This window comes from Pseudobdellovibrionaceae bacterium, assembly GCA_020635075.1.
In the GTDB taxonomy this organism is placed as follows: Bacteria; Bdellovibrionota; Bdellovibrionia; order Bdellovibrionales; family UBA1609; genus JADZEO01.
In genome coordinates this window covers 2,191,513-2,244,725 of sequence record JACKAM010000001.1, presented here as the reverse complement: position 1 = coordinate 2,244,725, position 53,213 = coordinate 2,191,513, and the positions used below count along the sequence as shown (strand labels likewise).

The 53,213-nt window shown below is 49.7% G+C and carries 53 protein-coding genes (1 of these 53 running past the window's edge); 20 read left to right on the top strand and 33 right to left on the bottom strand.

Annotation, left to right across the window (positions count from 1 at the left end):
• Positions 1-122 precede the first annotated feature (122 nt).
• Genes H6624_09655 through H6624_09645 form a run of 3 tightly spaced genes read right to left on the bottom strand, consistent with a single transcriptional unit; the run spans position 123 to position 3,931 of the window.
• Positions 123-1,523, bottom strand: a complete 1,401-nt coding sequence (locus H6624_09655; GenBank protein MCB9084601.1) for a mannose-1-phosphate guanylyltransferase/mannose-6-phosphate isomerase — start codon at positions 1,521-1,523, stop codon at positions 123-125.
• Positions 1,524-1,571: 48 nt separating this feature from the next.
• Positions 1,572-2,606 carry a glycosyltransferase gene (locus H6624_09650; protein MCB9084600.1) on the bottom strand — a complete coding sequence of 345 codons (1,035 nt, stop codon included), beginning with the start codon at positions 2,604-2,606 and terminating at the stop codon, positions 1,572-1,574.
• Positions 2,603-3,931, bottom strand: a complete 1,329-nt coding sequence (locus tag H6624_09645; GenBank protein ID MCB9084599.1) for a glycosyltransferase family 4 protein — start codon at positions 3,929-3,931, stop codon at positions 2,603-2,605. Before H6624_09645 ends, H6624_09650 begins: the two co-directional genes overlap by 4 nt.
• A gap of 164 nt (positions 3,932-4,095) precedes the next feature.
• Here H6624_09645 and H6624_09640 point away from each other — a divergent pair, with 164 nt between their 5' ends.
• The 3 genes from H6624_09640 to lhgO are packed head-to-tail and all read left to right on the top strand — an operon-like array spanning position 4,096 to position 7,359.
• Positions 4,096-5,385: an O-antigen ligase family protein gene (locus H6624_09640; protein ID MCB9084598.1), complete on the top strand. Its 1,290-nt coding sequence runs from the start codon at positions 4,096-4,098 to the stop codon at positions 5,383-5,385.
• Positions 5,385-6,167, top strand: coding sequence for an FkbM family methyltransferase (locus H6624_09635; protein MCB9084597.1), 783 nt, complete (start codon positions 5,385-5,387; stop codon positions 6,165-6,167). The genes H6624_09640 and H6624_09635 overlap by 1 nt, the downstream gene beginning before the upstream one ends.
• 10 nt (positions 6,168-6,177) lie before the next feature.
• Positions 6,178-7,359, top strand: coding sequence for an L-2-hydroxyglutarate oxidase (gene lhgO, locus H6624_09630; GenBank protein ID MCB9084596.1), 1,182 nt, complete (start codon positions 6,178-6,180; stop codon positions 7,357-7,359).
• On the opposite strand, the gene H6624_09625 is transcribed toward lhgO, so the two are convergent.
• The 6 genes from H6624_09625 to H6624_09600 all read right to left on the bottom strand — a co-directional run bounded on the left by H6624_09625 (position 7,351) and on the right by H6624_09600 (position 14,085).
• A complete protein-coding gene (locus H6624_09625) occupies positions 7,351-8,745 on the bottom strand; it encodes an oligosaccharide flippase family protein (GenBank protein MCB9084595.1) in 1,395 nt (464 codons plus the stop codon). The genes lhgO and H6624_09625 overlap by 9 nt on opposite strands.
• Positions 8,746-8,862: 117 nt before the next feature.
• The gene (locus tag H6624_09620; protein MCB9084594.1) at positions 8,863-10,239 is read right to left on the bottom strand and encodes a hypothetical protein; all 1,377 of its coding nucleotides are present in this window, start codon (positions 10,237-10,239) and stop codon (positions 8,863-8,865) included.
• Positions 10,240-10,254: 15 nt separating this feature from the next.
• On the bottom strand, positions 10,255-11,043 hold the full coding sequence (locus H6624_09615; protein MCB9084593.1) for a glycosyltransferase family 2 protein: 789 nt from the start codon (positions 11,041-11,043) through the stop codon (positions 10,255-10,257).
• Positions 11,040-11,669 carry an SIS domain-containing protein gene (locus H6624_09610; protein MCB9084592.1) on the bottom strand — a complete coding sequence of 210 codons (630 nt, stop codon included), beginning with the start codon at positions 11,667-11,669 and terminating at the stop codon, positions 11,040-11,042. Before H6624_09610 ends, H6624_09615 begins: the two co-directional genes overlap by 4 nt.
• 112 nt (positions 11,670-11,781) lie before the next feature.
• Entirely contained in the window at positions 11,782-12,765 is a 984-nt protein-coding gene (locus tag H6624_09605) for a GHMP kinase (GenBank protein ID MCB9084591.1), read from the bottom strand.
• Positions 12,766-12,783: 18 nt separating this feature from the next.
• Complete coding sequence (locus tag H6624_09600) at positions 12,784-14,085, bottom strand: HAD-IIIA family hydrolase (protein ID MCB9084590.1); 1,302 nt, start codon at positions 14,083-14,085, stop codon at positions 12,784-12,786.
• A gap of 239 nt (positions 14,086-14,324) precedes the next feature.
• On the opposite strand from H6624_09600, the gene H6624_09595 reads away from it, so the two are divergent.
• Complete coding sequence (locus H6624_09595; GenBank protein MCB9084589.1) at positions 14,325-15,452, top strand: Fic family protein; 1,128 nt, start codon at positions 14,325-14,327, stop codon at positions 15,450-15,452.
• 9 nt (positions 15,453-15,461) lie between these two features.
• On the opposite strand, the gene H6624_09590 is transcribed toward H6624_09595, so the two are convergent.
• A complete protein-coding gene (locus H6624_09590; protein ID MCB9084588.1) occupies positions 15,462-15,788 on the bottom strand; it encodes a hypothetical protein in 327 nt (108 codons plus the stop codon).
• Between the two features lie 307 nt (positions 15,789-16,095).
• Here H6624_09590 and bfr point away from each other — a divergent pair, with 307 nt between their 5' ends.
• Complete coding sequence (gene bfr / locus H6624_09585; protein ID MCB9084587.1) at positions 16,096-16,578, top strand: bacterioferritin; 483 nt, start codon at positions 16,096-16,098, stop codon at positions 16,576-16,578.
• On the opposite strand, the gene H6624_09580 is transcribed toward bfr, so the two are convergent.
• The 5 genes from H6624_09580 to H6624_09560 form a co-directional block, all read right to left on the bottom strand.
• Positions 16,579-16,782, bottom strand: a complete 204-nt coding sequence (locus H6624_09580; protein ID MCB9084586.1) for a (2Fe-2S)-binding protein — start codon at positions 16,780-16,782, stop codon at positions 16,579-16,581.
• 293 nt (positions 16,783-17,075) lie between these two features.
• Positions 17,076-17,582, bottom strand: a complete 507-nt coding sequence (locus tag H6624_09575; GenBank protein MCB9084585.1) for a hypothetical protein — start codon at positions 17,580-17,582, stop codon at positions 17,076-17,078.
• Between the two features lie 3 nt (positions 17,583-17,585).
• Entirely contained in the window at positions 17,586-18,155 is a 570-nt protein-coding gene (locus H6624_09570; GenBank protein ID MCB9084584.1) for a hypothetical protein, read from the bottom strand.
• Positions 18,156-18,272: 117 nt separating this feature from the next.
• Positions 18,273-18,518, bottom strand: a complete 246-nt coding sequence (locus tag H6624_09565; protein MCB9084583.1) for a hypothetical protein — start codon at positions 18,516-18,518, stop codon at positions 18,273-18,275.
• 2 nt (positions 18,519-18,520) lie between these two features.
• Positions 18,521-20,209: a hypothetical protein gene (locus H6624_09560; GenBank protein MCB9084582.1), complete on the bottom strand. Its 1,689-nt coding sequence runs from the start codon at positions 20,207-20,209 to the stop codon at positions 18,521-18,523.
• An 876-nt stretch (positions 20,210-21,085) separates the two neighbouring features.
• Here H6624_09560 and H6624_09555 point away from each other — a divergent pair.
• From H6624_09555 to H6624_09545, 3 genes are all read left to right on the top strand, one after another.
• The gene (locus tag H6624_09555) at positions 21,086-21,784 is read left to right on the top strand and encodes a hypothetical protein (protein ID MCB9084581.1); all 699 of its coding nucleotides are present in this window, start codon (positions 21,086-21,088) and stop codon (positions 21,782-21,784) included.
• The gene (locus H6624_09550; protein ID MCB9084580.1) at positions 21,784-22,923 is read left to right on the top strand and encodes a hypothetical protein; all 1,140 of its coding nucleotides are present in this window, start codon (positions 21,784-21,786) and stop codon (positions 22,921-22,923) included. The genes H6624_09555 and H6624_09550 overlap by 1 nt, the downstream gene beginning before the upstream one ends.
• Before the next feature lie 274 nt (positions 22,924-23,197).
• Entirely contained in the window at positions 23,198-25,183 is a 1,986-nt protein-coding gene (locus H6624_09545) for a hypothetical protein (GenBank protein MCB9084579.1), read from the top strand.
• Positions 25,184-25,419: 236 nt separating this feature from the next.
• On the opposite strand, the gene H6624_09540 is transcribed toward H6624_09545, so the two are convergent.
• Both H6624_09540 and H6624_09535 read right to left on the bottom strand, forming a co-directional pair.
• Complete coding sequence (locus tag H6624_09540) at positions 25,420-25,812, bottom strand: hypothetical protein (protein MCB9084578.1); 393 nt, start codon at positions 25,810-25,812, stop codon at positions 25,420-25,422.
• A gap of 147 nt (positions 25,813-25,959) precedes the next feature.
• On the bottom strand, positions 25,960-27,801 hold the full coding sequence (locus tag H6624_09535) for a hypothetical protein (protein ID MCB9084577.1): 1,842 nt from the start codon (positions 27,799-27,801) through the stop codon (positions 25,960-25,962).
• A 365-nt stretch (positions 27,802-28,166) separates the two neighbouring features.
• On the opposite strand from H6624_09535, the gene H6624_09530 reads away from it, so the two are divergent.
• Together H6624_09530 and H6624_09525 are read left to right on the top strand one after the other, a co-directional pair.
• A complete protein-coding gene (locus H6624_09530; GenBank protein MCB9084576.1) occupies positions 28,167-29,372 on the top strand; it encodes a hypothetical protein in 1,206 nt (401 codons plus the stop codon).
• Positions 29,373-29,671: 299 nt separating this feature from the next.
• Positions 29,672-31,660: a hypothetical protein gene (locus H6624_09525; protein ID MCB9084575.1), complete on the top strand. Its 1,989-nt coding sequence runs from the start codon at positions 29,672-29,674 to the stop codon at positions 31,658-31,660.
• An 18-nt stretch (positions 31,661-31,678) separates the two neighbouring features.
• Here H6624_09525 and H6624_09520 read toward each other — a convergent pair whose 3' ends face one another.
• Genes H6624_09520 through H6624_09505 form a run of 4 tightly spaced genes read right to left on the bottom strand, consistent with a single transcriptional unit; the run spans position 31,679 to position 34,679 of the window.
• Positions 31,679-32,200, bottom strand: a complete 522-nt coding sequence (locus H6624_09520; GenBank protein MCB9084574.1) for a macro domain-containing protein — start codon at positions 32,198-32,200, stop codon at positions 31,679-31,681.
• Position 32,201: 1 nt separating this feature from the next.
• A complete protein-coding gene (locus H6624_09515) occupies positions 32,202-32,639 on the bottom strand; it encodes a DUF4433 domain-containing protein (GenBank protein ID MCB9084573.1) in 438 nt (145 codons plus the stop codon).
• Positions 32,640-32,671: 32 nt separating this feature from the next.
• Entirely contained in the window at positions 32,672-32,974 is a 303-nt protein-coding gene (locus H6624_09510; GenBank protein MCB9084572.1) for a hypothetical protein, read from the bottom strand.
• A gap of 13 nt (positions 32,975-32,987) precedes the next feature.
• Positions 32,988-34,679, bottom strand: a complete 1,692-nt coding sequence (locus H6624_09505) for a hypothetical protein (GenBank protein ID MCB9084571.1) — start codon at positions 34,677-34,679, stop codon at positions 32,988-32,990.
• A gap of 600 nt (positions 34,680-35,279) precedes the next feature.
• Between H6624_09505 and H6624_09500 the strand changes: the two genes are divergently transcribed.
• Both H6624_09500 and H6624_09495 read left to right on the top strand, forming a co-directional pair.
• Entirely contained in the window at positions 35,280-35,597 is a 318-nt protein-coding gene (locus tag H6624_09500; protein ID MCB9084570.1) for a nucleotidyltransferase domain-containing protein, read from the top strand.
• A complete protein-coding gene (locus H6624_09495; GenBank protein ID MCB9084569.1) occupies positions 35,572-36,000 on the top strand; it encodes a hypothetical protein in 429 nt (142 codons plus the stop codon). Before H6624_09500 ends, H6624_09495 begins: the two co-directional genes overlap by 26 nt.
• Positions 36,001-36,084: 84 nt before the next feature.
• Here H6624_09495 and H6624_09490 read toward each other — a convergent pair whose 3' ends face one another.
• The 5 genes from H6624_09490 to H6624_09470 form a co-directional block, all read right to left on the bottom strand.
• Positions 36,085-36,687, bottom strand: coding sequence for a hypothetical protein (locus H6624_09490; protein ID MCB9084568.1), 603 nt, complete (start codon positions 36,685-36,687; stop codon positions 36,085-36,087).
• Positions 36,684-37,445 (bottom strand): nucleotidyl transferase AbiEii/AbiGii toxin family protein, encoded by a 762-nt coding sequence (locus H6624_09485; protein ID MCB9084567.1) that lies wholly within the window; start codon positions 37,443-37,445, stop codon positions 36,684-36,686. Before H6624_09485 ends, H6624_09490 begins: the two co-directional genes overlap by 4 nt.
• 250 nt (positions 37,446-37,695) lie before the next feature.
• Complete coding sequence (locus tag H6624_09480; protein ID MCB9084566.1) at positions 37,696-38,289, bottom strand: mobile mystery protein B; 594 nt, start codon at positions 38,287-38,289, stop codon at positions 37,696-37,698.
• 2 nt (positions 38,290-38,291) lie between these two features.
• Positions 38,292-38,801, bottom strand: a complete 510-nt coding sequence (locus H6624_09475) for a mobile mystery protein A (protein ID MCB9084565.1) — start codon at positions 38,799-38,801, stop codon at positions 38,292-38,294.
• Between the two features lie 437 nt (positions 38,802-39,238).
• On the bottom strand, positions 39,239-39,751 hold the full coding sequence (locus H6624_09470; GenBank protein ID MCB9084564.1) for a hypothetical protein: 513 nt from the start codon (positions 39,749-39,751) through the stop codon (positions 39,239-39,241).
• A 262-nt stretch (positions 39,752-40,013) separates the two neighbouring features.
• On the opposite strand from H6624_09470, the gene H6624_09465 reads away from it, so the two are divergent.
• The 3 genes from H6624_09465 (at position 40,014) to H6624_09455 (ending at position 44,622) form a co-directional block, all read left to right on the top strand.
• Entirely contained in the window at positions 40,014-41,225 is a 1,212-nt protein-coding gene (locus H6624_09465; GenBank protein MCB9084563.1) for a hypothetical protein, read from the top strand.
• Positions 41,225-42,367: a hypothetical protein gene (locus H6624_09460; GenBank protein ID MCB9084562.1), complete on the top strand. Its 1,143-nt coding sequence runs from the start codon at positions 41,225-41,227 to the stop codon at positions 42,365-42,367. The genes H6624_09465 and H6624_09460 overlap by 1 nt, the downstream gene beginning before the upstream one ends.
• Positions 42,368-42,639: 272 nt before the next feature.
• On the top strand, positions 42,640-44,622 hold the full coding sequence (locus H6624_09455) for a hypothetical protein (GenBank protein ID MCB9084561.1): 1,983 nt from the start codon (positions 42,640-42,642) through the stop codon (positions 44,620-44,622).
• Positions 44,623-44,628: 6 nt separating this feature from the next.
• On the opposite strand, the gene H6624_09450 is transcribed toward H6624_09455, so the two are convergent.
• From H6624_09450 to H6624_09425, 6 genes are all read right to left on the bottom strand, one after another.
• Entirely contained in the window at positions 44,629-44,874 is a 246-nt protein-coding gene (locus tag H6624_09450) for a hypothetical protein (GenBank protein MCB9084560.1), read from the bottom strand.
• Positions 44,867-45,091 carry a DUF4160 domain-containing protein gene (locus H6624_09445; protein MCB9084559.1) on the bottom strand — a complete coding sequence of 75 codons (225 nt, stop codon included), beginning with the start codon at positions 45,089-45,091 and terminating at the stop codon, positions 44,867-44,869. Before H6624_09445 ends, H6624_09450 begins: the two co-directional genes overlap by 8 nt.
• Positions 45,092-45,211: 120 nt before the next feature.
• Entirely contained in the window at positions 45,212-45,520 is a 309-nt protein-coding gene (locus H6624_09440; GenBank protein MCB9084558.1) for a hypothetical protein, read from the bottom strand.
• 15 nt (positions 45,521-45,535) lie between these two features.
• Entirely contained in the window at positions 45,536-47,221 is a 1,686-nt protein-coding gene (locus H6624_09435; protein MCB9084557.1) for a hypothetical protein, read from the bottom strand.
• Positions 47,208-48,353 (bottom strand): hypothetical protein, encoded by a 1,146-nt coding sequence (locus tag H6624_09430; protein ID MCB9084556.1) that lies wholly within the window; start codon positions 48,351-48,353, stop codon positions 47,208-47,210. The genes H6624_09435 and H6624_09430 overlap by 14 nt, the downstream gene beginning before the upstream one ends.
• Positions 48,343-49,221: a hypothetical protein gene (locus tag H6624_09425; protein MCB9084555.1), complete on the bottom strand. Its 879-nt coding sequence runs from the start codon at positions 49,219-49,221 to the stop codon at positions 48,343-48,345. Before H6624_09425 ends, H6624_09430 begins: the two co-directional genes overlap by 11 nt.
• A 302-nt stretch (positions 49,222-49,523) precedes the next feature.
• Between H6624_09425 and H6624_09420 the strand changes: the two genes are divergently transcribed.
• From H6624_09420 to H6624_09405, 4 genes are all read left to right on the top strand, one after another.
• Complete coding sequence (locus H6624_09420; GenBank protein ID MCB9084554.1) at positions 49,524-50,435, top strand: hypothetical protein; 912 nt, start codon at positions 49,524-49,526, stop codon at positions 50,433-50,435.
• A 107-nt stretch (positions 50,436-50,542) separates the two neighbouring features.
• Positions 50,543-50,980, top strand: coding sequence for a host attachment protein (locus H6624_09415; protein MCB9084553.1), 438 nt, complete (start codon positions 50,543-50,545; stop codon positions 50,978-50,980).
• A gap of 70 nt (positions 50,981-51,050) precedes the next feature.
• Complete coding sequence (locus tag H6624_09410) at positions 51,051-51,263, top strand: hypothetical protein (protein ID MCB9084552.1); 213 nt, start codon at positions 51,051-51,053, stop codon at positions 51,261-51,263.
• 6 nt (positions 51,264-51,269) lie between these two features.
• Complete coding sequence (locus H6624_09405) at positions 51,270-51,656, top strand: type II toxin-antitoxin system death-on-curing family toxin (GenBank protein ID MCB9084551.1); 387 nt, start codon at positions 51,270-51,272, stop codon at positions 51,654-51,656.
• 31 nt (positions 51,657-51,687) lie between these two features.
• On the opposite strand, the gene H6624_09400 is transcribed toward H6624_09405, so the two are convergent.
• A complete protein-coding gene (locus tag H6624_09400) occupies positions 51,688-52,449 on the bottom strand; it encodes a hypothetical protein (GenBank protein MCB9084550.1) in 762 nt (253 codons plus the stop codon).
• Between the two features lie 152 nt (positions 52,450-52,601).
• Here H6624_09400 and H6624_09395 point away from each other — a divergent pair, with 152 nt between their 5' ends.
• Positions 52,602-53,213 carry the 5' portion of a hypothetical protein gene (locus tag H6624_09395; GenBank protein MCB9084549.1) on the top strand. It continues 447 nt past the right edge of the window, so 612 of the gene's 1,059 nt are visible here — the first part of the coding sequence; it begins with the start codon at positions 52,602-52,604; its stop codon lies beyond the right edge, outside the window.

Sequence of the window (53,213 nt, the reverse complement as noted above, 5' to 3'; positions counted from 1 at the left end):
CCAGCGAGTTACAGGTTCTTGGGATTCCCGTTGGGCGCTTTTTCCAGCGAAAAGATGTTGTGACATCAATCCAAATGTTCGGCTGGTTCAAAATTTTACTGCTCACAGCAAGGCCTCTCTATTCAGCACCTTTGGTAATCGTCTTCATAGCGAACTATGTCGTCCTCACCGAAGTAGCTTCCAACTTGGACTTCCACGAAATCTAATGGTGTAGCGCCAGTATTCCTCATCCGGTGTTTGGCCCCAAGGGGGATATGGACGACTTTTCCACGCTGCACAGGGATGGTCTCGTCATTGAGGATGACCTCGCCCATACCTGAAACAACGACCCAGAACTCCTCACGCTTGGTGTGGGATTGATAAGAAAGCTGGGAGTGTGGATCTACTGTGATCACCTTGGACTTAAACTGATCAGTGTCTCGAAGGATCTCATATTTACCCCAGGGGCGAACTTCAAAGAGGTGCTCTTCAGCGGCTGGTTGTTTGGCCTCATGGAGTTTTGAGACGATTTCACGGGCTTTTTCTGAATAGCCCTTTTTTGCGATTAAAAGTGCGTCTGGCGAGTCCACCACAAGCAGATCATTGAGGCCAATCACACCGTAAACTTTGTCCCTGTTGGCTGGAAAAACAAAATTTGAGGATTCATCACAATCGGCAAAGGCTAGCTTTTCTCTCTGGATTTCGATTTGGCTACCGGCAACATCGGCGATGGCATCCCAGGACCCAAGATCATTCCAGCCAATGGAACAGGGAACGCAGGCTTGCCTGTCGAGCTTCTCCATAATCCCATAATCAATGGAAACCGAAGGTAGAGATCCGTAGACGTCTTCCAAATTGGAAAGATCAGCCTTGAGCTCCGAAATCGTCTCCCAAACATCTGGAAGATGCGTCTGAAATGCCTTGATCATAACTTTGGTTTGAAAAATGAACATCCCGGCGTTCCAGGAGTAGGCATTTGACTGGCAATAATCCTTCGCAGTTTTGAGATCGGGCTTCTCCTTGAAGCCTTTGGCGGCATAGGCCTTGAGGCTGCCACTTTCAATGACAGGAGTGTTAGGGTCCATTTCAATGTACCCGTATCCGGTTGCAGGATAGGTGGGCTTAATGCCGATCGTGGTGACATAACCCTTTAAGGCTGCCTGCTCCGCAGTATTGAGGGCTCGGGTGAACTCAGCTTCGTCTTCAATGAGATGATCAGCAGGGAAAATCCCCATCACTTGATCTTGCCAACCTTTGATTTCAAAAATCCGGCAGATCAGTGCTACGGCGGGGGCCGTGTTGCGGCCCATAGGTTCCAGGACCAGGTGAGATGTCGGCACCTTTCGGTCCTTCATGGTCTTTTCTGTAAGAACCTTCATATCTTTGGTTGTCACCACCCAGGGAGCACCCAAAGGCATTAGACGATCAATCGTTTCTTCAAATAGACTTCTTTCAAAAATCTGAACGAACTGTTTGGGGAAACTTTTACGCGAAATCGGCCACAGGCGAGTGCCGCTTCCCCCAGAAATAATCACTGGAATCATGAAATCTCCTCAATTGAGGCCACAATATAGATAAGGGCGAGGAAACCATCAATGCTCAAGTGACTGAAGGCTCACTTGGCTTGCCGCATCAGATGTGGATTTGCCCGTGTCAGGGGCCATCTTCAGGAGCAGCCGGGTCCAATCGCGCTCAAAAGACTCCATAGTGAAGCTCCTAGCCCACTCGATTGCCTCGGGAGGGACGTGCCCCTTGTCGAGGCATTGGCGCACATGTTGGGCCAAGATCTCTTGGTTGGGGCAGAGGGTCTGATCTGTATGGGTCAGAATTTCTTCCATGCCGCCTTCGCCGCTGCCCACAACTGGGGTGCCGACGAGGACCGATTCATGGGCCACTCGACACCAGCCCTCTTTAAACTGGGAAAAGGTGACGACGACATCACAGGCGGCAAGAAGCCGTATATAATCTTTGAAGTCGAGCTTAAGGTTTTTAACTGGCAAATCCAGGGGGCCTTCGCCTGAAGTGATGAGCTCATAGCCTTCGTTCTTTAGGGCCTCGTAGGCGAGATGGGTTCCCTTTTTTGGCTGTGGGTTGCCGATATAAACCATGGGTTTGTCGCCCAAACCAAAGCGCCTTTTGAAATCTTCGATCTCTTCATCAGAGATCTCATACAATTCAAGTTCATAGGGGCAGTAGATGAGGTGCACATCTGTAAATCCTCGGTCCTCAAAATATTTTTTCCAGTATTTTGAGATGACGACGATGGGATCTGATTTGCGGGCGAACAGGAAAAACAGCCTTTCAACACCTCTTTGGAAAATTCTTGAGGCTAGCGGGCTCAGTGTTTCGTCAATATGAAAGACAATAGTCAGCCCATGTTTTTTTTTGAGAGGCAGAAAACTTGTTTGGAAATTTCGAATCAAAAACCCATTGGGGAATAGCGAGGTCAGCAAAAGCCGCAAGACGTAGACCGGAAATTCAATAAGGCGAAACCAGCCCTTAAGGTGAAAACTCAGATCGATGGGCTCATGGCGAAAGTGCTTGGAGAGCACTCGGTCCACATAGCGCTCGTAGACATTGCCCCCATAGCCTCTTCGCGAAGTGGAGAATTTTTGAATCTTGTTCATGATTGTTGTCGAGCCTCGACGAGAGTGGAGGACGTGCGCAAGGCCGCCCGAACATCTGCCAGCTCATTAGCCAAATCGCGAGCGGTCTCACTCCAGCGAGTCTGTCGGTAATGGTCTTTGATGTACTTTTCAGCATCTCGGATTTTTTGTGGATCTAAGATGTAACTGAGGCAAAGGCTCTCGCATTCGTCGACAGACTCGGGGTCGAAATACCGGGCAAAGGAACTCCCTGCCTCAGGGATTGAAGCGGCTCCCGATGCCAGGCAGAGTTTCCCGTAGGCGAGGCTTTCAATAACTGGAAGCCCCCACCCCTCGTATCTAGAGGGATAAAGGGTGAATAAGCAATTTTGATAAAGCCAGGCCAATTCGTTATCCGAGCAGTTTTGTAACCACACCAAGTGATCATTGAGTTCAGGGTGAGACTTTAAATAGTCCAGAGTTTCCTGGATCATCCACCCTCGCCTTCCGGCAAACACAAGGCGTGGAGTCTGCTCCCCGAGGCGTTCAATAAGGCGTTTCCATGTCTTTAGCAGTAGCAGGTGATTTTTTCTGACCTCCAAGGTCGAAACATAGAGACAAAAAGGCTTTCCCTCAAGGCCCTCAACCTTTTCCGATTGATTGAGAGAAGCAAAGTCTGATCCAAGGTGAATGCGCATAAAAGTAGGTTTTTTGAGATTCTCGGTAATGGACCATTGGCGCAGATCTTCCCTGGTATTGTCGGAGTAAACGAGCACAGCTTCCGATTCCATAAGGACCTGGCGGATGTGTTCTCGAAAGTGCGTGCCGAATCGTTGCTCATAAAAATTTGGAAATTTTATGGGGATGATGTCATGAACCAAATGAAAAAAACGAATCCCGAACTTCTCTTTGAAATAGGGTAAATAGGGGACATAGTTGTGGCGACCCCATGTCACATCAAGTGCAATGAGAGAATCACCATGCCCAAAGGGACAATCAAACTCCTTGTAGTTACTAAAGAGGAGGATTTTTGCGGCCCCCACTCCCTTCAAGATCGACCGTTTGACATCGCCCAAAAGAGGGATCAGATTCTCCGGAATTTGACTGCGGACAAAGCTTTTAAAATGAAACTGCCAGTTACGGCGAAGGCCACCTTGTTTCGTGTCCTTAATGGCGGCAGCCAAATCAGTAACCACGGTTTTAGGTGCTTCCTTGAAAGTCTTTGTGTCGGGATCAAAGCTAACGAATTTGGTATCAGGATCAAGCTTCATATATTCATGAATAATGGACACAGAGACCCGTTGCATTCCTGTCAATGGACCCGACCAACCAACTAAGCTTGAGACATCAAACCAAACACGACTCACTGATCATCCAACTCCGAATTTGTTCCCTTTTTCATGCACCTAATAAGGGTGATGCATCGTTTAAAAAACCTTAATTAAAAGTGTCTACAGTGTCAAAGGTAGAGATTGTTCTTGGGGTTTTCGTGGCTTACTCTACGCACTGATTCAAGGAGCAGTGTGCGTTTGTGGCTCGGGTTGTGTTTTATATTCCACATTTTCTCATCGGATTTCTTCTCTTCTCTCTCCCTGTGTCGATTGCAGGAATGGAGCTCTTTGGCTGGCTGCTCGCCCTAGGGAGCCTTGTCAGGGCCCTGTGGATTCGCGTGCAAAAGAGGGCCCCTTTGGGCTTGTGTGTTGGTCCCGAGTACATGCTTTGGGGGCTCTGGGGAGTGGCGGCCCTTGGTGCCGCGATTCAACAGTCCCACGGAGCTGATCTCGTTTACATCATTGGTAATTTTCGCTGGGTTTTACTCCTTTATGGCTACAGTTTGGCCCTGCGCTGGGAGCCCGAGTTTAGGCCTAAGTGGCTTGTGGGGCTTGTGGCGCCAGTTTTATTGATTGTGAGCCTCTATGGGCTGGTGCAGGTCTTTACCGGTGTGGACCTGGTTCGTCCAGGTCGTGAGATTCATAGCCTGGTGCTGGCAAATGTGCAGATCTTTCGGGCTGCCGGGTTTTTTAATAACCCCATGACCTTTGCTCACTTGTTTGCCCTATGGTTCTGTCTGTTGCTGGGAGTCATTCTGGTTGGGGGAGTGGGTGATCGAGCGAGATTGTGGCTCAGGTGTGTCGCCCTGGTTGTGGCTATGGCTTTGGTGTTGAGCCTCATTCGTGGGGTTTGGATCAGTGTGACTGTGGCCTCCCTCGTCATGCTTGGCCTTTACAATCGACGGATATTCATTAGGGCCAGCCTTGGGCTGGGCCTGGTATTAGCAATTCTTGTTGTTGCTGTGCCACCTATTCGGGCGCGGGTGGTCTCCATTTTTGCGACGGATAACGTCTATAACCGCGATCGGGTGACCCTGTGGAAGGCCAATTGGGAGATTTTTAAAGATCATCCTTTAGTGGGAATAGGCTATACGGAAAACGAAAGGCGTATTGGCGAGTACTATCAGCGCATGGGCATTGAAAAAGGCTTTCATGGCCATGCCCACAATGTCTACTTGCAGTTTTTGGCAGGTACTGGGCTTTTGGGGCTTGGGTGCTATTTAGGATTTATCCTTTATTTTTTGCTTTTGACCTATCAGCTTTGGCGGAGAATTCCGCCGGAAGAGGCTTGGGATCGGTCTTTGGCAATAGGGGCGCTTGGTGCCCAGATATCCCTTCATGTGGGTGGAATGACGCAAAACAACTTCTCCGATGGGGAAGTGACCCATAATTTCATTTTTATTCTGGCGATCGTGGTGGCACTTAGTTACAAGCATTTGAGTCGTCCTCTCTATTGGCGAGAGCTTTTTGCCCGAAAGGTAGGTGCGTGATGGGACTTTTGGGATCCATTGTACGCTATGGAAAATGGAGTATGCAGGTCAAACCCTGGTGGACGGTGTTTCCCAATCAGCTCAAACTCATTCCCCAGCGTGCGGATATGTCAGTTGAGCTTGTCAATGGGCAGAAGTACCAAATCAGGCCCAACACTCGGGATTTAAACGAAGTTCTAGCGGTGGGCCTTGGGTGGGAGTATCGGGGAATCCCCACCGATCTTGGCACTCCCAAAGTCATTTTTGATTTAGGGGGACACATTGGTGTGTTTACTGTTTGGGCGCGCTCCTTGTTTCCCAGTGCTCGGCTGGTCACCCTTGAACCAAATCCAGATAACTTTAGGCTTCTTAAAGAAAATGTGGCGGCCAATGGTCTGAGCGATACGACGACTTGCTTGCCAGCTGCGGTGACGGCTAAGGATAAGAAGGTCAAACTTTTTTTGTCCACCAATAATAACGCCCATTCATTGATGGAGGGCGAGGGATCCGTTAGTAGCGATTACATTGAGGTTGATGGCAGAAGCCTTGAGGGATTGGTCAAGGAATATGCACCAGACTTTGACTATGCCATAAAGATGGACATTGAAGGGGCTGAGTACGAAGTGCTTGCGGCAAGTCGGGAATTTATTCAGCCAGCCAAGTTTATCGTCATGGAGTGGCACTTTGACGACACTAATCGCAATCAAAAGTGGAAATGGCTCATTGATTATTTTACTGAGCTTGGCTTTGCACCGGTTGAGCTGTCAGATCGCACCGCTATTTGGACAAAGATGGTGATGTAAGTTGTCGGCGATTACGGCTGATTTTGTCGTCGTTGGTGCGGGGATTATGGGTTTGGCCATGGCCCGAGAACTGCGAGGGGCCTACCCAAAATCCAGCATTATTGTACTTGAAAAAGAATCCCAAGTGGCGGCCCATGCCAGTGGGCGAAATAGCGGCGTGATTCACGCCGGATTTTACTATTCTCCGGATTCCCTTAAAGCAAAATTAACTCGCAAGGGAAATCTATTGCTTCATGAGTTCTGTGATGTCTTCGATGTGCCTGTTCTTCGCTGTGGCAAGCTCGTTGTGGCCCGTAATGAGGCTGAAGACTTAGTGCTTGATACTCTTTTTACTCGGGGGCAGGCCAATGGTGTACCGGTTGAGCTGATCGATAGTGAACAGGTTAAAGAAATTGAGCCCAGAGCCAAAACTTTCCGTCGCGCCCTTTGGTCGCCGAGCACATCCAGCGTGGACCCGGTCGCCGTTTGCCAATGTCTTTTGGATCAATTGAAATCATCCGGAGTTCAAGTGCGATTGAGTGAGGGTGTTCAAGTAATCTCTAGGACGGGAGAGATTGAGACCACAAAAGGAAGTCGGATTTCAGCTGGGTTTGTGTACAATTGCGCGGGGCTTTATGCCGATCGGATGGCTCAACAAATGGGCTTTGGTGATAAGTACCAAATTCTTCCCTTTAAAGGGATCTACCTAAAACCCGCTGAAATGGCGTCTCCATTAAAGACCCATGTGTATCCGGTCCCAAACTTAAAGAATCCTTTTTTGGGAGTTCATTTCACTCTCACCGTGCAAGGTGAGGTGAAAATTGGGCCCACAGCGATTCCGGCATTTTGGCGGGAGAATTATCAGGGATTTGATAACTTTAATATTTCTGAGCTGGGTCAAGTGGGTCGACTTGAAGCCACCATGTTTCTTAAAAACACGGGTGGCTTTAGGACTCTCGCCCTGAGCGAGATGAAGAAGTACCGCATGGAGTACCTCCAGGATTTAGCCGGTGAGTTGGTTTCGGGCATTGATTTGAAAAAATTCAGTCAATGGACAAGGCCTGGCATTCGCGCCCAGCTTGTGGAGAAAAAGACTTTAAGTCTTGTTCAAGACTTTGTTGTGGAACGAGACGAAAAGTCTTTGCATTTTCTCAATGCTGTGTCGCCTGCATTCACCAGCGCATTTGCAATGGTAAAAGAAGCCCTACCGTGAATGCAAGATTGCTTGCAAAGTCTGGGGCAATGATAAGAGCCTGCGAAAATCCGGATGCGTCCATACACCGACTTTAATGCGGGCATAGAGCCACATCCCTACTGTTTGAGAAGTCAGCCCCAAAAAGCTTCCCCAAGCCACACCAATGGGGCCAAAGAGCTTAGCTCCAAGAATTCCACTTGCCACCATTAGAGCTGCAGCCGAAACGGTAATGATCATCATGGGTTTTTGGTTACCCGTCATCATCAGCGTATAGCCAGGCGAGCCGGAAAGGATGTGGCACAAATAACCGCCAGTTAAAATCAGCATGACGGGGGCACCTGTTGAGTAACCTGGTCCGAAAACGAGCTCAAGAATATCGGCGCCGAATGCCCAGTAAACCAAAAACAGACATAGAGCAGGTAAAAAGGCCAAAAGAGATGTGCTGCGCAAAATAGCTTCCATCCCATCTTTGTCGCCGACGGTGTGGCGTTCAGCCAGAAATGGGGGAATTACCGCGTTGACGATGGCAAGGGGCATGGTGGTGAGAAGAGTGATCCTCATGGCAGCCCCATAGTAGGCCACCTGGGCCTCAGAGCTAAAAAACCCCACCAGCCACAAATCCGCCTGACTCAGGGTGAACAAGGTGAGCGAGGTGAACAAAAAGGGCCAAGAAAAGGAAAGGAGTTGTTTAGTACCCGTCCATTCAGCCTTTCCTAATTCTGACAGCTGAGGAGTCAAAAGCATGAGGCTCAGAAGAATGGACAAAAAGCAGGATGTCACGGAGACAAGGACCACGGCGTGTAAGGTCGCCGGGACTTCAAGAATCATAAGAAGTCCCAGTGAGGCCAAAGTAAAAAACTGGGTGGAAAGGCCACCAAACACCGTAGCATGATCAATCTTTTGTAAGCCTCGCCAAGTTTCAGCCACGAGACTTTGGATAGAATAGAGTGCCGCCCAGAGTGCGACCCAGCCAATTTCAGAACTCAAATTGTCTGACGAAAACAAATTATGGGCTAAGTCCTTGGCAAAAGGCTGATTGAGGAGGATGGCTAATAGGACTGAGAGTCCCAAGACGAGTTGAAGAGAACTCAAAATATGACCCTTGACTCGTCCGGTTTGTTTGATGGCCATTTCAGAGGCGAGAAGTTTCACAATACCGTGATTAAGACCAATCTGAGCCACAATGCTAATAACCGCCACAAGGCTCAAGCTTAGGAAATAGGCACCCATGTCTTCCGCACTTAATAATCGGGAGGCTAAGGCGTTGACAGCAACGACAAGAACGACGGAGCCGATGCGGCCCATAAGGGCCCAGATTCCACCGACAGCGATCTTGCGACCAATTGACTGCCGGGTGGAGTCGTCGGGATTTAGTTCTGTACTCGGACTCGGTTCACCGTTCATAGAATGGATTTGTCCTTATTGGGTCTGTGACAAACAGGTCTAGATAACCCTAGCGTCAGAAAGCTTTCAAGTGGCAAGGCAAAAGGGAGTCGATTGAGTCGCGGTGGGTCAAATTGTCTATTGGGTGATTCTCACGCTGCCGAGGTCAAAATACTGAGCCCAGGCCATGTTGTGCCACTCTTCGGGGTTGGGAGTGAGGTCTTCGTTAAAGATAATCTTGGGTTTATTTTTTAGAGGCGAAAACACTAGGCTTGAGCCTTTGTTGGCTAGGGCTGCCTGCTCGCTCTTTACTTGCCGCTCTTTCCACTCGCTACTGAATTTTGAGGCCTTGGCGAGATCGGTGAAGGCATGACGGTGGTTGCCGACCAAAAACAAACTCACCAGAGCTAGGGGAAGAAGGACTCTCGGGGCAAAAAGATTGGGCCACCGGGAACGAAGCCGTTCAAATTTTTCGGGCTTTGCGTGAACCCAGTGAATGAGGTTGAGAAACCAAAACAGGAGATACCAATAGTAAGTCGTATTATCGACTCGCTTTGGAGGGTTGCCACCCATGGCCCACATGGCGGGGAAAAAGGCGGAAAAAAGCATCAGGGCAAATAGGGTTCTTGGGATCCACGTCGGCACTTGGGCGACAAGAGTTTTTGTGAGGCGATCTTTGTTGTCGAGACACCAAACAATGGCAAGAAGAGAAAATAGAATCAAAGCCGGGCTTAAGAACTGCACAAAGTGCTCAATGCTTGCACCGACTGTTCTGTAAAGAGCGTAAAAAGGCCTGTGCGCATCTTCAAAGTGACTGGTGCGCACACTGTTGCCGGGAGCCAGAAATACAACCGCTGAGCCCACGGCACTCAAAAGAGTCCCAAGGATAAGATGTCTGGAAAGCCTTCGGTGTTGGAGAAAGAAAAAAAGCTGAAATATTAAAATCCCCGTCATCCATTGGAGCATAATGGTTTCATTGCAGCCGACGACAATGGGACCGACGAGAACGACAAATAGCCATTGTCTTTTCGTTAGATCGCCATGACGAAACAGGTCCACCATAAGGCCCGCTGCCAAGGTCGTAAGTATAAGGGGAAAAGTATAAGTGACCGATCCGGCTAACCAATAAAAGGCCTGAACAGGGATTTGCATAAAGCTTATGGTCAGAGAAAACAACAGGGTAGCCACAGTCAGGCTTCGGGTTTTATCCAGGGAATTGACAGTCCATTTTCGGCAAAAATAAACGAGGCTTGCCCAAAATCCACCGAGGAGAACAAGTGGAATCAGAGGAAATCCCCAGATCCACTTTTGCGCCACGGGGTTAAGGCTCAACAAAAACGTGGCAAGGTAGCGACCTGACCAGGACGTGTACACATGGCCTTGGGCCGCCCACAAACCGTGATCTAAAACGTAATTGGCGTAGGCAAAATCATCGGTCGATGGGTAACTAAAAAAAGCCAGGATAAAATAAGGAACCAGGGAGAGAACAAGCACCGGGAGTAAAATGCGCTTCATAGCTCATTATCCTCTTTAGAACCGACTGTATTTGCTGAGGTTTCGCATAGCAAACTGGGAGAGCCTTAAGGCCGCGTGTGGGAGGCTAAGGCCCTCGACCTCGCGGTAAATGCGCCAGGTGTTTCTGACCGACTCAAACTTATCGGCCGAACGAGAAGCATCCACAATTCGGTAACGGGCTAAATCTTGATTGAGACCATAGCAGGCATGGCCCTTTTTGATGAGATCTAACCAGAGAATAAAATCCTCGTGTTTGGTTTCTTGAAACTCCACGGGACCGGTCTTTGTTTTGTCGAGAACAACAGTCAGGCAGCCGATGCAGTTTTGTTGCAGAAGACGTGAGTAAGTGATTTCCTGCGGGACCTCAATGAGGCGGCCTTTTTTGTGTCCTGCCACATCGATGCGGCGAAAGGCCGTGCAGGTAAAGGCGTAATCGTTTTTGCGCATAAAATCAATTTGCTGAGTGAGTTTATCAGGAAGCCAAAGATCATCGCTGTCTAAAAAAGCGATGTAGCGCCCCTGGGCTTGGCTAATGGCATAGTTACGCGAAAGGGCTAAGCCCTTCCCCTGAGGGACTTGAATGAGTTTGATTCTCGAGTCCTCTTTGGCTCTTTGCTGCACCAGCATGGGCGTGCGGTCAGTCGTACCCGCGTCCATTACGACGAGCATTTCCCAATGGGGATAAGTCTGTGACTGAACTGAATCCATGGCCTTGTTGATAAAAGCCTCGGAGTTATAGACCGGAGTGATGATTGAAACCAGTTGATCAGAGTTTGAGTTAACTGTGGTCTCTTGTTGGCTCACTGATTTCCACCGGCCTCGTCGCGAAGTTTAGCCAGAATTTGACCAAGACATTGAAGCACAATTTGGTGGCAATCTTCGACAATGCCGTAGTTTTTAAATTCAAAATGAAGAGGTAGATCCGCCAGGTCTCTGCACTTGCCGCCGTTAAAGCCAGTGAGGCTAATGGTTTTGACCTTCATCTCTTGGGCTTTTTCAATCGCCTTACAGATATTAGGGCTGTTGCCGCTGGACGAAATCGTAATCAGCACATCCCCTTCTTCAGCATACATTTGCAGCTGAGTGGCAAATATTTCTTCGTAACCGTAGTCATTGGCAATGGCAGTGAGAATGGGGCCGTTTGCAGCCAGGGAGGTCACCTTTAGTGGCGGTTGCCCCGGACTCAAAGTGCCCTTACCGAGATCACAACTGAGATGATCTGAAATGGCGGCAGAGCCCCCATTGCCCGCTAAGAATATGCGCTGGCCTCTTTTGGCTGCTGTCATCAGGATCTCGCAGGCCTGATCGAGAAGTTTGGTGTCCAAACTGCTTAGGGCTCTAGTGAGAGATTGGGTGTAGTTCTTGTAGTAATCCGCTGGCGAATTACCTTCGAATATCTGATTGAGATAGCGTGGGTCTTGTATAGTCATGGCTCCGTTTATATGCCATGTCGCAAATAGGTTCCAGGTTCTTTTTTGGATTCTCGGTACCAGGTACCCAATATGGGCCGCGTGGCATCAAAGGCCGGATAGGTGGGCTCCCCTATTCGGCGTAAATCACCTTAGAGCCGTCATTTTCAAACTTGAAATCGCGGTGATCAAGACCGGCCTCAGTGAGCTTCTGGCACAAAGTCTTTTGCTTTTCCGGAGGGCAGCAGACAAGAAGAAAGCCCCCACCGCCGGCACCGAGGACCTTGCCGCCAAAGGCGCCACTGTCCATGGCGAGGTCGTAGTAACGGTCGATGCCCTCATTGGTGACTCCGCTGGCCATGCCTTTTTTGAGGAGCCAGCTTTCATTGAGCAGACCACCAAAGCGCTCCATTTGGCCCTCATAAAGGGCCTCGCGGCCCTTCCACACAAGCTCGACCATTTGCTTAAGGCGATCGAACTTGTCGGACGACATGAGATTTTTGCGTTGCTCATCGAGGATGGCCGAAGCCGAGCGGCTTTGTCCGGTGTAAAACAAAAGCAAATGGTCTTGGAGAGCCTGATGAATGTCAGTCTTGAGATAAATGGGCTCGACCGAAACTTCCTCGTTGGCCGCATAGGTGATGAGGTTCAGTCCACCAAAGGCTGCCGCATACTGATCTTGCTTACCGATGGGCTCACCTAAGTCTTTGATCTCCACCTCGCAGGCTTCGCGGGCGATTTGCTCTTTAGTGACAAATCGTCCGAGCCGACTGTGGAGGTTGTGTAAAACTCCCACGGTAAAGCAACTTGAGCTACCAAGACCTGTGCCAGCCGGGATATCGGCGATGGAGCTGACTTCCAGGCCGCCAGTAAATCCGAGTTTTTTGACGACGGTCTTAAGAATGGGATGCTCAATCTGATCAACTGAATCGACGGTCTCAGTTTTTGAGTACTTCATCCGCAGTTTGTCTTTTTCAAAATAGTCGTGAGACGAGATGTACATATACTTGTCGATTGTCGCACTTAGGGTCGCGCCGGGTGATTTCTGGTAAAACTCGGGGAGGTCACTTCCGCCACCGAGAAAACTCATGCGAAATGGGGTTTTAGTGATTATCACAGTGGTCTCCTCGGTGTATTAGGGCTGTTGCAAGATATAATCGACTGCGCCTGCTAAAGAATCAAACATTTGATCGGGAGTTTGATCTCGGTATTCACCCACGCGGCCCTGGGCCTGTTTGACGCCCAAGCATGCCTTAAGCTTTGCGCTGCGGCCAGCACCGATGTCCCGCCAAGTGTCGCCGACGATGTAAGACTTGGTGAGATCAAGGTTAAAGAATTCGGCAGCTTGGTGGATCATGCCGGGGCCGGGCTTTCGGCACTCACAGTTGACTTTATACTCCGAGCGCTCACCCTCAAAACCACCATCCGGGTGATGGGGACAAAAGTAAATGGCGTCAAGCTTGGCCCCTTCTTGTCCGAGAAGACTCTCCATTTTTTTGTGGATTTCTCTAACGCCGGCTTCATCGGTGAGTCCTCTGGCGACAACAGGCTGATTGGTGACGAGGACTGTGAGGTAGTCACTCTTGTTGAGCTTTTTGAGTGCTTCTGGGACTTCCGGGAAAAGTCTAAAGTCTTTGGCGTCGTGGAGATAATCTTGATGGGGGCAAATCACACCGTCACGATCCAAAAACACGGCTGGCCTGGGGTTTTTGCGGTTGAGGCGGGATACTTTGCCGGAGCGGACATCGCGCTCGACAGCATCGAGTCTTTCAGGATTGCCCATGTCTTTGAGGTACTCAGCCGAAGGGTAGGCATAGAAGTTTTCTTGTTTTACCAGACCTGGAAAGACGTCTCTTCCCAGGTCTGCGAACTTGCCTTTTTCAAGATGCGAAAAAATCTTGGGGCTTAAAACATACACGGCTGCATTCACTTGGTTGTGATACCAGCGATTTGGGTCATGGGGCTTACCGTGAAACTGGGTGATCTTGTGGTTGCCGTCAAACTCGATCAAGTCACTGTCGTGGGGATGATCGTTGGGATGGACCATCAGCGTGGCAACAGAGTCTTTTTTGGATTGGTGAAACTCCATCAGGTTTTTAAGGTCGATGTCGACCAGGACATCTCCATAGACGACAAGGAACTCACCTGGGAGTTTACTTTCGGCATCCTTAAGGGCTCCAGCCGTACCGAGTGGAGTGTCTTCCACCAGGTATTCACACTTAAGACCCCACTTGGAGCCATCTCCACAGTGGGCTTCGATTTTCTCACTCAGATAGCCTGTGAGTAGTAAGACCTCTTTGACCCCTTCGCGGGCGAGCCATTCGAGTTGGTAATCCAGCAGGGGTTTACCGGCAATGGGCACCAAGGATTTTGGGATGTCTTTGGCAAGATCTCCCAGTCGGGTTCCCTTACCACCAGCTAAAATTACAGCTTTCAAGATGACCTCTCTAATGACGCACTAACATATTCACTGGGAGGGGGTTTGGCAATGCTTGGGGGTGCCGGGTGTTAATACTGGTTACCGGGTAGGAGATTCCAGAGGTGGGGCTCAGAGTGCCTTGTTCAGTGTGATCCGCTTTCGGAACCTCTGTAGGTCCAGCTGGCATTCGTGCCATATCATGCAATAAAAAGCAGTATTTTATTGCACGATTCGGCATGATCTGGCACAATATAAAAATGTTGTCATTTCAGATAGATACAGAGCTTACCAAGCAGCTGGTGGCATTAAATGACCAGATCTCAGAGAAATATGCCCTTCTCCAGGGTTTGACCAAAGACCAAAGAGAATCCATTCACAAGTATGCCTGGATCAGTTCTGTTGGAGCATCAACGCGGATTGAAAACGCGATTTTAACGGACTCAGAGATAGGCTGGCTCGACTCCATATTGGGAAAGGATGGAAAGGCATCGGCTTTTGATGCTCATCGCGAAGCTGTGCTGAACAAGCTTTCAAAAGACAAGGAGAGAAGCCTTGAAGAAGTGGCTGGTTGTCGCCGAGTTCTTCTTTTGATTTATGAACAGGCTCAATCGTATCTGCCCCTCAGTGAATCCACACTTAAAGGACTTCACCGAGAACTGTTCCGGCACTATTCAAAACCTGGTGTGAAAAAGGGGGACTACAAAACAAGTCCGAATTCAGTGATTGAATACAATCACCAGACCAAAGAACAAAAGACCATATTTAAAACGGCTGATCCGGGTGTGCAAACTTCAACGGCTATGCATGACCTATTGGACTGGTACAATCAGGCGATTCACCACGAGCCGTGGCCTGTTGCTGTAGCTGCAGAACTCACCTATCGGTTTTTAGCAATACATCCCTTTCAAGACGGAAACGGCCGCTTGGGGAGGGCTCTTTTTTTGATGTCTCTCTTACATGCTCCCGGAGCAAAGCTGTCTGATGTTGTTTTTCATATGGCAGTAGATAGACACATTGAAAGACACAAAGAAGAGTATTACATCGTTTTAAATCAGTGCTCTGGAGGGCAATTTAAGACTGATCCGACTGAATACAGAATCCAGTACTTTCTGAAGTACATGATTAAGGTCCTTGAGGGTTCACTGGCCGATGTGGACTTCTACATTGATAGAGTTCACGCCTACCAAAAGCTCTCCGAGTCGGCCTTAAAGGTTTTGAATTGTTTTAAAGATTTGCCGGAAATTCGCATTAAACCTAAAACCATCAGGGAAGCCACAGGACTGCCAACACGAACAGTGGCCAATGTTTTGGATACCTTGAGAAAGGCCGAGTTTATCCAGCGGTCCGGCCAAGGGCCCGCAACATGTTATCAGCTAGTCTTCTAAGAGAGACTGTCAAACGGAAGGCTGGAACTTTGCTCCGTAGTCGTCGATATTGATATCAGCCTCGGCGAAGTCTTCCTTCGTCCAATCGGTGTTGTCTCTGAGCCACTCGATAGCCGGAGTGTAGGGGGTGCTGAAGACAATCATTTGGGCGAGGTTTTCTTTGAGTATCTCGTCAGTCTCTCTGGTAAACTCATCGATTGCCCAGGAGACAAGAAAGGGATCAAGCTCAATCATTTTGCCTACGAGATCAAGGAGGATGTCCGGGTAAGGATTTTCCCCAGATCGATACTCATTCCAAATGATTTCAATTTCTCGCTTATGTTCTGAAAGGCTCATTTTCTCTACCTCATAAGAGCAGCAGTCAATGGAACCTAGGTTCCATGTTTTATGGATAGCAATATCTGTGCCTTTGGTTGGCGGCTTTGCAAATGGTACTGGCACCTAAAGGTGCTGCGGAGCTGTCAATCTAGATATCCCTGTGAATTTGGGTGCCGGACTCATTTTATGGTGCAGGTGAGGGTAAAGGTCAGGATTTGGTGGAGATAAATTGATAATTGGTTTTCACTTATTCCCTGCGTTTGAGGTTTTTTTTGACAACTGATTTGGTAAGGATAGATTCATCCACCTAACCCGGGAGAGTGAAATGAAAGGTCATGCGGATATTATTGCTATGCTCAACGAAGTCCTGTGCGGGGAGTTGACGGCCATTAACCAGTATTTTCTCCATGCGCGGATGTGCAAGGATTGGGGATACAATAAAATCGGCGATGTGATTTATCACGAATCCATTGATGAAATGAAGCACGCCAAAGAAGTGACCGATCGGATTTTGTTTTTAGAAGGTCTTCCGAATCTTCAAAAGTTAGAGACCTTGGAGATCGGCGAGAAAGTTCCTGAAATGCTCAAGAATGATCTTCGCTTGGAAGAGCGGGCCATTCCGCGCCTGAAAAAAGGCATTGAGCTTTGCCAAAAACATTCGGATCACGGCACACGCCACCTGTTGGAAGAGATTCTTCGCGATGAAGAGCGCCATGTGGATTGGCTGGAAAGTCAGCTGCACATTATTGGCGAGGTCGGTGTGGAAAACTACCTGACCGAGCAGTTTAAAGCCGGAGAAATGTCTTAATTATTCTTCAATATGAGCTTCGAGGCTTGTGGTATCGGCTGCAGCCGCTTGGGAATCGACCAGGTTCTTGATGCGGTTACAGCAGGCGCCGCAGTCCGTGCCGGCCTGGCTGGCCTGAAGAGCCTGATCCAAAGTCATTTGTCCTGACTGTTGAAGTTCACGAAGGCGGGACTCAGATAGGTTTTTACACAGACAAATATACATAAGTTTATTTTCGGGGAATCTGGTGAAAACTCAACGCCAGGTGGTTTTCATCCCGTTTTCATTGTCTTTTCATTTGCATAACCCTTTGATATTTCTGGTTAATTCTCAGGGTAGAGGTCTCGGTTTCCGGCAAAAATTTTCTGCCATTTTCAGTCAGCTTTCAACAGAGCTGGTCGAGGAGTCCAGACCCAGTAACTCGCAGAAGGTACGGGTTCCCTTGGTGCTGTGGGGCCTTTATTTCCGATATCGGCCAGCCCTACGCCATTCATCTGTTTGCCGATGTTGAGGTCTTGTTATTCAAACAACTCTTCAATGAAGAACTGGGTTTTCGAGAGGATCTGATTTTTAGGATAGTAGCCTTCAATGAGGTCAAAGACCTGTTTGGCCTTCTTAATCTTAAGAAGTTTGATGAGAAAAATCACGTCGTCCTTGTCACTGGTATCCCATCGAGCACTAATACACTTCATGGCCAGCATATACTTGGGCTCCGGAGCCCAGACACGAAGATGAGAGAGACTTAGGACATCCTCTCTGCCAAATCCTGGGTGAATAAAACCTTTTGCTCCATCGTTGAGCCAGGTGGGCGGAAGGCCTTCATCTTTCCCAATCTTTTCGGCCAGTCGGCGGATCGTCTCTGTTGGTTCAAAAATGGCGTCGACATCCTTTGTCGATTCGCGGGCATTGTAGACCAAGCACATAACGGCCCCGCCGACGAGGCCGATTTCGCCGATTTCTCCCAGTTGGCTGAGTTCGTCATTGAGTCGTTGAAAAAGGTGTTTGATTCTCGCCTGTGACAACATGCCCTAAGCCCTCGACAAGAAGTTCTCATGAACAAAAATATTGTTACGTCGGAAGGCCAAAGGTGATTCAAGAATGGCCATCGCCTTAAGCGATTGCATACCACTGGGAAACCAGGGGGTCTCAAGGAAATGTCTCTTCTGAGTCCACTGGGGGGAAGAAATGCCTGTCTCCTGACACAGATAAGGCACAACTGAAGCCAAAAGTGCCTTAAGCCTCGGATCAAAAGAGGAGGGTGGGGGTAACAGAATCAGCCGCGGGTCGAGCGACCGACGAAACTCATCTACAAAGTCCATCAGGTGAATTTTCCAGGACTCAAAGCCATCCCGCTCAATCTTGATCGCGGTGGCAACGATACTAAACTCAGGTAGCCCTGAACTAGACCCAACAAGTACTGTGACGTCTAGACCCAGGTACTTGGTGAGTTTAAAGAGCGACCTTAGGGTGATCTTGTCCTCAAGCCTTAGGACTGACCTCACCGTCCCCCGAGCCAGGCCGGTAAACTCCGTAATAGCCCGCTCTGACAGGCCCCTCTCCCTTACGAGAGCCCCTATGCTACCCATGATTTGGTACATTTTAATGCCCCATTTTGGTATATTAAAATGTACCAAAAATGGAGGCGGATGTCAAGCGCTGAGAATCAGAGTAGAAGCCAAGGGTTTCTAGTTTGGCGACGGGAATGAGCTGAGGCCCTAGTCCGCTATATCGAAATTCAGCTCATCAATTGCTGCCTCGATGCTCAGACCATACTCATTGGGCTCATCGTTTTCACCCAATCCCGTCTCGCAGAATTCATCATTCAGCATGTCCATGATCTCCAAGCGCAGCTGCCGAGGTAGCTCCCCAATGGAACTTGCACCCTCAATCTCATGGAAATTGGCTGGTTTTCGTTTTTGGTAGATGTCTCTGATTAGGCTAAGCGTTTCATTTTTCTTCATGTTTATTCACACTGTGGTTCGCTGTTATTGGTTGAAGGATTATCCATTTTCCTGACGCCATTTCGATTAGTAGGATATGTGGTAATGACCTGTCCTTGCGAGTTTATCACTACGTTGGCGTCCTTTCCAACAAACTTGACTGCGCCATTTGGTTGATTTGAGATTTTAGTGGGATGCTTTACTGCTTCATGGATGGCGCTTGGTTTTACTCCCAAGCGCTCCCCGCCTATTGCGCGATTGAGTCCGTGTTTCGTAAATCCCCTTATTGGTGATCCCCCACCCATTCCCGCTGGAATCTGATTCATGAGTCGTCGAGGTCCTGCTCTTGCGCCATCATGATTCCAATCGAGATGAAGTCTATCGAGTGTTGGTGTTCCGAATTCTAAAGGACGACCTCCAGTCATTTCCAGAGTTATCTCTTCGATGGGAATTCTTGCTGGTGGCCCGCATATATCGGTCGGGGAGGATTGAAACTGACAAAACTCGTCGAGCCCGCCATCGTAGCCGCTTTTCTTGAGGTGTTGGTCGATACGGCCCATGCATTCCGGTGTTTTAATGTAGCAGTGGGGAAGTCCCTGGTCGAAGTTTGCTCGTCGGAAGGTGCGTTCGGGGGAGGGGTTAAGGTTAAAACGACTGTCCTGGAGCTGATGGTCCCGGATTTCTTCAAGGTCGCGCATGGCGAGTTTGAGATTACAGGAGCTCTGCCTTCTGATTTGCCGGCAATCTCTCACCTGATTGTGAATGCCTTTGAGCATTTTGGGCCATCCGTATTGCTCGAATCTTTGCATATTATGGAACGAAAACTTGGCGTAGTTGGCATCGCCCGATGGACTGGTCCCGCTGGATGGCAGACAAACTGTCACTCTGTTCGTATTGTCTGCACGTGGGTTATTTGCGCTTTGAGTGCTGTCTTCCCCGGAGTCGGCTGCCAGTTTCTCACTTGGTTTCTTGTTGTTTTCCTGTTGCGTCTGCAAAAAGAAGTAAACCTGCTCTGAGCTCACAAGTCCTGAACATATGGTTTCAGCTGTTTGCAGGGCTTGAGCGCAGGGCGCGTTGTACTCTGATTTGTCCCAGGCTGCCGTTCTGGAGAGTTTCAGGAGTTTATCTTTTATCCCTTCGCTTAGTGAGCCGAGTTGTTGGTTTTCAAACCAATTAGGAGTCTTTAGGGCAGGATCGATCTGTTCTGCCAGTTCTGGGAGCACAGTTGAGCTGGTGATTTCTGAAGTGGTGTATTGATCGACTACGTCAGAGCTACAGCCGTGTTTTTTTAGCACTTGGCGCACAAGTCCTTTAGATTGATTGAGAGACTGGGACCTTTGATAAAGACTAGATAGGACCTCTTTGACGTTTTGGTCCATTTTTTCCCAAGGGTTGTCCACATAAGAGAGTAGGGTATGAGCGGACTTAAGGCCCTGTAACTCCTGGATGTCGTCCAGCGGATTGGGGTCTATATGATTGGCTTTCCATTGGCTCTTTGTCCAAGATTCGTAGTGATTGGCCCCAACCCAACCCTCCTTGATAGTGGGCAGCTCAAACTCGATCCCCTCGATTTGGCTTTGCTGCCACTGACTTCGCCTTGTGGTCTCTTGATTCATAAACTCGCACAATTCCGTCTGAGCCAGAGATTCGGCCCAGGCCAACTCGGGAGTGCCTAATCCGATCACGGCCATGACTCCAAATATCCACCGCATATTCAAAACCCCTTAAGATTGATTTAAGTCAGGCCACACCTTGGTGAACTCTAAACAGTAATGAACCCCATAGAGCAAGGGGAGGACCAGATCTCGTGGTCCTTAAACCTCGTTTATTTTAATCTGAGCCAATTCCAGTCCGAGTCTTCGGACAAATCAGTCCGAAGTCTCGGAATCGAGGATGAAGCCCCCACCCATCGGGGATGAGGATCAAGGTGTAAAAGAAATCGCCGGTTTTCCAAGAAATCCAAAAGGGCGTGAAAAAACCCGATATTGAGGGCGAAGCGGTAAGGGCCAAAGGGCTTTGAATCGTTTTGATTTGGTACGGATTTAGCTAGGAAATCAGGACTAAAGGAAGACTCAATTAGCATGAACAGCGTCCTATCATCAGTAGACCAAATCTCTCGGCAGTTAGATCGTTTATTTCGGTCATTGCGGGGCTGTTTTGTTTTTGAGTTGGTTCTGCTTCTGGTCTTTCAGTTGTCCATTTCTGTCACCAGTCTTGCCGCCGGCAGTGTGAACTCCCGCCGGGGCGATTACGTTATTAGTGATGGCGGGTCCTCTATCTATGGCGGTCAATTCACCCCTGCAGTCTTGCGTTGGACAGAGCCAGTCGATGGTTATCATCCCGAGGGCTGCGACAACTCGCCAGGGCTGGCGAAAAACTTAAAGCAGTTTGGGCAGGTAATTCCAGTTGTATTGATGGGGGAGGATTCCAGATGTCCCTTGCCATACGGCCGGGGAGCGACTGACGTAGATCGGAAATTTTATGGAGTGGGATCATTCTTTTATATGGGCAATGATTCGGCCTGTATGAGTCCCTCGGGTATAAGATGTGGAGCAACTGGCCATCTTGTTGTTGATGGGGACATTGTGGTGACCACAGCTCACACATTTAGGTCGATTGATAAGTCGCGCAGACTTTCTGACAGGGAAATCAGAGAATTTAGATTCTATTCAAAAGTTTGGATTCCAGAAGAAATGAGGCGAAACAAGAATGAAGCCTATGAGTTTAGAGAATATGAGATAGAGTCGGTTGAGTTTGGAGGTAGTGATGAGCGTAATCGGCCTCAGGAGGATTATGCATTTGTAAAACTCAAGGAGCGTGTTGGTCAGACGGTTTCGCCAATGGATTCCTCGGGTCGAGAAATCCGAAGCAATAGGCGTCGAGTCGCCGATGACAAACTTGTACGTCCCCTCCCATTCAAAAAGTTTGATAGGAAACAGGTGCCGAACATTGGGATGGGCGTTGGATTTCAGAAGGATAAGGGGTGGGAGCCTCAAAAAAACTGCCAGCCATTTGCGATTCATGATCCTCCAAATGGTCATAGAATGGGGCAGTATCCAGGGACGATTATTGTTGAAGCTGATACAAATGGAATGTCATCTGGCATGGCTTATTCGCTGTTAGTTGATGGGGAACCCCATTTTGCAGGGGTAAATGTTGGGTTTTATCCAGACAGAACCTCATTACATGGGCAATTTGATATTTGGAATCGTTTTAACTGGGGTATTGAATCGAACTCTATATATGACCATTTCATGGAATTCCGCCGCAAATGGGGGCGGAATTGATGGGACGCCTGTCTTGTGTTTTTGCAACCTATCTAATTTCCGCTCTAGTGCTACCATCAATGGCAACGGCAGCAGGCAGTGCGAACTCCCGCCGGGGCGATTACGTTATTAGTGACGGTGGCTCCTCAATTTATGGTGGTCAATTCACCCCTGCAGTCTTGCGTTGGACCGAGCCAGTCGATGGCTATCATCCCGAGGGCTGTGACAACTCGCCAGGGCTGGCGAAAAACTTGAAGCAGTTTGGGCAGGTGATTCCTGCGGCCATCATGGGCCGAGATAGCCGCTGTCCGTTGCCCTATGACCGCACGGCCACTGATGTGGACAAGATGTTTTATGGTGTGGGCATGATGTTTTACGACGGGCGGGACGGGGCTTGCAGAGCCGTCAACGGTAAACCTTGCCAAACCACCAGTCATTTGGTCATGGATGGGGATATGGTGATCACAACGGCACATACCTTTCGTGACAAGATTTCCGGACGCCGAATGAGCGATGCTGAGATCAAGAAGTACGTTTTTTCAGCAAAGGTATGGATTCCGGAGGGGATGAGGCAGGATCCAAAGGTCGCCTATGAATGGCGCTATTATGAAATTGAGGACTACGAATTCGGAACCAATGATGAGAATGCAAATCCAAATAAGGACTATGTGTTTTTGAAGCTAAGGGATCGAGTTGGGGAAATGGTTGGACCTCTGGACTCCAACTGGAATGAAATAAGAAATCGGCGAATTGAGGTGCCGAAGAGTAATCTCCCACCTCCTCTTCCATTCAAAAAAATTGACCGTTCGAGGGTTCCTAATTTAGGAATGACGGTTGGATATAGTATCGACAAAGGAGTTGACGTTCAGAAGAATTGTCAGCCATTTATGTTTTATGATGTTCCCAACGGTCATCAGCTTAACCGTTGGCCGGGATTGGTTATTCATGATGGGGATACGGAATCAATGTCATCTGGGTCGGCTTTGACCCTCTTAGTTGATGGGCGCCCACATTTTGCTGCTCTTCATCGCGGATTTTACCCCGAGGGGACTAATATGAGGGGTGAGTTTGACCTAAATCGAAGGGGTAATTTTGCAGTTGATGGCAACTCCCTTCATGACCACTTTATGGAGTTCCGCAGGAAATGGGGTCGGAACTAGTCCGAAGGTGCTACAGGTTTCGAAATCATCCTGGCCTTGTCTTCGAAAGAACCTCGCGCGGTTGTGCTATCCAGAAGGCGGAGAATCTGTCTTAATTAATCCAAGTTAACAAAAGGGTTTTTTGAGCAACACTTTGGCAGCATTTGATTCCAGAAGAGGTGATTACTCGACAAATGCAATTGGATCACTGATTGTTCTAAAGTGAGGCGTCCCCTCAGTCGATAAGACTTTGGGCCAGGTGATCTGCCATGGCCCCATTAAGGGTGGGACAAATATGAAGCTTCTTTCCGTGTTTTCCTGGAAATCCGTGTGTTTACTTGCGATGACTTCTTTCTTTTGGGCCCCCATGACTTGGGCCGAAGAGGGTGATCCGGGTCTTCATTGCCCCTATGAGTTCGACAGGCATATGAATCACTGTGGAAAGCGCCACCCAGATGGTTCATTCACTCCATCCTTCAAACTGAGCACTTCGAATGTGGTCCACTACAATGAGAACTACTCCAACCTTTCTGGTTACGGAGTGGGTTGGGATGAAGTGCAGTTTCCGGATCCCATTGAGTGGGATCGGTTTGGATCGGCCCCCCGAGCTGGCGAATCCCTCGGAGCCTCGTCTACTTGTCAGTTTGGAATGCCTTGCCCCAACGGTGCTGATCCACAAAAGGCTGCGCCGGTTGCGGCACCGATGCCGGCGGCAAGGCCCGAGAATGGTGATCCGAGTAAGACGGATCCGACGAATCCTGGCGCCGGTGCAACAACAGCTTCTTGTGTGAATGACGTGAGGCAGGCTAGTGCCGGTTCACCTCTTTGCGATGCGGATGGATCTCCCACTTGTTATCCAGAGGGCAATACGGCCCTTCAACAGTCAGGAATTCTCAAGTGTGGACCCGACGGTCGTCCCGAGACCGGTCAGGCCAGAAACCCTGACGAACAGCAACCCGGACAGCAGCAAGTGGGTGAAGGACCTCCGGCAGGATTTCCCCAGGAAGCTGAAGTGAACAGTGACCGTGACTACTGTGAAGACTCACAGAACAAGGCGCGGATCTGTTGTAATGATCCCATTCAATGTGTCTCGGGCTTAAGTGGTCCGAGTGCGGGCTCGGTGGCAGCCGTTGGATCACTGGCCATGGGTGCCCTCGGCATTTATGCCATGAGTGGCAACGGCAATGATCCCGATGGAATTGCTAAAAACTGCCAGTTGATGAAGGCCCTTGGTCAAGGTGGCGCTGTTGCTAACACAGCACTTGGAGCCAAGTGTTTTACTGAAAAGGGCTCTTGCGAAGATCGCTGCGAAAAAGTGGAGAACAAATATAAACAAGTTCTTCGCGACTGTGACCAATTGGAAACTGTTTGGCGGCAAAACAAAGGGCAAGGTCAGCGGTGTCCTGCCAGTTGGAAGAGTAATTATCAATCGGTATTTGCCACTGCCAATGGTCGCCGTGAACGTTGCACCAGTTATAATGCAAATGTAGCAGCCATGGGTCAGCAGGCCGTACAAAGTGCAGCGGCTAGTAAGTTTGCTGAGATGTGCGAGAAGGCTGCGACGGCACAAAACACAGGTTTTCCAGATATTGATCAGCAGCCTGTATTTAACGGCGACTGTAATGATCCGGTGAATGCGTCCAATCCCATTTGTGTGAAGTGTCGTGGCCCTGCGGCTCAGTACGATCCTCTTTGCCGAGGCTTAAACGGCGGCCAACAGGTCAACCGTGGCAATGGCAGTGGCTTTAGCCAGGCGGACTTTGGTACTCGCAAAGTCGACGGCAGTGACTTGAATGTACCGACTGTTGATGCGCAAAAACAAAACGCTGTATTTGGTGACGGCATGGGATCGGCTGCAAGAGCCAATGGCGTTCCACAAAATGGTGGCGGCTTTACCGGCGGCTCAGGCGGCGGCGGAGGCTTTCCCTTTGGCGGCGATGGGGGTCAGGGTGGTGGCCAAGGTGGCGGCTATGACACGGACATCTTAAAGGGTGTCGGTGGTGGAGGCGGTTATTCTGTAAGTGGAGTTCCAGTGGACTCTCGCGGTGGTTATCGCGGACCATCAAGTCTTGGTGATGGCAAAAGAGACCCAAATCCCTTTAACAAGTTTAATCTTAAAAACTACCTTCCTGGTGGCGAAAAGGACCCGAAACGCCGTGGTCTTGCAGGATTGAACACCGGCAAGTCTGAGATCGGCCAGCCCCACGAGGATATTTTCCAGCGGGTCTCAAACCGCGTGAAAGTTCTCTGCAAAATGAAGCGGCTTTACGACTGTAAGTAGATACCCATATTCGCCCCAAAACGAGCTAGTCGTTGTAATCGTCGAAGTGATGCCGAACTCGGCGAAGTCTTCTTTGGTCCTATCCGAGTTGTCTCTGAGTCAATTTCATCGGAGATAGGTCCTCTTCCTGAGCCGCTGTCAGTGTTTGGGAGATTGGCCTGGCCGTGCCTCGATTGCAGGAGTATTCAAGCTCCTGGCTTGTTGCCAGGAGCAATAGCCAAACGACGGCTCCTTGCTCATTCTGGGTACTCCACCCATCCCATGAGAATTCGGATGTACTGAAATAGATGAAAGAACAAGATCGCGTAACAACAGATAATGTAAAAGGTGTTGCTATAAAGTCTGAGCTGAATCCTTCTCAGATCTCCAGGGTCTTGTGAATCCCTATATTTCTTCTTGAGGAAGTGTCTGAAAATGGAAAGTCCGGCGAGAGCTGGCCCAAACAGACCGATCGCCCACAGACAAATCTCTCTGTGAGTGAGCGGTCTATGGCCAAGCTGGCCGATCCAAAAGACCTGATAGTAGAACATGAGTAAAAGAGCGATCCCAAGGACAAATCCAATTCTGTTGATAACGAGCCCTTTTTCGATCGCCCCGCGGTTTTCCGCACCTTCCCAAATCTTCTTCATTATCCTGCGCCGTTCAAGCAGGTTTAGAATCAACAGGACTGGTATGGCAATTGTGACAACCGTCACAAGCTGGTCATCTGTCATATTTTCTTCCTGGTAAGCACAATTCAAAAATCTGAATTCTAATTATGATGAAATGATGGAAGATCACGGTCTGCACTCCCCAAGGTGCTCAAGGAATTGAGTTCCGACTGCAACCGATGCGGAAGTTGTAGCACTTGCAAGGACTTCATTAAGAGCCTGCCTTGATGAAAGAGTATTGAAAGATTCGTGAAGAACTTTTGTTTTGTGATAGGCAAGATTTCCCGCCCCTTGCGCTACACCCCCAGCAATGCCACCGACGAGAACCGATTTTGCTGTTCGGCCCAGATTGATAGTTTCTTCTCGTTCGATCCATATTTGATGAATAACGTCCGATCCTCCCGACAAGAATCCTCCGGCAATGATTGCTGTGGAAAAGTTTGTCCCTGCGCTCATGACTGTCAAAGCCCCGGTAGCTGATCCGACCAAGATCCCTTTTCCGATGGATTCCGGATCCCAGTTGCTGTTCAACCCTGCCGAGACCCCACCGGCTACACCTCCGATGACTCCCCCTGCGACTATAGTGGTCGTGACAGGATCCTTATAATATTCTTCGGGGCTTCGTGAGTCGAGGAGATCTTTGATGAATTGATCACTTTGAACGACCAAGTAGTCGTAGGACTTCGCCCTTCGCGGCCCGTTCTCGGTCCATTGCAGGGGTCCGCATATATCGGCGGGGGAGGTTTGAAACTGACAAAACTCGTCGAGCCCGCCATCGTAGCCGCTTTTCTTGAGGTGTTGGTCGATACGGCCCATGCATTCCGGTGTTTTAATGTAGCAGTGGGGAAGTCCCTGGTCGAAGTTTGCTCGTCGGAAGGTGCGTTCGGGGGAGGGGTTAAGGTTAAAACGACTGTCCTGGAGCTGATGGTCCCGGATTTCTTCAAGGTCGCGCATGGCGAGTTTGAGATTACAGGAGCTCTGCCTTCTGATTTGCCGGCAATCTCTCACCTGATTGTGAATGCCTTTGAGCATTTTGGGCCATCCGTATTGCTCGAATCTTTGCATATTATGGAACGAGAACTTGGCGTAGTTGGCATCGCCCGATGGACTGGTCCCGCCGGATGGCAGACAAACTGTCACTCTGTTCGTATTGTCTGCACGTGGGTTATTTGCGCTTCGAGTGCTGTCTTCCCCGGAGTCGGCTGCCAATTTCTCAGTTGGTCTCTTGTTGTTTTCCTGTTGCGTCTGCAAAAAGAAGTAAACCTGCTCTGAGCCTACAAGTCCCGAACATATGGTTTCGGCAGTCTGTAGGGCTTGAGCGCAGGGCGCGTTGTACTCTGATTTGTCCCAGGCTGCCGTTCTGGAGAGTTTCAGGAGTTTATCTTTTATCCCTTCGCTTAGTGAGCCGAGTTGTTGGTTTTCAAACCAATTAGGAGTCTTTAGGGCAGGATCGATCTGTTCTGCCAGTTCTGGGAGCACAGTTGAGCTGGTGATTTCTGAAGTGGTGTATTGATCGACTACGTCAGAGCTACAGCCGTGTTTTTTTAGCACTTGGCGCACAAGTCCTTTAGATTGATTGAGAGACTGGGATCTTTGATAAAGACTGGATAGGACCTCTTTGACGTTTTGGTCCATTTTTTCCCAAGGGTTGTCCACATGAGAGAGTAGGCTATGAGCGGACTTGAGGCCCTGTAACTCCTGGATGTCCTCCAGGGGATTGGGGTCTATATGTTTGCCTTTCCATTGGCTCTTTGTCCAAGATTCGTAGGGATTGGCCCCAGCCCAACCCTCCTTGATTGTGGGTAGCTCAAACTCCATCCCCTCGATTTGGCTTTGCTGCCACTGACTTCGCCTTGTGGTCTCTTGATTCATAAACTCGCACAATTCCGTCTGAGCCAGAGAGTCGGCCCACGCCAACTCGGGAGTGCCTAATCCGATCACGGCCATGACTCCAAATATCCACCGCATATTCAAAACCCCTTATTGTTGAAAGAATTCAGTCCATCTGTCGATGGCTCCAAAACAGTGATGCCCCCCATAGAGCAAGGCCAGGGCCGGGGCTCTCAGGCCTTAAACCTCGTTTATTTTGATCTGAGCCAAATCCAGTCCGAGTTTTCGGACAGATTTGTCCGAAGTTTCGGAATCGAGGCTGAGGCGTCCGTCGAGAATGTAATTTGAAGTGTAAAAATATTCTCCGATTTTCCAAGAAATCCAAAAGTGCGTGAAAAATCCCGATATTGAGGGCGAAGCGATGGGGGCCTGAGGGCTTTCAATCGTTTTGATTTGGTACGGATTTAGCTAGGAATTCAGGACTAAAGGAAGACTCAATTAGCATGAACAAGGTCCCATCACCTGTAGACCAAATCTATCGCCGGTTAGATCGATTATCTCGATCTTTAGTGGGCCGTGGGCCTGTTGCTCTAGTTCTCATTTTTGTCTTTGGTTTGTCCGTTTCTGTCACCAGCCTTGCCGCCGGCAGTGCGAGCTCCCACCGAGGTGATTACGTTATTAGTGATGGAGGGTCCTCTATCTACGGCGGTCAATTCACACCGGCAGTCTTGCGTTGGACCGAGCCTGTCGATGGCTATCATCCCGAGGGCTGCGACAACTCGCCGGGCCTGGCGAAAAACTTAAAGCAGTTTGGGCAGGTGATTCCTGCGGCCATCATGGGCCGAGATAGCCGCTGTCCGTTGCCCTATGACCGCACCGCCACTGATGTGGATAAGATGTTTTATGGTGTCGGAGCCATGTTTTACGACGGGCGGGATGGGGCATGTAAAACACCAGCTGGAGGGCCCTGCCAGTCATCGAGCCATCTTGTCATGGATGGGGATATGGTGATCACAACAGCTCATACATTTCGAGACCACCGGTCGGGTAGACGGATGACAGATCAAGAAATCAAAAAGTTTACTTTTTCTGTAAAAGTATGGGTCCCCGAGAGTGTGAGAAAGAACCCGGCAGAGCCTTACGAGTGGCGTTACTATGAGATTGAGGACTATGAGTTTGGAACCAATGATGAGGAGCGAGAGCCTCATAAGGATTACGCCTTTATCAAGCTGAAGGAAAGAGTCGGTGCGCGGGTGGGACCTTTAGATCAAAACTGGAAGGAAATCAAATCCCAGGCCGTGGCTGTACCGAAAGACAAACAGGTGCCAGTTCTTCCCTTTAAAAAGATTGATCGTAAGACTTTACCTAATGTTGTGATGACTGTTGGTTTTAGTGGAGACAAAAAGATCGTGGTCCAAAAAAACTGCGAGCCCTTTAAGCTCTATGAAGTGCCTAGTGACCACCAGCTAAATGGGTTGAATGGTATTGTGATCCATGATGGAGATACGTTTTCGATTTCATCTGGTTCAGCACTGGCAATGCTGGCGGCGAATCGTCCGCACTTTGTCGCTGTTCATCGAGGGTACTATCCTGCAGGCACTCCAGACTATGGGGAATTTGACCTCTATAGAAGGGGAAATTTCGCCATCAATGGGAACTCCTTCTACGACCACTTTATGGAGTTTCGCCGTAAATTTGGGAGGAACTAGTCTGAATGCATCAATAGCCTAACAACCCTACTGGCCTGTTCATCAAAAGAACTTCTGGGGTTTCAGAGTCCCGGAAGCAGCAAGCCAGTTCTGATGAATCCAAGTCAATAAATGAGCTGTCTGAGCAACACTTCGGCAGCATTTGAAGCCTTTGCCATTAACAAACTGGCCCACTTGATGCCATTAATACCATCACAAATGTATTGGGCTCACGTTTTGTCCTAAAGTGAGGCGTCCCCTCAGTCGATAAGACTTTGGGCCAGGTGATCTGCCATGGCTCGATTAAGGGTGGGACAAATATGAAGCTTCTTTCCGAGTTCTCCTGGAAATCCGTGTGTTTACTTGTGGCGACCTCATTTTTGGTGGTCCCCAATACATGGGCCGAAGAAGGTGATCAGGGACTTCACTGTCCTTATGAGTTCGACAGGCACTTGGATCACTGCGGAAAGCGCCACCCAGATGGTTCATTCACTCCTTCCTTTAAGCTCAGCACTTCAAATGTGGTCCACTACAATGAGAACTATTCAGATCTCTCCGGCTATGGTTATGGTTGGGATCAGGTGCAGTTTCCGGATCCTATTGAGTGGGACCGGTTTGGTGGTCGCTCTGTCGGGGGAGAAGTTGGTTCAGTTGATTCCGGAAACTGTCAGTTTGGCATGCCTTGCCCCAATGGTGCTGATAACCAAAAGGCAGCGCCGATTGCGGCGCCCATGCCGGCGGCAAGGCCGGTGGGAGATCCTGCGGCAGGGGATCCGGCTGCTCCGGGTACTGGCGCAGCCACGGCGTCTTGTGTGAACGATGTGAGACAGGCGGGTGCTGCATCCCCATTGTGCGATGCTGATGGAAAACCCACTTGTTATCCAGAGGGTAATACGGCTCTTCAGCAGTCAGGGATTCCTAAGTGTGGAGCTGATGGGCGACCTGAGACGAGTCAGGCGAGAAATCCTGATGAACAGCAACCTGGGCAACAGCAGGTGGGCGAAGGCCCTCCAGCAGGGTTTCCCCAGGAAGCTGAAGTGAACAGTGACCGTGACTACTGTGAAGACTCGCAGAACAAGGCGCGGATCTGTTGTAATGATCCCATTCAATGTGTCTCGGGCTTAAGTGGTCCGAGTGCGGGCTCGGTTGCAGCCGTTGGATCACTGGCCATGGGTGCTCTTGGTGTTTATGCCATGAGTGGCAACGGCAATGATCCAGACGGCATTGCCAAGAACTGCGAACTTATGAAAAAACTCGGTATGGGTGGAGCGGTTGCTAACACAGCCCTTGGAGCCAAGTGCTTTACTGAGAAAGGCAGCTGCGAAGATCGTTGTGGCAAGGTGGAGAACAAATATAAGCAAGTCCTTCGTGATTGCGATCAGCTAGATACTGTTTGGCGGGCGAACAATGGCCAAGGCCAGCGCTGCCCTGCCAGTTGGAAGGGTAATTATCAATCAGTGCTGGCGACAGCCAATGGTCGTCGTGAGCGCTGTACCAGCTACAATGCCAATGTGGCGGCGATGGGTCAGCAGGCCGTACAAAGTGCAGCGGCCAGTAAGTTTGCCGAGATGTGCGAGAAGGCCGCGACGGCACAAAACACAGGATTCCCTGATATTGATCAGCAGCCGGTCTTTAACGGCGACTGTAATGATCCGGTGAATGCATCTAATCCCATTTGTGTGAAATGTCGTGGACCCGCGGCTCAGTACGATCCTCTTTGCCGAGGCTTGAACGGTGGCCAACAGGTCAATCGCGGAAGTGGCAGTGGGTTTAGCCAGGCGGACTTTGGCACTCGCAAAGTAGATGGCAGTGATCTGAATGTTCCGACTGTTGATGCGCAAAAACAAAACGCTGTTTTTGGTGACGGCATGGGGTCGGCAGCAAGAGCCAATGCAGTTCCACAAAACGGTGGCGGTTTTACCGGCGGCTCAGGCGGCGGCGGAGGGGGCTTTCCCTTTGGCGGTGATGGCGGTCAGGGCGGAGGCCAAGGCGGTGGCTACGATACTGACATCTTAAAGGGTGTCGGTGGTGGCGGCGGTTATTCTGTAAGTGGAGTCCCTGTGGACTCTCGCGGTGGGTATCGAGGCCCCTCAAGCCTAGGTGGAGGCAAACGGGACGCGAACCCCTTTAATAAGTTTAATCTCAAAAAGTATCTCCCTGGTGGCGAAAAGGACCCGAAACGCCGTGGTCTTGCAGGATTGAACACCGGCAAGTCTGAGATCGGCCAGCCCCACGAGGATATTTTCCAGCGGGTCTCAAACCGCGTGAAAGTTCTCTGCAAAATGAAGCGGCTTTACGACTGTAAGTAAAAGGCTTTCGGGTCTCAGTTAGGGGTGGGCAGCAAAAGTATCTTCAGCGCCGGCTGAGTTATCTTTATCACTTCGCGAGCCTTTGTCTTCAGGGAGACTCTTCTCTGGTGCATATACATAGACATCGAGATCAGGGATTGATCCTAGGTATTGCTCAACGAGGGGCTGAACCTCGGACCATTGCAAGCCTCCGAGTCCACAGCCAAGGGCGGGCAGAGCCAAGGATTGAATTCCCATTTGTTCGTAATTTTCGGCCAAGAATTTCAATCCCTCATCGATATCCTGAAGGACTGATTTGTCACGCCAGTGTCTTTTGGTGGGGAAATTTAAGATCTGATGGGTTTCACTTTCCCACAAATAAGGTTGGCCGGGAAGAACTTGGTTATTGTCACAGCGGGTTTTGTAATCCTTAAAAAGTCCAGGAAATTGGTTTTTAAAGGCAAAAGCTAAGCCCTTTCCCATGACTCCAACACAATTAACAGGATTGGTGAGAACCTGTGCTGGAGACTTAAAGATATCGCCTTTTACGTAAGTAACCAAACTAACCACCTGTTCCGCGAGTACCGAAGTACCAGCTCGGGTTTACTTTGACGTTTTTTCTTACACCAAATTGCTTCGAAATGTCGAGAATTTGATTTTTTGCGTTTTGGTCATAGCAAATAAAATCAAGTATTTGGCTGGTTTTTAGGCGATCTGGGACGAGGATTTCTGCCTGTTTTTTCCTCTTGGCTTCAGGTTGCCCCGAATACTTGACCGTCCGAATGGCAGCCACATCCAGAATGTCCAAATCAGCAATAGTCTGGAAGTCCCTAAAGACTGTGTTGTTGGAGCGAGCATTTCCGTCGGTGATGACGATGCCTCCCTGACTTAATAGATCCAGAGAAAAGCGAATAAAGACGAGATATGGATTACTATCTTGATTGCAAGCCGGGCCGAGCTGGTATCTTTCGTGGATTTGTCGGTTTAGGGGCTTACTCATGAGTGAATCTTCAAAACAAAGAGCGTCTTCGACTAGTAGTCGTCGATATTGATGCCGAACTCGGCGAAGTCCTCTTTGGTCCAATCCGAGTTGTCCCTGAGCCATTCAATGGCGGGGGTGTAGGGGGTGTGGTAGACGATGAGGGAGGCGAGGACTTCCTTTAGTTCGAGGTCTTCTTCGCGAATAAACTCATCGATCACGTGGTTAACGAGTAAAGGCGTTTTTTCGATCTCTTTGTTAATCGCATAGGGAACCCCATCTGTGCTTCGAGTGTCGTCCTGTCTAAACTCTTCCCAGATTTGATCAAACCAATCGATTGCGTTATTAAGGCTCATATTGTCTCCAAATTCAGTCTGGGAATGCTGTAACAATCTGCAAATCAGAATTCAACGTAACTTTGACTCGAATTCCTCTTATGTAGGAGTAGGCATGCCGTCGCCCAGAGGTAGAAGCACCAACGACAGAATCCGAAACTTTGTTTAAGACAGTAAGGCCCGCAGATTCCGGAAATATACTTTTAAATCCAAAATACTTCATTCTCGAAATGTTATCTGTTTTGGCAGTCCAACCCATCCGGCTAAACGCCTCCCGCGGAAACTGTAGCCTGGTGACGCCGTTGGGGAGGGTTTGTCTTAAGATCACGCCGGCCTCTTGGTTGATGGTTGGGAACTTGGTGACGTCTTTAAAAATGTATTTTAACCCAAGTCGTTCGTTTTCGGCCAGAAAATGTTTGAGGCCGTAGTGAGTGTGCATGCCTCCACGGATTTTAAGTGAGGTGCGGGTAAGGGAGAACTCACCCTTCCAGATGTGCTCGATGGCGCCTTCGGCAAACGGGAGGGACTCTTTTTTACCGAGAGCCCACTTCATGCGATTGAGGGTGGCGGCTAGACGTGTGGAGATCACCGGCAAATGCTGTGTGGCTTTTGACAGGGCTCTGAAGGTCAGTCTTAGGGGCTTTCCTGGAACACCGGTCATCAATGTAAAGCCAGCGAGAGTTCGTTCGATGGAGCCTAGTTCTTCACCGGTAATGATATTGCGACCACTGAAGAATTCGGTGAAACTCCGAGCGTAACCGGTAAACGGATCCCACCCGATGAGGACATCGGCAGCCACGGTCGCCACATCTAAGAGCTCTTGAGTGAGTTGCTTTTCGCCTTCGACTGAAGCCTTGTCAGCCGCTCTTAGCGAGGCCTGGCCCACATTGTAAGCGAGTGCTTGGCCTGGGGCATGAATGTTTGCCTCGCTTAGCTGATCACGCAGAGGGATGGCTCGATCCAAAAACTCAGGGTCTTGAGAGGTGAACTCAAAAGATCTCAAGGTATAGGGCGAGCTCTGCCAGCCTTGGTGGCGAGCTATAAGAGCTGCCCTCACTCTTTCGGCCAAGGCCTGTGGGTCGACTTGTTTGAGAACCTCCTGGGTGCGGGTCAGGGCAACGCCGGCTCGGAGCTGGTCTTCGCTGATCTGACCAATCAGATTCTGAATAGCTTCGCGGTGCTCGTTGATTCGTCCGCGCAGTTTGCCCATGTTCCTGTCGTATTCGGCCTGGGCCTTGGAGAGTCCTGAGAACTCGGTGATGAGAATGCCGCCTATGGCAGCACCTGAGGCAATGCCGGCATTGATCAGGTCACTGCCAAATCCCCCGGTTTGGTTGTTACCTACCGTGCCCTCGGGCATAGGTCCCGTGCCCGATCCGTTGCCCTCGGGCATGGGCACTGTCCCTGAGCTATTGTCAGTGTACGGGAGATCGGCTTGACCAGGACTCGATAGGCTCACTTTAAAATAAGGAGTGCCATCTGGGAGGATGGATTTACTAATAAGAGTCGCCTGGTAAACCATGCCATCTTGATAGTGGAAAAACTCACTGCCAATATCGAGACCCGATAAAAATTGAGTGAGATCACCCCCGATGGCGCGAGTGTAAAGGAGCTCCAGAGGTTCTTCGGCTTGAGCCAATGGGGTGGCCAATGCCAGTTGCAGACAAAGGATAAGACGAAGAATTTGGGTGAGCTTTGAGAGCTCCTCCTTCAGTCTGAGTGTCATCCTGGAGATCCTCCTTAGAGTAAAGCAAAGGGCAGGGTAATTGCCTGTGGTGAGAGCCGCTTGTGAGGTACCCTGCTAACTGCGGTCATGTTTGGCTTAAGAGCAAGGAGGATACCAACGAAGAGAGGATGCCCTGGGATTTCCCATTCCCTTTAAAGACTGAGTAATCAATTGGTTAAAGGGGGATTGAGTCGCAGCGCTGCTTCTCTTCCCAGTCCGGAGTTTCGGAATCTGGTCCAGGATCTCGGACCGGGCATACTATTGAGGCGAGACAAATCTGGGACTTGCTATTTACGCATTTTACGTATATTCTTACGTTAAATGCGTAAATCAATTCTTGATGCTCTTTTTCCGAAGACCCGGCAAGCGATTCTCTCTGCTTGCCTACTTCATCCCGACAAATGGTGGTATCTCTCGGATCTGGCCAACCACTTGGGGCTTTCGCCCTCGAGTCTTCAGCGTGAACTTGCATCCCTGACATCAGCCGAAATCCTTGAGTCTCGTAAGGAGGGTAACAGGGTCTATTACAAAGCCAATCCTTCCTTGCCGGGTGTTACGGATTTGCAGTCGCTCCTGATTAAGACGGGTGGGGTTGCCGACGTGATTAAATCGGTTTTGAAAAAGCATTCGGATCAAATAGAACTCGCTTTTATCTACGGCTCAATGGCCAGGGGCGAAGAGATAGCTACGAGTGATGTAGACGTCATGATTGTTGGCAAGCTTAAGCTTTCCGACTTTGTTTCGGCACTAAAGAGGGCTGAGAAATCGCTCGACCGAGAGATCAATCCGACAATTTTTTCGCCGAAAGAGTTTGCATTAAAGGCCAGTAAAGGAGACTCATTTGTCAAAACGGTCTGCGAAGGTGAAAAAATATTCTTGAAGGGAAACCCTGATGAGCTTGCAGCCTTGGTTGAATAATGGGGATATCCAGAAGGTTGTGGTTACCGACAAATCATTGGGTAACCTGCTTAAGCTGATCGAGCGGGATCTGAAGGATTGTCAGGTCAAAGGCGTGTCTGCGGATCGACGGTATGCGACTGCGTATGGCGCAGCTCTAAATCTAGCTAATCTTGTTATTCGTAAAGGGGGCTATCGAGTTACTGGAAGAATCGGGCACCACAAAACCACCTTTGATGTTGCGAGTGAGATTCTCGGGGCAAAGGCCAAAAAGTATATCGACTTCTTTGATCTTTGCCGTCGGAAACGCAACAAAGTCGATTATGACCTCGCTGATTTTGTCTCGGAAACCGAAGTGGACGAATTGATCGATGCAGTTAATGAGTTCAAGATGTTCATTGAGGCTGCCACAGAGGCTGGGTAGGACCTTGCCCTAGCACGGGTCATGGAATGAATTGATCAGTTTTAGCTTGCTCGATGGTTCCAGGATCTCGGACAGCAATAGGGATTAGGACAATTCCGTTAATCGGGTAAACACAAGGCCACGGGTGCGGCCTGAGGGAATCATTTGGCAATATTGGTGGGCTTTTTTCCAGGAGAAGGACTTTGGGATTTCGATCTCGGGCAAGGTCTTGAACTGTCGGGACTTGCTGGGAGAAAAATAGAAGTAATCAACCAGGGCCTTTTCGGGCGAAGCCATTTTTAGATAGGGTTTGATGTACTCAAATCCAGCGAAGAACTTCGGGTGGCAGTGGTGGAATGAAATCACACCCAGCAGCGTCTTGACGACATTAGATCGATCCAGGGTGACAGCGTAGATACGACTGGGGATCTGTTCGATGACTCCGTGAAAGAACAGGGCGCTGTGAAGGGAAATATAGCTTTCCTTTGGGGCTGTTAGAAAATCTGGGATTTGTAATGGGTCAAGTTCCCCGGAGGTGAGAGCCCATTTTCCTCTTTTAAGCCTCGTAACGATCTGCTGATCCTCAAGAGCCTTAAGATACTTGCCGGCAGAGTGTTCAGAAATACTCAAATAGGCCGCCGCCTCTGAGGTAGTAAACAGAGGCGTTGCGAACTTTTGAATGGCAGCGAGAAATTGAATCGAGTTCACTCTTTCTCCGGCAGGTTTTGGATAAACAGCAAAACGTCTTCTTGGATTTGATCCCAAACCTTGGGAATTTGGTAATAATCTTGGTATTCAGTCATCAAGTAGGGCCATACCTGAGACATGAAGTCGTCATAACCAATGGACATGAGAACATCTCCACAGAGTTCTTTGTCTTGCGCTGATAAAACCAGCTGCTGAGATTCAGGAAAAGAGTCTTTGAGAAATTTCAGGTCGATAATGTCACGAGCCTGAGTCTCGACTCGCCCCTTCAGGGCCTGAATCTTCTGTTTGGTTGCTTTGGCGGGATTGTAGTGTTGAATCAACAGGGGCTGGAGCTTGTGGTACTGGGTGATCTGACTATTGACGAACTCCACCGCGCTGTTTGAGATATCAGGTGTTCGCCGCGAAAATTCGATTTTAGTTGGAATCGGAGTGCTGAGGCCATTGATCCCTATCGCGGCTTTCCAGCGTTGGGTGGTGTCGGTCTGTTTTGGCGCCGACCAATCGACGAGCTCCAGGCCACGGCTGATCAGGAGCGTTTGAAAATCCTTAGAGTTGAGGATCTTATCGACGTTTCTTTTTAGTGTTTGAGGCTGAACGGTGACGACATCTAGGTCGATGTCTTCTGAATACCTGATAGAGTTGAAGAAAAAGCGTAAGTTACAGCCCCCCTTAAGGCACCAAAGCTTTCTGTCGACTTTGGCTGCCAGCTGGGAGCACCACAACAAATGAAACTTTTCGATAGATGATCTGATTTCCATGGTTTTAATAATACAAGTTATAGAAATATAAGTCTATAAAATGTTTTATTATTTACGAGGAGGTTTGATATTAAATGATAATTTTCAACTATTTAGCTTATATTTAGGGAAGGGGATAGGGGAGGGGGTGGATCCCAGAAGGTACCGGGTATCTTTGGGTGCTGCGGGGGGTTCATTTCTGGTATCAGATATCAAGATATCAGATACCCGATATCCGAGATGGGTGGAAAGGAGATCACCCCAGCCGTCATTAGGCCCTGACAAACTTCAACAGCGGATCGAAATTGCCGAGATCGGCTTCCTTAAGGGCCGAGATGTACGCCTCACGGGTAGGTCCTTCGATGTCGACTGGATTGGAGTTTAAATTGGCCCCCCAAGTAAATGGGGTCAGGTTGTTCATTTCAAGTAAAACGTCTGTCATCAGACGCGCATGTCGCCCATTCCCGTTAGGGAAAATGTGAATCCCGACGAGCCGAGAATGGAAGCGAACGCCGATTTCATCCCAGGAAAATGTCTGATTCTCGATCCAATGACGAGTATCACTAAACAGAAGTCCCAACTGGTTCATGATCTGTTCAGACATGACGCCGATGTTTTTGTTGGAAGTCCGTTGTTTTCCGGCCCACTTCCAGACATCGCCAAACATTTGCTTGTGAAGGTCCAAGGCGAATGTTGTGTTGAGAATGTCCGTTCGTTTTTTTTGACCAAGCCAGAGAAGAGCGTTTTCGATGTTTTTGCCCTCAAGTTCATTGAGCTCGCCTTGAGTCGTAATGTAGTTGGGGATTAATCCAGCAGTCTCATTGGGATCAAGAGGTGTGGCCCCGGGCGGGTAGACGAGCTTCATTTTTAACTCCTTTTACCCTTGTTGTCTTTTTTTCTTGAGTTCCACAGTCTGCCATCCATTTGGGCTTTCAAGTCATTGGCGATCTCACGAACGCGCTTTTCAATATTCTTTGAAGTTCGCTTTTGTGCTTCTAGTTGCATTGAGTGCTCAACTTTGTGGACGATTTCTTTTGCGAGGGCCATAGCCTTTTCATCTAGGATACTATCCAGAGAGTTGTAGCCGTCTTTGGGCACAAGTGCGTAGACGAGCTTGCAGCCCATGGCGTCTGCCGCCTTGTCCAGGAGTTCGAGAGTGATCTTTTTTTGTTTCTCACGACTCTCCATGCGTACGACAGCCGAGTGGTCGACACGGAGGAGATCAGCGAGTTGACGGGAGTTGATTCCCAAGGCCCCGCGTATAGCCTTGACCCATCCCGAGGGCGGCGTTTTCTCTGATCGCAGCTTGAGCCAAGGACGGAGCTTTTGCTCAACGATCGACTTCTGGTTTTGGGTGGACTTTCGTTTTGTCTTCATCCTATTATCGTGTCATATAATTCACCAAAAGTAAATTATATGGTGAATTAAATATCACCAAAAATAGTGCATTTGGTGAGTTAAACATCATCAAAAATGCACTTAAATAATTGATATTAAAGTAATTTACTGCTGTTCAATTGCTTGGGCAATGATCATCGCCTCAGTAGTGAAATCTCCTTAAGTCCAGTCGGGAAGGACTCTGCGGTTTTTACCGGCGCAATCGGAAGAGTCTGAGGGGTGCCGGGGTTGGCCCAGGGGATTCTGATATCGGATATCAAGATATCAGATACCCGATATCAGAGTTGGATGGGGCCGAAGCCGGGGTTTTTACAGTTTGATGTTGGGCATTTTCACTGGCGGGCGAGGACGGGGAGGAGGTTCGCCGCCCATGAGTTTGAAGACTTCTTTCAAGAACTCAATGTACTCTTCGTAGGTCATGGCATTGTCCTCAAGGATTGAATGAACTCGAGCTCATCAAAGATCCGGGCGTATTCGTCAATACGGTTTTGGTCTAAGCCTTTGCAGGTCTTCATTAGGGACTGAATATCGGCCTTGTCTTGGAACTCACGCTCGGGAGCGTTCTTGTAAGCCTGGATCTTAAGGCCAATCAAATCCTCGGCATCAACAACAGGAACTGGGAAATTATTGATGGGCTTTGCTCGTGCCAGCATCTGCTGGGAGTGATGTCGGTTGGCAAATAGGATATCAAGCTGGCCTGGGCCACTTAAATGAAGAACTTCGGTCGTTTCACAGTCTACGCGAAATCCCGCTTGCTCGAGACTGCTTTTGACAAGTGCCTTGTCGGTTCCATCAACCAGAAGATCGATATCTACAGTCGCCCGCACGATACGGTGGGCTGCCAAAGCAAATCCGCCAATCAAAGCATAACGAATTGAGTTTTTGTCAAGAGCCCCACTGGCTCTCGTCAACGTGTCTTCAATTTTCATGGGATCATTCTACCTGGTCGGGGTTCAAGGAGGTACCTGTTTTTCCTGTCCAGGGCCCTCAGGGCTTGAGGCCGAGATCACAGCAAGGGTGCGGGTCTTGACCCCGGACCGTCAAATTGATCGACGATTTTCCAAGAAATCCAAAAGTGCGTGAAAAATCCCGATATTGAAGGCGAAGCGATGGGGGCTTGAGGCCCTTCAATCGTTTTGATTTGGTACGGATTTAGCTAGGAAATCAGGACTAAAGGAAGACTCACAAAGCATGAACAAGGTCCCATCACCTGTAGACCAAATCTATCGCCGGTTTGATCGTTTTCTTCGGTCTTTGCTGGGCTGTGGGCCATTAGCTTTGGTTCTGATTTTGGTCGTTGGCTTGTCCATTTCTGTCACCAGTCTTGCCGCCGGCAGTGCGAACTCCCGCCGAGGAGATTACGTCATTGGTGATGGCGGGTCCTCTATCTACGGCGGTCAATTCACCCCTGCAGTCTTGCGTTGGACCGAGCCGGTCGATGGCTATCATCCCGAGGGCTGCGACAACTCGCCAGGGCTGGCGAAAAACTTAAAGCAGTTTGGGCAGGTGATTCCTGCGGCCATCATGGGCCGAGATAGCCGCTGTCCCTTGCCCTATGACCGCACGGCCACTGATGTGGACAAGATGTTTTATGGTGTCGGAGCCATGTTTTACGATGGGCGGGATGGGGCATGTAAAACTAACGTGGGCGCCCCTTGCCAGTCTACTGCCCATTTGATTCTGGATGGGGATATGGTCATTTCGACGGCGCACACATTTAGAGATTCCAAGTCGGGCCGTCGAATGTCAGATGCGGAAATTAGGAAATTTACGTTTACCACGAAGGTTTGGGTACCAGAGGAGTTTAGGAAGGATCCACGAATTCCCTATGAGTTTCGTTACTATGAGATCGACGATTATGAGTTCGGAACCAATGATGAGGAGAGAGAGCCAAACAAAGATTACGTATTCCTAAAGCTAAAGGAAAGAGTGGGGCAGAGGGTAGGTCCATTGGATTCTAACTGGAGGGAGATTAGAAGTCAGAGAATTGAAGTACCTGAGAGTAGGTTGTCGCAACCACTTCCTTTCAAGAGAGTGGATAGATCCAAATTGCCAAATGTGGTAATGACCGTCGGATTTAGCAATGATAAAGGGGTGGAAGTTCAGAAGAATTGTGAGCCATTTGGGCTTTACGACCCTAGTTCTAATCATCCAGGGGCAAGGTACCCAGGGTTGCTGCCTCATGATGGTGATACTCTCGGGGTATCCTCTGGGTCCTCGTTATCAATGCTGGTGGGGGATCGGCCACATTTTGTAGCTTTGCACCGCGGGACGTATGGCGACGGAGTTAGGTTTCCTGAGCGAGGCGACTTTAATATCAATCGCCGGTTTAACGAAGCCATCGATGGCAACACGTTCTACAACCACTTTATGGAGTTTCGCCGTAAGTGGGGGCGGAATTGATGGGACGCCTGGTTTGTGTTTTTGCCACCTATCTGATTTCCGCTCTAGTACTACCATCAGTGGCAACAGCGGCAGGCAGTGCGAGCTCCCGCCGGGGCGATTACGTTATTAGTGACGGTGGGTCCTCTATCTACGGTGGTCAATTCACCCCTGCAGTCTTGCGTTGGACCGAGCCGGTCGATGGCTATCATCCCGAGGGCTGCGACAACTCGCCAGGGCTGGCGAAAAACCTGAAGCAGTTTGGGCAGGTGATTCCTGCGGCCATCATGGGCCGAGATAGCCGCTGTCCGTTGCCCTATGACCGCACGGCCACTGATGTGGATAAGATGTTTTATGGTGTCGGAGCCATGTTTTACGATGGGCGGGATAAGGCATGTAGGATATCGAATGAGACTCCGTGCCAGTCATCGAGCCAGTTGGTCATGGATGGGGACATGGTGATTACAACAGCGCACACATTTAGAGACAAGATTTCTGGCAGGCGCATGAGTGATGCTGAAATCAAGAAGTTTATTTTTACGGTGAAGGTGTGGGTGCCAAGGGAATTGAGAAGGGACTCGAATGAGGCCTATGAGTGGCGGTATTACGATGTTGAAGATTATGAGTTTGGAACTGACGATGAGGAGCGCAATCCCAATAAGGACTATGCATTTATTAAGCTTAGGGAAAGAGTGGGCGCGCGGGTGGGGCCTTTAGATCAGAACTGGAACGAAATCAAATCTCAAGCCATGGCCGTCCCAAAAGACAAACAGGTACCTGTTTTACCATTTAAGAAGCTTGATCGTACGGCTTTGCCTAATGTCGTGATGACTGTGGGTTTTAGTTCCGACAAAAAGACTGTTGTTCAGAAGAACTGTGAGCCATTTAGACTTTTTGACCCCCCAGCTGGTCATCCTAGTTTGTCCCATCCCGGGTTACTCATTCATGATGGAGATACGGGCAGCACTTCTTCCGGATCTGCGCTCACGTTGCTGAATGCGAATAAACCCCACTTTGCAGCACTTCACCGAGGTACCTTTTGGAAGGGATCCAAGACCTTTGAGGGCCCATTTGATTTGAATTCCAGATTCAACGAAGCAATAGATTCCAATAGCTTTTATGACCATTTCATGGAATTCCGCCGCAAGTTCGGTCGGAACTAGGCGGAAGGCGCCAAGGGTTTCGAAATCGTCCTGGTCAGGTCATCGGAAGAGTCCTAGGGCTTTTGAGTTCGCAGTAGAAGAAACCTTTCCCGGTGAATCCAAGTCAATCAACAACCTGTTTGAGCAACACTTTGGCAGCAATTGATTCGGAAAAAGCTGATTACTCACTAAATGCAGTTGGTTCACTGATTGTTCTAAAGTGAGGCGTCCCCTCAGTCGATAAGACTTTGGGCCAGGATATCTGCCGTGGCCCAAATAAGGGTGGGACAAATATGAAGCTTGTTTCCGAGTTTTCCTGGAAATCCGTGTGTTTACTTGTGGCGACCTCATTTTTGGTGGCCCCCATGACTTGGGCCGAAGAGGGTGATCCGGGTCTTCACTGTCCCTATGAGTTCGACAGGCATTTGAATCACTGCGGAAAGCGCCACCCAGATGGTTCGTTTACCCCCTCCTTTAAACTAAGTACCTCAAATGTAGTCCACTACAATGAGAACTACGAAAATCTGTCTGGGTATGGAGTGGGATGGGATGAGGTACAGTTTCCCGATCCTATTGAATGGGATCGGTTTGGCGGAGCCAGGACCGGAGAGGTTGACGGTAGTGGTAACGCTAATTGCCGATTTGGGATGGCCTGCCCCAATGGTGCAGATAACCAAAAGGCAGCGCCGATTGCGGCGCCAATGCCGGCGGCAAGGCCGGTGGGAGATCCTGCGGCAGGGGATCCGGCGGCTCCGGGAAATGGTGCGGCGACAGCTTCTTGTGTGAACGATGTCAGGCAGGCCAGTGCCGGTTCTCCCTTGTGTGACGCCGATGGAAAGCCCACTTGTTATCCAGAGGGTAATACGGCCCTTCAGCAGTCAGGGATTCCTAAGTGTGGAGCTGATGGGCGACCTGAGACGAGTCAGGCGAGAAATCCTGATGAACAGCAACCAGGGCAACAGCAGGTGGGCGAAGGTCCTCCAGCTGGGTTTCCCCAGGAAGCTGAAGTGAACAGTGACCGTGACTACTGTGAAGACTCGCAGAACAAGGCGCGGATCTGTTGTAATGATCCCATTCAATGTGTCTCGGGCTTAAGTGGTCCGAGTGCGGGCTCGGTGGCAGCCGTTGGATCACTGGCCATGGGTGCTCTTGGTGTTTATGCCATGAGTGGTAACGGCAATGATCCAGACGGCATTGCCAAGAACTGCGAACTTATGAAAAAACTCGGTATGGGTGGAGCGGTTGCTAACACAGCCCTTGGAGCCAAGTGCTTTACTGAGAAAGGCAGCTGCGAAGATCGTTGTGGCAAGGTGGAGAACAAATATAAGCAAGTCCTTCGTGATTGCGATCAGCTAGATACTGTTTGGCGGGCGAACAATGGCCAAGGCCAGCGCTGCCCTGCCAGTTGGAAGGGTAATTATCAATCAGTGCTGGCGACAGCCAATGGTCGTCGTGAGCGCTGTACCAGCTACAATGCCAATGTGGCGGCGATGGGTCAGCAGGCCGTACAAAGTGCAGCGGCCAGTAAGTTTGCCGAGATGTGCGAGAAGGCCGCGACGGCACAAAACACAGGATTCCCTGATATTGATCAGCAGCCGGTCTTTAACGGCGACTGTAATGATCCGGTGAATGCATCTAATCCCATTTGTGTGAAATGTCGTGGACCCGCGGCTCAGTACGATCCTCTTTGCCGAGGCTTGAACGGTGGCCAACAGGTCAATCGCGGAAGTGGCAGTGGGTTTAGCCAGGCGGACTTTGGCACTCGCAAAGTGGATGGCAGTGACTTGAATGTTCCGACTGTTGATGCGCAAAAACAAAACGCTGTTTTTGGTGACGGCATGGGATCGGCAGCAAGAGCCAATGCCGTTCCACAAAACGGTGGCGGTTTTACCGGCGGCTCAGGTGGCGGCGGAGGGGGCTTTCCCTTTGGTGGCGGCCAAGGAGGGGGCGGTGAAGGTGGTGGTTACGATACTGACATTATGAAGGGTGTTGGTGGTGGCGGTGGCTACACGGTGAGTGGTGTTCCCGTTGAATCCCAGGGTGGTTACCGTGGTCCATCGAGCTTTGGCGGTGGCGGGCGCGACCCGAATCCCTTTAACAAGTTTAATCTTAAAAACTACCTTCCAGGTGGTGAAAAAGACCCGAAACGGCGTGGCCTTGCGGGACTGAACACGGGCAAGTCCGAGATTGGCCAGCCCCACGAGGATATTTTCCAGCGGGTGTCAAACCGTGTGAAAGTTCTCTGCAAAATGAAGCGGCTTTACGACTGCAAGTAGGGTCTTTTAGGACACCCTAGTTTTCCTTTTGATGGACTTTTTCTTAGGAGCCTTTTGAGACTCAGTCCATTGGGTCAGGATTTCTCTCATTAATACCTGGTATTTGCCTTGGTATTCGTCGGTTAGACTGAGTCTTTTGAGGTCCTTCACCAAGGAGAGAGGAAGCCGGATGGAAATATGGGCGGTCATGTTGCTTTCATCGAACTCCGCATCAGGAATTTCAACAGTTCCAGTCTTAATTTTCTTAGTCATGGCGCTCTCTCCATTCATCAAGTAGGTAGTCTTGAAGGTCAGTGACGGCCGCAATGATCTTCTTCAGAGTACTCTTTGAAAATCCAGTCTCACTGTCCATTACTTCGAGAGTGTTGAGGTTGATCCGCACTGAAGCACCCCCGCCTTCGATGTGAACATGGGGCGGATTGTGGTCATTCTCGTTGATCTTGAACTTTAGATGCCTTGTGCTCAACACCGTCGTCATCTACACAGTATATACTGTATATACAAAATGTCAACTAGGCTGTGGATGGGCGGTGCAAGTAGACGAGTTTTCAGTGAAAAAACAGGCAGCTGGTGAAGGGTTAGCTGCTTACTAATCCTTGTAGTCGTCGATATTAATGCCGAACTCAGCGAAATCCTCTTTGGTCCAATCCGAGTTGTCCCTGAGCCATTCAATGGCGGGGGTGTAGGGGGTGTGGTAGACGATGAGGGAGGCGAGGATGCGTTTGAAATGGTGGTCCTCTTCGCGAACAAACTCGTCAATTATCCTATTCACCAAAAGCGGTGTTTCCTCCAATTCCTTATCAATAGTATAGGGAATACCATCTTCATTTTGATCTTCACTAGCCTTGAATTCGGCCCAAACCCTTTCAAACCAATCTATCGCTAAACTCAAGCTCATTTAAAACTCCAGCGCCTACTCTGGGTAAGCGGTACTTATATGTCCAAGTTTATTGGTCGATATTTTGACTCTGATTCCACCAACGTATGATATGTGGCCGTTGCCAATATTTGGAATCGGCTTCGTTAGATTCGCCAACTTGGACAAATCCGAAAGATCAAAACCTAGAGGGAAAACAGATTTGATCCCGTGATGTAGAGTTGGGGAATCTGGGAGGCGAATGGTTTTCCAACCCTGCCGGCTAAACGCCTCCCGAGGAAACTGTAGTCTGGTCACACCATTGGGGAGAGTTTGTCTTAAGATCACGCCGGCTTCCTGGTTGATGGTTGGGAACTTGGTGACGTCCCTAAAAATATACTTTAACCCAAGACGCTCGTTTTCGGCCAGGAAATGTTTGAGCCCGTGATGGGTGTGCATGCCTCCGCGAATTTTAAGCGAGGTGCGGGTGAGGGAAAATTCGCCCTTCCAGATGTGCTGGATGGCTCCTGGGGCAAATGGCAGTGACTCTTTTTTACCAAGAGCCCACTTCATGCGATTGAGAGTGGCGGCAAGGCGTGTGGAGATGACAGGCAAATGCTGAGTGGCCTTTGACAAGGCTCTGAAGGTCAGTCTTAGAGGTTTATTGGGTACACCGGTCATCAAGGTGAAGCCAGCGAGAGTTCGGTCGATACTGTTTAGCTCTTCTCCGGTGATGATGTTGCGGCCACTGAAGAACTCGGTAAAACTTCGGGCGTAACCCGTAAAGGGGTCCCAACCGACCAGGACATCGGCAGCCACTGTGGCTAGGTCAAGAAGCTCTTGGGTGAGGTGTTTTTCGCCTTGGACTGAGGCTTGATCAGCTGCCCTGAGCGAAGCCTGGCCCACATTGTAGGCGAGTGCTTGGCCTGGGGCGTGAATGTTAGCCTCGCTCAATTGATCACGCAGAGGGAGGGCGCGCCCTAAAAACTCAGGATCATGAGAGGTGAATTCAAAAGACCTAAGTGTATATGGAGAGCTTTGCCAGCCTTGGTGGCGAGCTATAAGAGCGGCCCTCACTCTTTCGGCCAAGGCCTGTGGGTCGACTTCTTTAAGAACCTCTTGGGTGCGGGTGAGGGCGACTCCTGCTCGGAGCTGGTCTTCGCTGATCTGACCAATCAGATTCTGAATAGCTTCGCGGTGCTCGTTGATTCGTCCGCGCAGTTCGCCCATGTTCCTTTCGTATTCGGCCTGGGCATCAGCGAGTCCTGAGAACTCGGTGATAAGAATGCCGCCGATGGCAGCACCTGAGGCAATGCCGGCGTTGATGAGATCGCCGCCAAATCCCCCTGATCCGTTGTTACTTGTACCACCTTCGGGCATAGATCCCGTGCCTAAACCGTTCCCATCGGGCATGGGCCCTGTGCCTGAACCATTACCAGACGCTGAGAGCTCGGCCTGGCCGGGGTTCGATAGGCTCACATCAAAATAGGGAGTGCCATCCGGGAGGATGGATTTACTAATAAGAGTCGCCTCGTAAACCATACCATCTTGATCGTGAAAAAACCGACTACCAACATCAAGGCCCGCTAAAAACTGAGTGAGATCACTGCCGATAGCTCGGGTGTAGAGCAGCTCCAGAGGTTCTTCGGCTCGGGCCAAAGGGATGGTCAATGCCAGCTGCAGGCAAAGCACCAAGCGCAGGCCTTGCTTGAGTGCCTGCAGAATTGATTCAGTGAATCTCATGGTTGGGACCTCCATCGGGCTTGGTCTCATCGTAGAGGCGCTCTTCGACGTAATCCAAAAGGTCGAGTAGGTCTTGATCCCGATTGTTGACATCGCATACGGGTTGAAGGGTCAAAAGGTCGGACCTCATCGATTCGATTCCGGCATAGAGGTCATCTCGATCTAACAAAGACAAAGAAGGTCCTCGGCGGCGGAACTCGCCAACCTTTTTGATGAGGTGGACTTTTAGGTACATTCGCTTTCGATGGCAGAGTTCGTACTCGGGATCTGGCGCATCCTTCGATGAGAGCTCGTCAAGGGCAATTGAAGCCAAAAGCTTTCCGTAGGATTTGAGGGTTTCGTCATACATCTCGGTCAATGCCGATTGGCTTTGGCTAATCTCAATGATCATTTGCTGAGGATCAATGGGGAGGGGGCCAAAGATTTGGCTGATCTCGGTGCACTGGTAGGAGTGAAGGGCTTTTAGATGAGAAACCACAATCCTTGATTGCACGAGAAAGACTTGCACAGTGGTCAACCACTCTTCGAGTTGTTTTGGATCATTCGAGAATCCATCTTGAGTCATCGGAGATTGAGAGAGCACCCGGCCTGCTTCTTCGAGTTTTTGGCTGGCGGAGTGGAGCCCCTGAAGGTGATACTGATAAATGCGACCAAAGGCTTCCAGTCTTTCTCGTTCGAGCCTCATTTGTGTCTCGATGGCCGCCATGATTGCTTGATTGTATTTCATCATTTTCTTCCTATGTCCGATTCCCAGTGCCAGCTCACTCAGTTGAGCCCCCATTACATAAAGCCCCAAAGCTGGGTGGACGACCCCACCCAAATGAAGTGTTCCCCAAAAGCGATCCCGGTCAGTTTTGCCCTGGGTCAGATGATAGCCTGCCAAGATAAAGCTGATCCCGCGGACCACATGTGTCCCTAAATGGGGGACGGCCGAAGTCGTTCCAGTTTGCCCAACCCTATTGAGGTAAGTCTCAATGTAAGAGTTGAGCTTGATATGCAAAAACTGGTTGCTATAGCTGGTGGCGATCTTCGACTCGATCGAGGCCCCTGCTCCTTGAGGGAGAACAAGGCTCAAAACGAGGATCAGCGGCAGCAATACCAGTTTTAGCAGCGAATTGGTTTTACCCACCATGGGCTGCGATCTCTTGCTTGTTTTGTTCGATGCGGGTTTCGATAGAGGGTCGAAGCTGGGTGAGCTCTATCAGTTTGATCTCCGCTTGCTCGTATAGGTCTCTAAGTTCAGTGACATTAAGCCGCGAGAGGATATCCCGTAGTCGGGTTTGGTTATTGAGAATCGAGCCACCGAGTTCATCAACAGTGCTCTTGAGGGCTTGCTGGTACCCGGGAGTGTGATTGGGATCGTCAATTCCGGCAGGATCTTTAGTCTCGGATTGAAGTTGGGCGAGGATTTCCTCATAGGCAGATTGAAGAAGGCTAAGATCAGTCGTGGTGCGTTCGGTTTCTCGCTTGGTGAGCTGGAGAAATTCGATTTGCTGATAAACCTGGTCCTTGAATTTACCAACATAGTTGATACCCGTGGATAAAACGGATGCGAGGGTCTCCAAATCCCGGTTGTGCTGGAGTTTTGCCTCTACAAATTCTTTGTTTTTTGCTGCGAGCTCTTGGGCGTGCTTTTCTGCCGCAGCTGCTGCGGCTTCTTCCTGAGCCTTTTTGTCTCGGGCTTTCTCTTCGTCCCGCTTACGACCGTGGCCTCCAGCGGTCACCACATCAGCGGCGGCATCGGCGGCGCCTCTAGTTGCATCGCCGATGTCGCGACCGATCTGGTCGGCGAGATCACCGGCCCCATGGGCCACATCTTCGATCGTTTTGCCACCATTTTGAATGCCCTTTTCAATGGTTTTACCGGCATCAATAACTGTACGATTAATCCGTTTCAGCCACTTCGGTGTTTTTGCCACAGCTCCAGTTGGGGTTGCCAAGGATATGGCGATAAAGGTCAATATTGGTAAATGTACCGGTATAAATCTGTTTGATTTCATCTGGAGAACCTCCGTTCCATCAGTTTGTAATTGGGCCATTGAGCAAGGCCGGGGCCACCGAACGGGTGGTTGAATTCCACGCAGTAGAAATTTCAAAACCAAGACTTTCGGGGATTTATCTGGTGTGAGTGATGTGAAGGCCGGGCAAGACCGATTCCGAAGTCTCGGAATCCGGTCCGAGTTTTCGGACAAACGCGTCCTCAACAGCAATCTCCGAGGCGACTTTCGATAAAGTTACGGGCACAGATCGTGCAATCGAGGCGGGAGTTCAAAATGGTAGGTAAATTTAAAGCGAGAATATTATGAAAACGATGAAACTAATATCATTTATATGTGTGGTTGCTACAACGGGTCTTCTGCTTGGATGCGGATCTCCGCCCGAGGATGAGAGTGCGAAACTAAAGAGAGAACACAATGAGAGACTGGCTGAGCTTGAAAGGGCTAGGGGCCAAGGCCTTGATGGACTGAAAAATGAGGCCGAGGGCCAGGGCATTTTTGCTAACGTGACCGGGGAGGCTTTGGCCGCTGTTCTGTCGGGCAAGGAATATGGAATGAAGGCGCGAGGGCTCGATGCCTATAAGGAGGTCAACCCGCTTCGATCCGTGTCGGATCTGGATTTGGCTTGGCTAAAGGAGAAGAACTGCATCCTTGAAGGAAGCCTTGAAAAGATTGAAGTGTATTGCTTAGGCTGGGCATGGCTGTTTGAAACTCGGTACTCTGCAAAATGGAAGATGTTTGATCGTCTGCATTCGGAGTTGACCCAGTGGATGGTCGTCAATGTTCAAGGGAAACCCGAGACCGAGGTCAAAATGGTCGAGCAAGCATTGAGCAGCATTGATCGATGGGTAGCCGACCGGGAGGCCATGTACGTGGTGATGCGAAGTGCGATAGCGGAGGCCGTCCGAATTTTTGAGTCGGAATCAGAAAGCCAACAGAAATTCATACCCCTGCATACCCGCGCTTATCACCAAGCTGAGCGAGTTCTAAAGCGTTGGGGATGCAAGGAAGGCGATGACGGGGTGGTCGTATGCCCAGTCGAAGTATGGTCCACACTTGAAACCAAACATCGGGATCAGATGTTCTATGAAATCGAACAGTCTGTGAAGGTACACTCAGAGCCCTTGAATCCCAATTGGGACATTAGGACCCAGGAGAGGTTCACGAAGTGGAAGCCCATTCTTATGGAAAATTGGGAGAAGCTCAAAAGCCTTTAGAATTGTTGAATTCCAGCGTGGCGCGGGGCCGCACCCGTGGGAACCCGGTACCTTTTGGGAAAAAGTCTGGTAGATTGCCGGAAACGTAGACCAGAGGAGGATAAGCCATGCTGGAGAAGTTAACTTGGGTGGTCGTAGCTGATGAGAGCCAAGCCAAAGTGTTTTCATATCTGCATCTTCATAAGGGCTTAGACTTTAAAACTTGCCTGGCCTTCCCAGAGGGGCAGGACAAGATCCATGAATTCACCACTGAAAGACCGACCCGCAAGAACTACACCCAGACGCACAAGCACACATCGGCCGGAGAGGTGGACGTGGAGCACCAGCTGTCTCAGCAGTTTGCCAAAGAGGTTGCTGAGTATTTGGATCAGGCGAGAACGGCCAAGAAGTTTGAAGAGCTAGTGATCATTGCGCCTCCTAAGTTCTTGGGCGATCTGCGCGCCAAACTCTCGACAGGGACGGCTAAAGTGGTCAAAGCCACCATCAATAAAGAGCTGACCCATGCGCCGACTGAAGAGGTCATGAAGCAGGTAGAAGCTCTTTAATAGATAAGTAATTTTAGTTACTTATAAGATTGCCTTGATTTTTCATGAATTTTCATGAAAAATCAAGGTTATGAAGCCTAAGAAGTTTGCCACCCAAATCGATGAAGAGACTCTGGAGGACCTCAAATCCTATGCCGCTGAGACCGGGCGTAGCATCTCCAGTGTGGTCAATGAAGCCGTCGTTGAGTACTTGGCCAAGTCTCGGGTGCGACCGGTGTTCTTGTCAGCCATGGATGAAGTGCTAAAGGACAATGAAGAACTGTTAAAGCGACTGGCGAAGTAATTCTGGATGAAGACCACCCTATATCCAACTTTAGAAGAGGCATTAGAACTTCATCACCATTTGTTGCAAAGATTTGGCGGAAAGGGTGGGGTTCGTGACCTGGGGCTTTTACAGAGTGCACTTGGGCGGCCACAGACCGGGTACTATCAGTCGCTTTCTCTGCAGGCGGCGGCCCTGATGCAGAGCTTGGCGCAAAACCACTCATTTGTTGATGGCAATAAGCGTGTTTCCTTTGCTCTGACAGCAATCTTTTTAAGAATGAATGGCTATCGATTGGTGGTTGAGCCTGACAATGGCGAGGAATTCTTGATTGAACAGGTGATTAGAGGCAAGGTCGATATCGAAACCATCGCCAGATGGATTGAGGCGCACATCCGACCCGTGAAAGGGTGACGAATGTCTGTGCCAGCTTTCCTCGCCGATACTAAAAGAACTTCTTCAGGACTCGCTTGATGTTGGGGTGATGTTTGGTTGCGCCTGGGATCACTTGATTCACCAGGTTTTCCACATGAGTGGGGTAGTCGTTTTTAAATTTAACGAACTTGGAACTCCACTCGGATAAGTAGTGGTTGATTTTCGGGTTAGTGAGGCTGCGGCGGTGAACGTAGGGCTGGTTGTACCAGTCCATAAACTCACTGCCTTCGCCGGCCTTTTCATAGACCGCCGCTCGGTAAGGCCACTTGTCGATGCGGCGCCAGTTGGGTTCGCCATCAAGGAAGCGGCTTAGGGTGGCTCCCGTCCAGATTTGCGTGTCGTCGACCGCCATTGTGCCGCCCACTTTGAGCATTCTTTGGCTGTAGTACCAGTCAATAAAAGGCGTGGGAAAGCCGTGTCCGCCATCAATCAACACAAAGTCCAAATCCTTGGGACAAGATTGGGGCAAGACAAGCTCAGACATGCCGACCAGAAACTTCAATCCCTTGGTGGGAAACCCTTTGTCTTCACAAAAGTTGAGAATGCGATCGACTTCCCCCTGGCTGGCCACAACTGAAGTGTGGTCCGTTTCGGCTTGGGCAAACAAAACGGTGCTGATGCCGGCACCGGTTTCCAAGGTCTTCATTCCGGGTTTGGCGTTTTTTTGGATGTAGTCAGCCAAAACTTCAGTCACGTACCAGGCGGCCTCATGCCCTGCTGAATCGCGGTGAATGTGAGGTAAAATCTGTTGAATTTCTCTAAAATCCATCATGGCAGGCCCCTTGGTGTTTTATCTATCCTTTCCGATTGACCCCAATTAGGCAACAAGTGCAGAGGAAGCGGCGCTTCCGCGATTGGTTTTTGGGCTGACCTCAAGTGAATGCTGCAATTAACATGGTGAATGATCTTAGAGGCAGAACGTCAATGAGTGGACCGACAGAGAAAAATTGGATTGCGAACCTAGTGGCTGTCGGCATTGGCTGTGCGGTAGTGGTGCTGGCATTGGTCGCCATTCAGTGGTTTTTCGGACAATCCGATATGGATCGTCGCCATGCCAAGATCAAAGACGATGTCTCAGAGGCCTTTTATGACTCCAACTCCGATGAATTTGGATGGAAGTTCATCCCCAACGTCAAATCCCATGTGGTGAGAAAAATCGGCGATCAGGTGGTCTATGATTTTCATCTCACGATTGATCAGTATGGTCGTCGAGTTGTGCAGCACGAGGAAAAAGATGGGCCACCTGCTAATGGAAAAGCCAAGGATGAATTTCTGCTGTTTTTTGGTGGGTCCTTTATGGTGGGTGAGGGCTTACCCGATGAGCAGACCTTGGAGTATCGCTTGGGGGAGAAGTTACCTCAATATAAGACCTACAACTATGCAGTAAATGGCTATGGCTTGGGCAATGTGATGGCCCAAGCGGATTTGATTCCCTTTGGTGAGCAAATTCCTCAGCGGAAGGGAAAGATCATTTATCTTTTTCCTTCGTTTCACGTTGATCGCTTAGTTGGCGGCCTTCAGTCGGTGGATTGGATC

Bases quoted from the DNA above. Each gene is read 5' to 3' on its own strand.
- H6624_09655 (MCB9084601.1), bottom strand. From the start codon at position 1,523: ATGATTCCAGTGATTATTTCTGGGGGAAGCGGCACTCGCCTGTGGCCG.
- H6624_09650 (MCB9084600.1), bottom strand. From the start codon at position 2,606: ATGAACAAGATTCAAAAATTCTCCACTTCGCGAAGAGGCTATGGGGGC.
- H6624_09635 (MCB9084597.1), top strand. From the start codon at position 5,385: ATGGGACTTTTGGGATCCATTGTACGCTATGGAAAATGGAGTATGCAG.
- H6624_09625 (MCB9084595.1), bottom strand. From the start codon at position 8,745: ATGAACGGTGAACCGAGTCCGAGTACAGAACTAAATCCCGACGACTCC.
- H6624_09620 (MCB9084594.1), bottom strand. From the start codon at position 10,239: ATGAAGCGCATTTTACTCCCGGTGCTTGTTCTCTCCCTGGTTCCTTAT.
- H6624_09610 (MCB9084592.1), bottom strand. From the start codon at position 11,669: ATGACTATACAAGACCCACGCTATCTCAATCAGATATTCGAAGGTAAT.
- H6624_09595 (MCB9084589.1), top strand. From the start codon at position 14,325: ATGTTGTCATTTCAGATAGATACAGAGCTTACCAAGCAGCTGGTGGCA.
- H6624_09590 (MCB9084588.1), bottom strand. From the start codon at position 15,788: ATGAGCCTTTCAGAACATAAGCGAGAAATTGAAATCATTTGGAATGAG.
- bfr (MCB9084587.1), top strand. From the start codon at position 16,096: ATGAAAGGTCATGCGGATATTATTGCTATGCTCAACGAAGTCCTGTGC.
- H6624_09580 (MCB9084586.1), bottom strand. From the start codon at position 16,782: ATGTATATTTGTCTGTGTAAAAACCTATCTGAGTCCCGCCTTCGTGAA.
- H6624_09575 (MCB9084585.1), bottom strand. From the start codon at position 17,582: ATGTTGTCACAGGCGAGAATCAAACACCTTTTTCAACGACTCAATGAC.
- H6624_09570 (MCB9084584.1), bottom strand. From the start codon at position 18,155: ATGTACCAAATCATGGGTAGCATAGGGGCTCTCGTAAGGGAGAGGGGC.
- H6624_09565 (MCB9084583.1), bottom strand. From the start codon at position 18,518: ATGAAGAAAAATGAAACGCTTAGCCTAATCAGAGACATCTACCAAAAA.
- H6624_09560 (MCB9084582.1), bottom strand. From the start codon at position 20,209: ATGCGGTGGATATTTGGAGTCATGGCCGTGATCGGATTAGGCACTCCC.
- H6624_09550 (MCB9084580.1), top strand. From the start codon at position 21,784: ATGGGACGCCTGTCTTGTGTTTTTGCAACCTATCTAATTTCCGCTCTA.
- H6624_09545 (MCB9084579.1), top strand. From the start codon at position 23,198: ATGAAGCTTCTTTCCGTGTTTTCCTGGAAATCCGTGTGTTTACTTGCG.
- H6624_09540 (MCB9084578.1), bottom strand. From the start codon at position 25,812: ATGAAGAAGATTTGGGAAGGTGCGGAAAACCGCGGGGCGATCGAAAAA.
- H6624_09535 (MCB9084577.1), bottom strand. From the start codon at position 27,801: ATGCGGTGGATATTTGGAGTCATGGCCGTGATCGGATTAGGCACTCCC.
- H6624_09530 (MCB9084576.1), top strand. From the start codon at position 28,167: ATGAACAAGGTCCCATCACCTGTAGACCAAATCTATCGCCGGTTAGAT.
- H6624_09525 (MCB9084575.1), top strand. From the start codon at position 29,672: ATGAAGCTTCTTTCCGAGTTCTCCTGGAAATCCGTGTGTTTACTTGTG.
- H6624_09515 (MCB9084573.1), bottom strand. From the start codon at position 32,639: ATGAGTAAGCCCCTAAACCGACAAATCCACGAAAGATACCAGCTCGGC.
- H6624_09510 (MCB9084572.1), bottom strand. From the start codon at position 32,974: ATGAGCCTTAATAACGCAATCGATTGGTTTGATCAAATCTGGGAAGAG.
- H6624_09505 (MCB9084571.1), bottom strand. From the start codon at position 34,679: ATGACACTCAGACTGAAGGAGGAGCTCTCAAAGCTCACCCAAATTCTT.
- H6624_09495 (MCB9084569.1), top strand. From the start codon at position 35,572: ATGAGCTTGCAGCCTTGGTTGAATAATGGGGATATCCAGAAGGTTGTG.
- H6624_09485 (MCB9084567.1), bottom strand. From the start codon at position 37,445: ATGGAAATCAGATCATCTATCGAAAAGTTTCATTTGTTGTGGTGCTCC.
- H6624_09480 (MCB9084566.1), bottom strand. From the start codon at position 38,289: ATGAAGCTCGTCTACCCGCCCGGGGCCACACCTCTTGATCCCAATGAG.
- H6624_09475 (MCB9084565.1), bottom strand. From the start codon at position 38,801: ATGAAGACAAAACGAAAGTCCACCCAAAACCAGAAGTCGATCGTTGAG.
- H6624_09470 (MCB9084564.1), bottom strand. From the start codon at position 39,751: ATGAAAATTGAAGACACGTTGACGAGAGCCAGTGGGGCTCTTGACAAA.
- H6624_09465 (MCB9084563.1), top strand. From the start codon at position 40,014: ATGAACAAGGTCCCATCACCTGTAGACCAAATCTATCGCCGGTTTGAT.
- H6624_09460 (MCB9084562.1), top strand. From the start codon at position 41,225: ATGGGACGCCTGGTTTGTGTTTTTGCCACCTATCTGATTTCCGCTCTA.
- H6624_09455 (MCB9084561.1), top strand. From the start codon at position 42,640: ATGAAGCTTGTTTCCGAGTTTTCCTGGAAATCCGTGTGTTTACTTGTG.
- H6624_09450 (MCB9084560.1), bottom strand. From the start codon at position 44,874: ATGACTAAGAAAATTAAGACTGGAACTGTTGAAATTCCTGATGCGGAG.
- H6624_09440 (MCB9084558.1), bottom strand. From the start codon at position 45,520: ATGAGCTTGAGTTTAGCGATAGATTGGTTTGAAAGGGTTTGGGCCGAA.
- H6624_09435 (MCB9084557.1), bottom strand. From the start codon at position 47,221: ATGAGATTCACTGAATCAATTCTGCAGGCACTCAAGCAAGGCCTGCGC.
- H6624_09430 (MCB9084556.1), bottom strand. From the start codon at position 48,353: ATGGTGGGTAAAACCAATTCGCTGCTAAAACTGGTATTGCTGCCGCTG.
- H6624_09425 (MCB9084555.1), bottom strand. From the start codon at position 49,221: ATGAAATCAAACAGATTTATACCGGTACATTTACCAATATTGACCTTT.
- H6624_09420 (MCB9084554.1), top strand. From the start codon at position 49,524: ATGAAAACGATGAAACTAATATCATTTATATGTGTGGTTGCTACAACG.
- H6624_09415 (MCB9084553.1), top strand. From the start codon at position 50,543: ATGCTGGAGAAGTTAACTTGGGTGGTCGTAGCTGATGAGAGCCAAGCC.
- H6624_09410 (MCB9084552.1), top strand. From the start codon at position 51,051: ATGAAGCCTAAGAAGTTTGCCACCCAAATCGATGAAGAGACTCTGGAG.
- H6624_09405 (MCB9084551.1), top strand. From the start codon at position 51,270: ATGAAGACCACCCTATATCCAACTTTAGAAGAGGCATTAGAACTTCAT.
- H6624_09400 (MCB9084550.1), bottom strand. From the start codon at position 52,449: ATGATGGATTTTAGAGAAATTCAACAGATTTTACCTCACATTCACCGC.